This is a genomic window from Chloroflexota bacterium (assembly GCA_016219275.1).
GTDB lineage: Bacteria > Chloroflexota > Anaerolineae > UBA4142 > UBA4142 > JACRBM01.
Window position 1 is genome coordinate 1 of the sequence record JACRBM010000065.1, and the last position, 45,698, is coordinate 45,698.

At 56.0% G+C, this 45,698-nt stretch carries 37 protein-coding genes and 1 pseudogene; 1 reads left to right on the forward strand and 37 read right to left on the reverse strand.

Going from position 1 to position 45,698, the window contains the following annotated elements; all coding sequences use genetic code 11:
* Positions 1 to 287: 287 nt before the first annotated feature.
* The 9 genes from HY868_18185 to HY868_18225 all read right to left on the reverse strand — a co-directional run bounded on the left by HY868_18185 (position 288) and on the right by HY868_18225 (position 8,126).
* On the reverse strand, positions 288 to 776 hold the full coding sequence (locus HY868_18185) for a DinB family protein (protein ID MBI5304070.1): 489 nt from the start codon (positions 774 to 776) through the stop codon (positions 288 to 290).
* Positions 773 to 1,306: a GNAT family N-acetyltransferase gene (locus HY868_18190; GenBank protein ID MBI5304071.1), complete on the reverse strand. Its 534-nt coding sequence runs from the start codon at positions 1,304 to 1,306 to the stop codon at positions 773 to 775. The genes HY868_18185 and HY868_18190 overlap by 4 nt, the downstream gene beginning before the upstream one ends.
* On the reverse strand, positions 1,306 to 1,632 hold the full coding sequence (locus tag HY868_18195; protein MBI5304072.1) for a nucleotide pyrophosphohydrolase: 327 nt from the start codon (positions 1,630 to 1,632) through the stop codon (positions 1,306 to 1,308). Before HY868_18195 ends, HY868_18190 begins: the two co-directional genes overlap by 1 nt.
* Positions 1,614 to 2,099, reverse strand: a complete 486-nt coding sequence (locus HY868_18200) for a ClbS/DfsB family four-helix bundle protein (GenBank protein ID MBI5304073.1) — start codon at positions 2,097 to 2,099, stop codon at positions 1,614 to 1,616. Before HY868_18200 ends, HY868_18195 begins: the two co-directional genes overlap by 19 nt.
* Positions 2,096 to 2,812, reverse strand: a complete 717-nt coding sequence (locus tag HY868_18205; protein MBI5304074.1) for a (2Fe-2S)-binding protein — start codon at positions 2,810 to 2,812, stop codon at positions 2,096 to 2,098. Before HY868_18205 ends, HY868_18200 begins: the two co-directional genes overlap by 4 nt.
* A gap of 63 nt (positions 2,813 to 2,875) precedes the next feature.
* Positions 2,876 to 5,653 carry a tetratricopeptide repeat protein gene (locus HY868_18210; GenBank protein ID MBI5304075.1) on the reverse strand — a complete coding sequence of 926 codons (2,778 nt, stop codon included), beginning with the start codon at positions 5,651 to 5,653 and terminating at the stop codon, positions 2,876 to 2,878.
* A gap of 3 nt (positions 5,654 to 5,656) precedes the next feature.
* The gene (locus tag HY868_18215; protein ID MBI5304076.1) at positions 5,657 to 6,928 is read right to left on the reverse strand and encodes an SLBB domain-containing protein; all 1,272 of its coding nucleotides are present in this window, start codon (positions 6,926 to 6,928) and stop codon (positions 5,657 to 5,659) included.
* Between the two features lie 96 nt (positions 6,929 to 7,024).
* The gene (nuoE, locus tag HY868_18220; protein ID MBI5304077.1) at positions 7,025 to 7,480 is read right to left on the reverse strand and encodes an NADH-quinone oxidoreductase subunit NuoE; all 456 of its coding nucleotides are present in this window, start codon (positions 7,478 to 7,480) and stop codon (positions 7,025 to 7,027) included.
* A 154-nt stretch (positions 7,481 to 7,634) separates the two neighbouring features.
* Complete coding sequence (locus HY868_18225; GenBank protein MBI5304078.1) at positions 7,635 to 8,126, reverse strand: ferritin; 492 nt, start codon at positions 8,124 to 8,126, stop codon at positions 7,635 to 7,637.
* Positions 8,127 to 8,351: 225 nt separating this feature from the next.
* On the opposite strand from HY868_18225, the gene HY868_18230 reads away from it, so the two are divergent.
* Positions 8,352 to 10,214, forward strand: coding sequence for an adenylate/guanylate cyclase domain-containing protein (locus HY868_18230; protein MBI5304079.1), 1,863 nt, complete (start codon positions 8,352 to 8,354; stop codon positions 10,212 to 10,214).
* Positions 10,215 to 10,341: 127 nt separating this feature from the next.
* Here HY868_18230 and HY868_18235 read toward each other — a convergent pair whose 3' ends face one another.
* The 28 genes and pseudogenes from HY868_18235 to HY868_18370 all read right to left on the reverse strand — a co-directional run bounded on the left by HY868_18235 (position 10,342) and on the right by HY868_18370 (position 45,522).
* Entirely contained in the window at positions 10,342 to 11,301 is a 960-nt protein-coding gene (locus HY868_18235; protein ID MBI5304080.1) for a hypothetical protein, read from the reverse strand.
* Positions 11,302 to 11,377: 76 nt separating this feature from the next.
* On the reverse strand, positions 11,378 to 14,227 hold the full coding sequence (locus HY868_18240) for a DEAD/DEAH box helicase (protein ID MBI5304081.1): 2,850 nt from the start codon (positions 14,225 to 14,227) through the stop codon (positions 11,378 to 11,380).
* Positions 14,228 to 14,462: 235 nt separating this feature from the next.
* Positions 14,463 to 14,816: a hypothetical protein gene (locus HY868_18245; GenBank protein ID MBI5304082.1), complete on the reverse strand. Its 354-nt coding sequence runs from the start codon at positions 14,814 to 14,816 to the stop codon at positions 14,463 to 14,465.
* A 43-nt stretch (positions 14,817 to 14,859) separates the two neighbouring features.
* The gene (locus tag HY868_18250; protein ID MBI5304083.1) at positions 14,860 to 15,330 is read right to left on the reverse strand and encodes a DUF664 domain-containing protein; all 471 of its coding nucleotides are present in this window, start codon (positions 15,328 to 15,330) and stop codon (positions 14,860 to 14,862) included.
* Positions 15,330 to 16,235, reverse strand: coding sequence for a diguanylate cyclase (locus HY868_18255; GenBank protein MBI5304084.1), 906 nt, complete (start codon positions 16,233 to 16,235; stop codon positions 15,330 to 15,332). Before HY868_18255 ends, HY868_18250 begins: the two co-directional genes overlap by 1 nt.
* 23 nt (positions 16,236 to 16,258) lie before the next feature.
* Positions 16,259 to 18,826: a CBS domain-containing protein gene (locus HY868_18260; protein MBI5304085.1), complete on the reverse strand. Its 2,568-nt coding sequence runs from the start codon at positions 18,824 to 18,826 to the stop codon at positions 16,259 to 16,261.
* 48 nt (positions 18,827 to 18,874) lie between these two features.
* On the reverse strand, positions 18,875 to 21,049 hold the full coding sequence (locus HY868_18265) for a hypothetical protein (GenBank protein ID MBI5304086.1): 2,175 nt from the start codon (positions 21,047 to 21,049) through the stop codon (positions 18,875 to 18,877).
* A gap of 34 nt (positions 21,050 to 21,083) precedes the next feature.
* A complete protein-coding gene (locus tag HY868_18270; GenBank protein ID MBI5304087.1) occupies positions 21,084 to 22,460 on the reverse strand; it encodes a sugar transferase in 1,377 nt (458 codons plus the stop codon).
* Positions 22,461 to 22,552: 92 nt separating this feature from the next.
* Complete coding sequence (locus tag HY868_18275; GenBank protein ID MBI5304088.1) at positions 22,553 to 23,449, reverse strand: glycosyltransferase family 2 protein; 897 nt, start codon at positions 23,447 to 23,449, stop codon at positions 22,553 to 22,555.
* A gap of 18 nt (positions 23,450 to 23,467) precedes the next feature.
* The gene (locus HY868_18280) at positions 23,468 to 24,310 is read right to left on the reverse strand and encodes a glycosyltransferase family 2 protein (GenBank protein ID MBI5304089.1); all 843 of its coding nucleotides are present in this window, start codon (positions 24,308 to 24,310) and stop codon (positions 23,468 to 23,470) included.
* 33 nt (positions 24,311 to 24,343) lie between these two features.
* On the reverse strand, positions 24,344 to 25,288 hold the full coding sequence (locus HY868_18285; protein ID MBI5304090.1) for a glycosyltransferase: 945 nt from the start codon (positions 25,286 to 25,288) through the stop codon (positions 24,344 to 24,346).
* 68 nt (positions 25,289 to 25,356) lie between these two features.
* Entirely contained in the window at positions 25,357 to 26,616 is a 1,260-nt protein-coding gene (locus HY868_18290) for a transaldolase (GenBank protein MBI5304091.1), read from the reverse strand.
* Positions 26,613 to 27,209 carry an SIS domain-containing protein gene (locus tag HY868_18295; protein MBI5304092.1) on the reverse strand — a complete coding sequence of 199 codons (597 nt, stop codon included), beginning with the start codon at positions 27,207 to 27,209 and terminating at the stop codon, positions 26,613 to 26,615. The genes HY868_18290 and HY868_18295 overlap by 4 nt, the downstream gene beginning before the upstream one ends.
* 36 nt (positions 27,210 to 27,245) lie before the next feature.
* Positions 27,246 to 27,914 (reverse strand): annotated as a pseudogene (locus HY868_18300) (nucleotidyltransferase family protein).
* Entirely contained in the window at positions 27,914 to 28,894 is a 981-nt protein-coding gene (locus tag HY868_18305; GenBank protein ID MBI5304093.1) for a galactokinase, read from the reverse strand. The pseudogene HY868_18300 and the gene HY868_18305 overlap by 1 nt, the downstream one beginning before the upstream one ends.
* A 137-nt stretch (positions 28,895 to 29,031) precedes the next feature.
* Positions 29,032 to 30,006, reverse strand: coding sequence for a Gfo/Idh/MocA family oxidoreductase (locus HY868_18310; GenBank protein MBI5304094.1), 975 nt, complete (start codon positions 30,004 to 30,006; stop codon positions 29,032 to 29,034).
* 238 nt (positions 30,007 to 30,244) lie between these two features.
* On the reverse strand, positions 30,245 to 31,102 hold the full coding sequence (locus HY868_18315) for an SDR family oxidoreductase (protein ID MBI5304095.1): 858 nt from the start codon (positions 31,100 to 31,102) through the stop codon (positions 30,245 to 30,247).
* Entirely contained in the window at positions 31,099 to 32,391 is a 1,293-nt protein-coding gene (locus HY868_18320; protein MBI5304096.1) for a UDP-glucose/GDP-mannose dehydrogenase family protein, read from the reverse strand. Before HY868_18320 ends, HY868_18315 begins: the two co-directional genes overlap by 4 nt.
* On the reverse strand, positions 32,388 to 33,341 hold the full coding sequence (locus HY868_18325) for an NAD-dependent epimerase/dehydratase family protein (protein MBI5304097.1): 954 nt from the start codon (positions 33,339 to 33,341) through the stop codon (positions 32,388 to 32,390). Before HY868_18325 ends, HY868_18320 begins: the two co-directional genes overlap by 4 nt.
* Positions 33,342 to 33,344: 3 nt before the next feature.
* Positions 33,345 to 34,094 (reverse strand): glycosyltransferase family 2 protein, encoded by a 750-nt coding sequence (locus tag HY868_18330; protein ID MBI5304098.1) that lies wholly within the window; start codon positions 34,092 to 34,094, stop codon positions 33,345 to 33,347.
* A 495-nt stretch (positions 34,095 to 34,589) separates the two neighbouring features.
* Positions 34,590 to 35,709, reverse strand: a protein-coding gene (locus tag HY868_18335; protein MBI5304099.1) for an IS3 family transposase whose coding sequence is annotated in 2 segments (ribosomal slippage) — positions 34,590 to 35,435 and positions 35,437 to 35,709 — 1,119 coding nt in all. Because the reading frame shifts where the segments join, the coding sequence is not laid out codon by codon here.
* A gap of 9 nt (positions 35,710 to 35,718) precedes the next feature.
* On the reverse strand, positions 35,719 to 37,281 hold the full coding sequence (locus tag HY868_18340) for a hypothetical protein (GenBank protein MBI5304100.1): 1,563 nt from the start codon (positions 37,279 to 37,281) through the stop codon (positions 35,719 to 35,721).
* 92 nt (positions 37,282 to 37,373) lie between these two features.
* Positions 37,374 to 38,270, reverse strand: coding sequence for a class I SAM-dependent methyltransferase (locus HY868_18345; protein ID MBI5304101.1), 897 nt, complete (start codon positions 38,268 to 38,270; stop codon positions 37,374 to 37,376).
* A complete protein-coding gene (locus HY868_18350; GenBank protein ID MBI5304102.1) occupies positions 38,267 to 40,477 on the reverse strand; it encodes a hypothetical protein in 2,211 nt (736 codons plus the stop codon). Before HY868_18350 ends, HY868_18345 begins: the two co-directional genes overlap by 4 nt.
* Positions 40,478 to 40,560: 83 nt before the next feature.
* The gene (locus tag HY868_18355) at positions 40,561 to 42,231 is read right to left on the reverse strand and encodes a hypothetical protein (GenBank protein MBI5304103.1); all 1,671 of its coding nucleotides are present in this window, start codon (positions 42,229 to 42,231) and stop codon (positions 40,561 to 40,563) included.
* 2 nt (positions 42,232 to 42,233) lie between these two features.
* Positions 42,234 to 43,490: a glycosyltransferase family 4 protein gene (locus tag HY868_18360; protein ID MBI5304104.1), complete on the reverse strand. Its 1,257-nt coding sequence runs from the start codon at positions 43,488 to 43,490 to the stop codon at positions 42,234 to 42,236.
* Positions 43,474 to 44,589, reverse strand: coding sequence for a glycosyltransferase (locus HY868_18365; GenBank protein ID MBI5304105.1), 1,116 nt, complete (start codon positions 44,587 to 44,589; stop codon positions 43,474 to 43,476). The genes HY868_18360 and HY868_18365 overlap by 17 nt, the downstream gene beginning before the upstream one ends.
* 15 nt (positions 44,590 to 44,604) lie before the next feature.
* Positions 44,605 to 45,522, reverse strand: a complete 918-nt coding sequence (locus tag HY868_18370; protein MBI5304106.1) for an FkbM family methyltransferase — start codon at positions 45,520 to 45,522, stop codon at positions 44,605 to 44,607.
* Positions 45,523 to 45,698 lie beyond the last annotated feature (176 nt).

Sequence of the window (45,698 nt, forward strand, 5' to 3'; positions counted from 1 at the left end):
CATAGGATAAACCAAGCATAACGGAAAATTGTTAAAATGCAAGTAGCACTCCGACGCTTCCAAGCGGAACAAAAACGGTATGTTTCAAGAGTCAGAAACTGGCTGCTTTGAACCTTCGTTCATCAGCCCACCCTAACCCTCTCCCTCCAAGGGAGAGGGGATTTGCCTCCTCTCCCCTTTGGGGAGAGGATTGAGGTGAGGGGAAGTTTCTGTCCTTATTCACGCTACGCGCGGTGCGGCGTAATATTCTCGAAATGATAGCGCACAACCTTGGGTCCAATCAATATCTAATTTCCAACCTCCAAGTTCCAACGTCTAATCCGTTCCAGATGTTCATTCGCGTGACTCAGCGCGTCTTCTTCGATCATTTGCGCGATGGAGTAGAAATGCGTCATGCCCCACCAGGGATTCGGCACGGTGAAGGCGAGATCGGTCTCGCTCAAACTCTCGACGCGCGCGATGAACGCGCCGCGCGTGTTTTCAAATTCGGCGCGCACGCGCATCCACGTCCAATTTTTTCGCTTTGCCGATTCGCGGACATTGATCGCATCGTCGCCTTCATCCGGCGGCATCGGATGCGGCTTGCCCTCCGCGAACGATTCGCGGAGGTGATCGTGAATCACCTGTTCCCAGTACGCGATGTGCCCGACGACATCCTTGATCGTCCACGCGCCAACGATTGGAATCGTTGTGATTTGCTCTTCGGTCAAGTCGGCGCACAATCTCAACAACTCGTCGCGTTGGCGCGTGAGTTGCGCGACCAGTTCAGTTTTCAATGCGCACTCCATTCGCGATCCAGGATCGCGTATTGCAACGTATCCCACCAGCGACCTTTGAACCACTCACGCTCACGCAAACGTCCTTCGCATTGCAAGCCCAGTTTCTCCAACACGCGCGCCGACGCGCGATTTTCGGCAATACACCACGACGAAACGCGATGCAGTTCCAATTCGCGAAATCCAAATTCGAGCAGCGCGCGCGCGGCTTCGGTCGCGTACCCGTTGCCCCAAAAATTTGGATCGAGTTCGTAGCCAATCTCCGCTTCGCGCGTCGCGGGGTTGATCGCGCGCACGCCGACGTTGCCGATCAAGCGCCCATCGCGTTCAATCGCCAGTTGAACTTTCGTGCGCGGGTTGTGCTCTTGCCAAGTGACGAACATTTGCACGAACGGTCGCACCTGCTCTTCCGTTCGCGTCTCCCATTCGTAAAAGCGCAGATAGCGCGGATCGGATTGATAGGCGAGCACGGCGCGCCAATCGTTCGCGACAAATTCGCGTAAGCGTAAACGCACGGTCTTGATTTGCACTAGAGTGTCCTCTGGCTGTGGATGTGTTTTTCCAAATCATCCATCGTTGTCAAGAACGCGCGCTCCAAATCTACGCCATGCATCTGCGCCAAGACCAGGATTGACCACAAGCAATCCGCCAGTTCGTGCGCGAGTTTTTCATCGGCGTGCTCGATGTGACGGATGCCATTCTGCGCCATCACGAGTTTTGCCAGGTCGCCCACATCGCCAACGAAACCGAGCGCGATCTCCTCGCGCGTCCACGCACGACCATAGTTCGCGCGTTCCAATTCGGCGTACTGGTTTCGCACGTCCAGGGCGCGTTCGCTCAATGCGCGGATTTCCATTTGTTCACCTGCTCGATGTGCTCCGGCAAATGACCATACGCGTTGACGGCGATCAGTCGTTCCAGCGTGACCTGTTCGTCCGGGTTCCATGGCGCAGATAAAATCTTGTTCACCTCCGCGTCGCTCAAGCGTTCCGTTTCGGCGAGCAAATCGTGATATGCCGCGTCGAGTTCGGCGCGAATACGCGCGAGCGAATAATCACGGCGCATCGCCGCCTCGCGATGATTCAACGCATCAATCCCAGGATCGTCCAAGCCCAACGGTTGCGGCACGCCGTTCTGCTGGTACTCGCGCAGGAATTTCGTCGCGACCAGGTACCAAAACGTAACGTGTCCCAGCACATCTTTGAGCGACCACCAATCAATCACGCGGTCATGCGCGATCACGTCGTCGGGAATGTCCGTAATGCACGCCAAGAATTTTTCGTGTTCGCGTTTTGTCGCGCGCAAAATTTCGTCGCGTGTCATTTTGTTTCCTTGTCTCCTTGTCCCCGTGTTCGGTGTTTTTCCAACCGCGAGTGCCGCACCAACTCGCTCACATCGCGTCCGGTCTCGATCCAGAATTCGCGTTTCGCCTTGAGTGCGCCGGTCGGGCACGCCTGCACGCAGTTGCCGCAGTACACGCACGTCGTCTCCGGAATCGGCTGATCGAAAAAGGTCGCGATGCGCGTGTCGAACCCGCGTCCGGCTTGAGTGATCGCGAACGTCCACTGCACATCTTCGCCGCACGCCTGGACGCAACGCCAACACAAAATACATTTCGCGTAATCGCGAATGTAGAATGGATTGTCATCGCGAAGCGGATGCTCGCGTTTTTTACCTTCGGCAAAGCGCGCCATGTCCGCGCCGTACTCGCGTACGAGTTGTTGAATGTCCGGCGCGTCGCTCACATCCACCGCGCTCGCCAGCAATTCGAGAATCACTTTGCGCGCTTGACGCACGCGCGACGTATCGGTGCGAACGATCATGCCGTTCTCGCATTCGCGCGAGCACGCTTGCACGAGCACGCGCGATTTTTCCACTTCGACGACGCACATCCGGCAAAGCGACGGCGGTGTGAAATGCGGGTGATAACAAATCGTCGGAATCGTTTTTTGGATTCGCGCGGCGGCTTGCAAGATCGTCGTGCCCGCCGGCACGGTGATCGTTTGGTGGTCTATCGAAAGGGTAATGTCAGACACACACGCCTCGTGTAAATATACAAGGACACAAATAATCAAACAACACACACCTTGTTTCCTTGTTTACTTTTGCGCCGGTTTACCCGCGTCCTTCTCCAACGCGAACGCAATTGCTTGCTCCAACGTCATCGCGCGACCTTGCGCCCAGGATTCGGTGAACGTGTACGGATCGGTCCGCTCGCGCGTGAACGCGACGGCTTGATCGTACATCGAACGATCCACCGGCGTCAGCGGCATACCGATTTTTTCGCGCAACGCTTCCGCCGCGCCGAACAAGCGCGCCGCGCGCGCCAAGCCATGGCGCGCGATGGAAACGCTCGCGAGCCATTCGAGACATTCGGCGATACCCGCGCGGTCGCCGACTTGCTGAAACAACGTCAACGCGGCAGAGAGCAATGCGAACGCGCGCGCGGCGTCGCTCGCGTAGAGCGCGGCGCGTCCTTGATTCGTGTACACGGCGGCGACGCCGCGCCGATTGCCCACCTCGCGAAAGAGCGCGACGCTTTCCGCGCCCAACTCGTTGACCTTGGCGTACTCGCGCGCGTGCAACGCGACGACACACAAGTTGCTCAACGCCGAAGCGATGCCCTGCTTGTCGCCCAACACGCGCCGCGCCTCGCGGCTCTCTTCGAAATATTTTTGGGCGCGCGGTAAATCGCCTTGATTGAGCGCGACTAGACCCAGGTTGTTCAACGCGCTCGCGATGCCCCAGCGGTCGCCGAGCGCGCGATGCAATTCCAGCGCGGTCGCGAACATCGTTTGCGCGCGTTCGTAATCGGCGTGATCTTGCGCGATGGAACCCAGACTGTTGAGCGCGACGCCCATTCCTTTTTTGTTGCCGAGTTTGCGAAACATTTTGAGCGCGGCTTCAAAACTTGACTCCGCGCGATCCAGGTCGCGTTGCACGAGCGCCATCATGCCCGCGCCGTCGAGCGCCTTCGCCAGCGCGAGCGACGCCGGCGCGGACGCGGCTTCTGCTTTTGCGAGCGCGCTCGTGAGCCAACGCTGTCCTTCGCTCAAGTACCCGCGCGTCAACCAAAAACGCCAGAGCGCGCCGCTCAAGCGCACCGGAATTTCTTCCGCTTCACCTTCGAGCGCCCACCCGAGCGCGGCGCGCAAATTGTCGTGCTCGCGTTCGAGCCGATTGAGCCACTCGACTTGTTGCGGACCGCGCAGCAGCGAATCGGCGGCTTGCGCAAACGTCAAGAAATACGCGCAGTGCAAATGCCGCAAGCGATTCGCTTCTTCCGAGTCGAACAACTTGCCTTGCGCGTACTGGCGAATCGTTTCCAACATGCGATAGCGCGTGTCCTCGTCCTGGCGTTCGGACAACACGAGCGACTGGTCCACCAAACGCGTGAGCAAATCAACCACATCGGGGCGCGGCACGGTCTGCTCGTCGGCGACGACCAACTCGGCGGCTTCGAGCGTCCACCCGCCGGCGAACACGGACAAGCGGCGAAACAACGCGCGCTCGCGGTCGTCGAGCAAACCGTAACTCCAATCCATCATCGCGCGCAACGTTTGCTGGCGCGGCAACGCGCTCCGACTGCCGCCGGTAAGCAAGTGAAACCGGTCGGACAGCCGCGCGAGAATTTCTTCGGGCGAGAGGACTTTGGCGCGCGCCGCCGCGAGTTCGATCGCGAGTGGAATACCGTCGAGCCGCGCGCAAATCTGCGCGAGCAGCGCGGCGTTTTGCTCGTTCAACGCGAACGTCGGTTGCGCGGTCTTGGCGCGATCCAGGAACAAGCGCACCGATTCGTTCTGTGCGAGTGATTCAATCGGCGACGCGTTGTTCATGTCCGGCATCGCGAGCGACGGCACGCGAAAAATCCGCTCGCCGGCGATGCCGAGCGCGACGCGACTGCTCGCGATAATTTGCATACGCGGACACACCTGCAACAACGTTTCCGCAAGTTGCGCGACCGGCTCGTTGAGGTGTTCGCAATTGTCGAGGACGAGCAATAGATTGCGCGCGCGCAAATAGTCGGCGAGCGCGTTGAGCAGCGGCTTGCCGGTTTCTTCGCGGAGATTCAACGCGGACGCGATCGCGTGCGGCACGAGCAAGGGATCGGAGATCAGCGCGAGCTCGACGTGCCACGCGCCGTCGTTGAACAGTTCGAGCGATTCCGCCGCGGCTTGCACCGCCAAGCGCGTCTTGCCGATGCCGCCCGCGCCGATCAGCGTGACGAGACGCGACGCGACGAGCATCTGTTTGACTTCGGTGAGTTCGCGTTCGCGCCCGATGAAACTGGTAAGCTGTCCCGGCAAATTGTTCGGGAGCATGTCGAGCGAACGCAACGCCGGAAAATCCGCCGGCAATCCGTGGACGACGAGTTGGAATATTCGCTCTGGGCGCACGAGGTCTTTGAGCCGATGCTCACCCAGGTCGCGCACGCTGACGCCCGCCGGCAATTGATCGCGCACGAGTTCGCACACGGCGAGCGACATCAGGATTTGTCCGCCGTGCGCCGCTGAAAGCAACCGCGCGACGCGATTGAGCGGCGGTCCAAAGTAATCGCCTTCGCGCGCTTCGACCGTGCCGACGTGAATCGCGATGCGGATTTTGAGCGCGCCGATCTCGCCCCAGTCGGTTTCGCGCAACGCGCGTTGCATTGCGAGCGCGGCGGTCATCGCGTTGGGCGCGCTAGAGAACACGGCATAGAACGCGTCGCCCATCGTCTTGAACACCGCGCCCTGGTTTTCGGTGATGATGCCGCGCAAGAGCGCGTCGTGACGCGCGAGCGCGGCTTGCATCGCGTCGGGATGTTGCTCCCAGAGTTTGGTGCTCCCTTCGATGTCCGTGAATAAAAACGTCATCGTCGGATTGGACGGCGACATCGGTTAGACCAGACCCTTCTCGAACGCGCTGACGATGGCAGACGACGCGGTTTGTCCCAGCCCGCACAACGACGCGTCGCGCATCGTCGCGCCCAGTTCGCGGAGGAGAGACGTTGCACGCTCCGCGAATGTCTCTCCTTCGCGCGCGATGATTTCGTACTGCCGCTGCGTTCCGAGCTGGCACGGAAAACATTTCCCGCACGACTCGTCGCGAAAGAATCGCGCCAGACGTTTGAGTACGCCGCGCATCTCGGCGGTGTCGTCGAGCGCCATGATCGCGCCCGAACCCAACGTCGCGCCGATTGCCGCGAGCGATTGGAAATCGAGCGGCACATCAATTTCATCGGGACGCAGGAATACGCCCGCCGCGCCGCCGATCAAAATCGCTTTGAGCGCGCGCCCTGGGCGCAATCCGCCTGCGAGATTTTCGATCACGTCGCGCAAGGACACGCCCATCGCGATTTCGTACGCGCCTGGTTTTTGAACGTGCCCACTGACGCACACGATGCGCGTGCCGGGCGATTTTGCCGTACCAAATTTACGATACGCATCCGCGCCTGCGAGCGCGATGAACGGAATGTTGGCGAACGTCTCGACGTTGTTGATGACGGTCGGACGATTGAACAATCCCTGGTCGGTGGGGAACGGCGGCTTGACGCGCGGCTCGCCGCGTTTGCCTTCGATGGATTCAAAGAGTGCGGTCTCTTCGCCGCAAATGTACGCGCCCGCGCCGCGCCGAATCTCGATGTGGAAGTCGAAATCATCGCGCAATATTCTTTCGCCGAGATAGCCGCGTTGCCGCGCCACGTCGAGTGCGCGCGACAAGCGTTCGTACGCAAGCGGGTACTCGCCGCGCAAATAGATAAATCCATTCGTCGCACACGTGATGAACGCGGTGATCGTCATTCCCTCGATGATGCGAAACGGATCGCCCTCCATCAGCACGCGATCCTTGAACGTGCCCGTTTCCGATTCGTCCGCGTTGCACACGACGAACGCGGACGAGTGGCGGTACGGCGCGGGCACATTCGTCGGGGCAGGATACGGTTGCGTGAGTTCCGCCTTCATCGCGAGTTCGCGTTTTAGCCCGGTCGGAAACGCCGCGCCGCCGCGCCCGATCAAGCCGGACGATTTCAACGCGTCTACAATTTCGGCGACGAGTCCTTCGCGCACGACGCGCGTGAGCGCGCGATAGCCGCCGCGTGCGAGGTAATCGTCCATGCTCGCGGGGTTGACCAGACCCAGGTTGGAGGTGACGAGTTTCGTTTCTAACATTGGATTTGTCGCAGCGCGAGTGCGGTGGAGCAGAGGCGCAGGGGTGCAGGGGTGCAAAAAATCTCCCATGCTCCCCCGCTCCCCCGCTCCCCTACTTCAACTGTCGTCGAGAATTTTTGAAAGCGAATTTTCACGCACGTCCTCATGCACTTGCTCGCCCGCCATCACGACCGGCGCGTGGTCGCAGTGACCCAGGCACGGTACCACTTCGAGCGTGACCGCGCCATCGGGTGTCGTCTCGCCGACGCGAATCTTGAGTTTATCTTCGAGCGCAGCAATCACGCGTTCGCTGCCAGCCAGATAGCACGGCACGTCGTCACACACGCGAACAATGATCTTGCCAACCGGGTGCGTGTACAGGTGCGCGTAAAAATCCGCGACGCCGTACGCATCGGCGAGCGGCACATCAAGCCCGGCCGCCACGCGCGTGATGGTTTCTGCGGAGAGCCAGCCGTACAGCTCTTGCGCCTCGATCAACGCAGGGAGTAGACCCGAACGACCGACCGGCGACCACCGCGCGAGAATCGTTCCCAGTTCATCGTGAGGATTCATTCGAAACCTTGAGTAGTCCATCAACCTTGCGAAGGTTTAGCCAGCCAAACCAGAGACGCGTTTCTGATCAACCTTCGCAAGGTTTTTCTACGCAAAAAGCATCTCCCTCTCCGCGCGTGACACATGCAGAGAGGGAGAGCATCGCGCTCGAAGATTATTCGCCGCGCTTGGTGAAATGTCCGTCGAACAACAGCAACGTGCCAGGTTGGCTGCCCGCCATGCGGAAGCGCTCGAGCATCAACACGGCATTCTTTTCCTCCTCGACCTGCTCGTCAATAAACCACTTGAGCATGGACTGGGTCGCGTAATCATTCTCCTTGCCGGCGAGCGCGTAGAGATTGTGAATAGACGACGTCACTTTTCGTTCGTGCTCCACCACGTTCTCCCACGCGGCGACCGGCGACGCCCACTCGAACGTGGGCTGATCGAGCGTCTTGAGTTGCACGCGACCGTTGCGGTCGTTCACGTAATCGTACAACTTGAGCGCGTGCAGGCGTTCTTCGTCGTACTGCGCGCGCATCCATTTCGCCGAGCCGGGCATATTCAGCGATTCGAAATATGCCGACATCGCGAGATAAAGATAAGCCGAGTAAAACTCGTTTTTGATTTGCTCGTTGAGCGTGTCCTGGATCGTCTTGCTTAACATCGCGAAACCTCCTTGGGGTTTGATCTTTGGATGGTCGGCGGCAATGGTTGCGCACACTACGACCGCCGTGTCGAAAGTATAGCATTCACGCAAGCGAGTGTCAACGGCATGTCGCGCGGGCAGTTCGCCCGCATCACACGGAACACAAATTCTGTTCTGCTCTTTGCAAATCGGTCAACCCGTGTTAGAATGTTCACGCGAATCCATTTCGCAAGCGAGACACTTGTGCAAACCTCATCCCAGTTCTCCACCTTGTTCAGAAAATTGTGGCGTCGCGCGTTTAGTCCGCGCGGTATTCGGCGTTTCCAAGTCGGCGCGGCGATGGGTCTCCTCATCGGCTTGCTGATTGCGGGCATCCTCTCGCTCGGCGCGCTCAAACCGTTTGAAGCCGGACTCGCCGACTGGTTCTACCGTCCGCGCCCGACAAGCGGCAATGTCGTTTTGATCGCGGTGGACGACGAGACCGCGGACACGTACGGTTGGCCCCTCGAACGCATCACCCAACGCGGTTTTGTCGGCATCCTCGCGCGCTTTCAACCGCGCGTCATCGTGCTCGATATGGTGTTGCCCGACATCGGCGCGGCGTTGGACGATGATCTACTCGCGGCGATGTTGAGCCGCGCGGGAAAAGTGGTCCAACCCGTCCTCGGCGTCGAAGCGACGCGCTTGCCGTCGGAAACGAGTCCGTTCCCGGCGTTCGATTCGATTGTCACACCTGCGCCAACGCTCCGCACACCCAACACCATTCTCGCCCACGGCGCGCTGTACCCCGATGCCGATGGCGTGGTGCGTCGTGTGCCACTCGCGATAGATGTGCCAGGGCAACGCTATCCCGCGCTCGCGCTCGCCGCCGTCGCGCTATTCGAGGGACGCGAACCGACCGTCGAACTCGCGCAAGACGGCGTGCGCGTTGGCGACAAGCGCGTGCCCGTGGACGCGCGGGGACAAGTGCTCATCAGCTTTAGCCGGCGCGATGCGATCAAGATTATTTCGTACGCGGACATTATGCAAGGCAAAGCCGATTACTCGCAACTGCGCGACAAGATTGTGCTCGTTGGTCCGATGACACGTGCGATCAACGAAACGTACGCCGTACCCGCCGGCGTGGAGAGCAATCGGGTCTACAACGTGCAGATTCAGGCGGACGCGATAGAAACGTTGTTGAGCGGCAACTATTTGCGCGAGGAAGATCGCACGTGGCAGATTGCCGCGGTGCTCGTGATTGCCATCTTTGCCGGCGTCACGCTGCCGCGCATGCCGTGGCTGTACGGCGCGGTGTTCAGCATCGGCATTCTCGCGGCGTACTTGTTGTACGCCTCCGTGCGCGCGGAGGCGGGCGTCATCATCACGCCACTGTACGCCGGCATCGCGCTCGTCGTCACGTACATGCTCGCCGTGACGTACCGCTATTTTTCCGAGGAACGCACGCGCGCGTTCATCAGCCGAATTTTCCAGGGACGCATCGCGCCGGAATCCGTGTCGCAAGTAATTGACCTGTACGCCCAGGGCGCACTTTCGCTCGCCGGCGGGCGACGCGAGGTGACAGTGATGTGCGCGACGTTGCGCGGCATCGCGACGCTTTCCGAAGCGACCGCGCCGGAAACGGTGATCGAACTGCTCGACCGTCACAACGCGTTGATCGTCGAAACGATTTTCCGGCTCGGCGGCGCGGTGACGAGCCAGATTGGCAACACGGTAATCGCGACGTGGAATTTTCCGCTCGCGCAACCCGATCACGCGACGCGCGCGCTCCAAGCCGCGTTCGCGATTCAGCAACAGATGCGTGAGCGCAATCCGGAAACAACAGAGGAGCAAGAGATTGGCGCGGCGATTGGTCTCGCGACTGGCGCGGTCGTCGTGGGGCAATTGAGCAGTTTGCAAACCGAGTACTCGGTCGTTGGCGATGTGGTGACGCTATCCGAGCGCATCACCGCGCTGGCTGCGCCGGGACAAGTGCTCATCAGCACCGAGACGCGCGAGCAGATTGGGAAAGAGTGGAATACGGAGCACATTCACTCGCTCCGCACGCGCGGCAAAAAAGATCCGATCCTAGTGTGGCAGGTGGAAGACGCGCCGAGTGTGGGATAGAAAACTTTACCGCCAAAAAGCATAAACGCGCGCAGAGAAAAAGCTCTCTGCGCGTGTTTCGTTATACAGATGATGTAGATATAATCCTAGCCGTCGCAATGTTAGATCAAGGCACTGGGTGGCACACTCACCGGATCGTATCGAATACCTGCCCGAAAATATACTGGCCATTTTTGGCAGGGGAAACACCTTCTAGCCGCGACAGTAAATCAAGAGCAAATCTTGCAAAACCATTGTGAGACCAAGAAAGCATTAAACCGTTTTGATCATTATGGCTAGAAACCATGTATTGTTTACTAAAATGCCACATTTGGTCAGGACCAGCAATTGCCATGACACCTGCACCTTTTTCAGTTATGCTCACATTTCCATTTGCATCTCGATGAATGTTCAGGTCGTCTATGTTCTTGGCGATAGGGTTGTCAGACTCTTTTGCCTCGCTCATGATTTCGGTACGATTTAAGAGTTGGACAATACCAGTCATTTCTTCATCCAACGAGCAATGTAGAATAACTCCACCCCAATAACCTATTATTGGGTCACACGGAATCAAATTTGGCAAGATAGTTTGTTTGTTTATGAGTGTACTATCAAGGTCGAAGAAAATAACACCGCACGAAAAGTTAACTGGCAAGTAGCCAGTAAGGTCATTGAATTGGCTCAGTTTGCTAATTGCATCTTCTGCAGTTTTCCCGTTGAGACTTGCTTTTACTTCAAACGCCGCATGAACGTACTTGGCAGGGATTGCTTGTTTCCTACCTTGTCCAGAATTATCATAGTTTCCGTCATCCCAAAGAATTGGAGAGTTTAGTTTATCGTAGATCAAAATATCAAAATGATATAATTTGTCATTCCTTGCTAGCACATCCGGAATTATATATCCTGAAGTTACTCCATACTTCTTGGGAAGAAAGACTGAAAACCATTTGCGTAGTGCTGCTTCGCCCGCATTTCCGTGTTCAGTATGAATGGGACGAGAAACATTATAACCTTTGGCTCGATTTAGCTCGTTAAGAAGTTCTAGACGCGTATTATGGAATTCCCTCCACCCAATGAACCCATATCTTTTGTCACCATGCTTTTCCAATCTGCACCTCGGCATTCTAGTTGCGACAGAAGCGTCATCGTAAATGTCCACTTTGGACTTGGAAGAAAGACTTGACCTACTCCTCGCCCGCACTCTCCTCGCCGTCAATCCACTTGCTCGCCAACTTGGGCAGTTCGGCAATCGGTCCGCGATACAACGACACCGACGGCAACGATTCGAGAAAGATGCGTCCGTAATTTTTCGTCAGCACGCGCTTGTCCAACACGACGACGACACCGCGATCCGTTTTCGTGCGAATCAAACGCCCGAACCCTTGCCGAAAACGCAACACCGCTTCGGGCACCGCGTACTGCGCGAACGCATCGTCGAACGTTTCACTGCGCGCCGCAAAGATCGGATCGCTCGGCACGCTGAACGGCAAGCGCGCGATCACCAGACACGACAACGCCTCGCCCGCCACGTCCACGCCTTCCCAAAACGAGCGCGTCCCCAGCAATACCGTGCGCGCCTGCGTCTTGAACGTTTCAAGCACCTGCCGCCGCGAGCCGTCGAGATTTTGCGCGAGCACGACGATGCCCTCTTCTTCGAGCGGACGCGAGATCGCGCGGTACGTCGTGTTCAACTGCGAGAGCGACGTGAACAATGCGAGCGCACGACCCTGGGTCGCTTTGAACAACTCGACGAGTGACGCTTCGACCGATTTTTGATAACCAGGTTGCGCCGGTTCCGGCACATCGGTCGGCACAAAGATCAGCGCGGATTGCTTGTAGTCGAACGGCGAGCCGACCGCGAGTTCGTCCGCCAAATCGCCCAGCCCCAAACGCGATTTGATGTGCGCGAAATTCTTGTCCACACACAACGTCGCGGACGTGAGAATCGTCGCGGCGCGACCGGCGAACAAATTTTTCTGCAACAGGTCGCCGACGTACAGCGGCGCGACGTGCAACGAAATATCGCCGTCGTTGCGTTTGATGTTGAACCAGTAAATCGAATTCGCATTCGATTTGGTGATGAGCGATTCGACCGCGCCGCGCGTTTCGCTCACGCGCCGCATCGCGAACGACAACTCGTTTTGCAATTCAGGAAAACCTGAGATTTCAAATTCGTCGAGGTCGTCCCACGCGTTGTAAATTTTGTCTAGTCCGTCGCGCACCTTGAGCAACATCGCGCCGAACGTGTCCCACGCGATTTCAATCGCGCTCCACGCCGGTTGCGCGCGCCGCGTCGCCGTGAGTCGCAACTGACGATCATAACTGCTCTCGCTCTCGCCAGGCAATTGCTCTTGCGCGTTGATGAACTGTTCGAGCGCGACAAAAAATTCGTACACGCCGCGCAACGCGCGATCAATATCCTGCGCGACATCGGTGAAAATCGCTTGCGCTTCGCGCTTGATGTTCGGCGGCGCGTCCGAATTACGTAACGCCCCGGCAAGCCCTCCGAGCAAACCGCCGCGTTCGTGCGCGAGTCCGCGCAACATCGCTTCCAGACTCGCGCGCGACGCCTCGAACGCGAGTGCGTTCGTCGCCTGGGTTTCGAGGTGATGCGCCTCGTCCACGACAAGATACTTGTACTCCGGCAACACGCGATTCTCGGTCGCCATATCCGAAAGCAAGAGCGCGTGATTGACGATGATGAGATGCGCGCTCTCCGCCTTGTCGCGCGCGCGATAGAAAAAGCACTTGTTCTCTTGCCGCAGATTGCAATGCGTCGGCTCGCAGTGATCCTGGTCGGATGACAAGCGCGACCAGACCGCGTTCTCGCTGCCCATCAAACGCAACTCGGCGCTGTCGCCGGTCGTCGTCGAAGGCAGCCACGCGAGCACTTTGGCAAGCACGCGCACTTCGTCGTTCGACAACTTGTCGCTCTTGCGCAGCGCGTCGAGCCGGCGACGACAGATATAATTCGAACGACCTTTGAGCAACGCGGCTTTGAATTCGACCGGCAGAACCTGGCGCAGGTCGGGAATGTCTTTATCGAAAAGTTGGTCTTGCAAATTGATCGTGTTCGTCGAGACGACGACGCGTTGATTATTTTGCGCCGCCCAGTAAATCGCGGGAAGTAAGTACGCGAGCGATTTGCCGGTGCCGGTGCCCGCCTCGACCAAGACCGTTGCGCCGGTGTTGAACGCGTGCGCGACCGCGCGGAGCATTTCAACTTGTTGCGGACGATGCTCGTACTCGGGAAAGCGTTGTGCGAACGCACCGTCGGGTTCGAGCAAGCCCGCCAGCGCGTCCACGTCGAGCGGGTCTTGATGTACCTTGGGTTTGAGCGGTTGCTCTTTCGTGTCGCGCGAGAAAAGTAGTCCCAGGGTCTCGTCGCCGAGTCCGCCCTTTGCCATTAACTGCGCGCCAATCGAGCCGCCGCTGAACGCGGTGCGCGCGTGATCGCGCAACAAATCCTGGAACGCGAATTTCAACGCCCAGTCCGACTTGTCGCCGAGTCGCGCGATCTCTTGAATCACTTTTTGGTCGAGCCGCCCGGCGCGTTCGAGCAACGCGTTGAACAATGCCTGGACAGCTTGCGCGTCCGCGAGCGCGCGGTGTTTCGTCGGAAACGCGATGTGGAATTCTTCCATCAACTTGCCGAGCGTGTAACGCGACGCGTACGGCATCAGGATGCACGCGAGTTCGTAGGTGTCGAGCGCGGCGCTCGCGGCAAAGCCGCCGCGTTGGAGAAAGCCCAGGTCGAACGCGATGTTGTGCCCGACGACCGGGTTGTCGCCGACAAAGCGTTTGAGTGTGGGCATCACGGTGAACAGCGACGGCGCGCGTTCCACGTCGCGCGCGGAAATGCCGGTGAGGCGTTCGATTTTGCGCGGGAGCGCGCGTCCAGGGTTGATGAACGACGACCATGTGTCGAGCGCGTCGTCGCCGCGAAATTTGACCGCGCCAATTTCGATAATCGCGTCACGGTCGGGTTGCAAGCCGGTCGTTTCGGTGTCGAGCGCAACATAGATGCGGGGCATGAGGGGAACTTTCTAGAATAAAAAATGCGTGAACAAGAACAAGTGTGCGATTATTCTACCACGATTCGCGATAATTGCAAAGAAAAACGCCGCGATGTTTTTCGCGCGGCGAAGTTAGAGCCCAATTGTCATTGCGAGCCGCAGAGCGGCGAAGCCATCTCCAACAAGCAAATGGGGGATTGCTTCGGGCACAAACCGCCCTCGCAATGACAAGCGCAATTCTACTTGACGCTTTTTACTTTTGACTTGGCTTTTGCGCGTCTTCGATCACGCGTTGAATCTGTTCATTGAGCGCGCGCACGCCTTTCGCCAGTCCGCGTTCGATGTCCTCTTTCGCGCCACCGTCCTTGATGGATTGCGCGGCTTGCTTGATGTGTTCTTCCGCGCTCTTGACCCGTTCATCTTGTTTCGCGCTCGCCATCGCGCGGTCAACGTGGTCGCCCAGGTCGCGCATCGCTTGTTTGACCTGTCGTTCGAAATCCTGGGTCTGCGGATGATCGCGCGCAACACGCAACAAGGTTTTCAATCGCTCGCCCAGTTGCTGTAACTCTTGCGTCAAATCGAATTCCGGCGGTTTCTCCTCGCTCATCGCCACCCTCCACTCTCCAATTTCTAATTTCTAACTTCCAATTTCATATCTCATTCAAACGCGCGTTGCGATTCTCCCACAACTGGCGCGTCAACGCCATTTGTCCGATGTGTTCGCTGTAATGTTCGACGACGTGCAGAATGCACCAGCGTGCCGAGTACTCATTCCTGCCGTCATTCTTCAACGCCGCCATCGCCTCGAGCGTCAAATCGTTCAGCACGCGCTCGGTTTCCAGCGCGACATCGGCATAAGTCGTTTCAAGCGTCGCGAGGTTTTCTGCGAGCGCGCGGAACTCGGCGTCGCGGTCGCGCACAATCGTGCGTCCGCCGACAACCTGGTGAATCCAGCGCCGCTCCGCGCCCAAGCAGTGCGTCGCCAGCGCGAACAACGAGTTGCTCGCGTCCGGCGTCGGATGCCAATTGAGCGCGTCGTCGCGCAACCCATCCAGCGTTTTCCAAATTTGGGCGCGCGCGGCGCGCAACCGATCGGCGTACAGTTGGCTTTCGGAAATCATCAACCCACCTCCACACGATTTTTGCCGGCGCGTTTGGCGTTTTGCAAAGCGTTCTCCGCGCGCCCCAACAACGCGAGATTCACCGTCAGGTCATCGCCGGGCACGTACACCACGCCGATGCTCACCGTGACGTGCAAATCCAATTTCGCATGAACAAAGTGATGCGCGGAAATTACCCCGCTGATGCGGGCAGCAAGTTCGCACGCGCCTTGTTCATCCACCTGCGGCGCGAGCACGCCAAAATCCTGGGTGTCGCACCGCCCCACCAGGTCGCTCGCGCGCGTGAGCTGCCGGAGCGTCTCTGCCGCTTCCATGAGCACCGCGTCGCCAGTGACGATGCCATAATGCTGGTTGATTTCATTAAGGTTGTCAATATCCACGAGCAACAACGCCAACGGCGCGCGATAGCGCGCGCTGCGCGCCGCTTCGTACGCGAGACGATGTAGGAAATAGCGCCGATGGTACAGCCCCGTCAAAGGATCAAGGAGCGCGATCATCCACGTGTTCTCGGCTTCGGGACGCGCTCTGCCGTTTGGCGCGCCGTTCGGCGCGTCGGCGGCGCACCGGCGAATCTGCGCCGCGTCGAACGGCGCGACGAGACAATCGGTGTACGGCAAGCGCGCGTCCGCCACCTTGCGCGCGTCCGCCGGATTGTCGGCAAGAAAAATGATCGGCATTTGCGCGGTGGGCGTAATGGCGCGTAACGCGCGCGCCACTTCCAAGCCGGTCAGATGGGTGAGTTTCACATCGAGAAAGACCGCCGCGGGTTTGCGATCCAACGCCATATCCACGGCTTCCAAACCATCCTCAGCGCAGATTGCCGCATGATTATCATCGCCGAGCGCTTTTTGCACCATGCTCGTCAACGTTTTATTATTCGAGACAATCAGAAATTTCTGTGTCATATTTTCCCCCGTCGGGTAAATTTTCAATTTGCCAATTGGCGCACCCATTGTTCTTCTTCGGCGCGCGTCGCGATCACCCCGTCAAGCCGCGCGTCACGGAGACGCGTGAGAATCTCGCGATATTGCGGTCCGGGCGGAATGCCCATTCGTTTCAAATCATCGCCGGTCAATTCGGGCGCGAGGTCGCGCAGACGTTCGCGGAACACCGCGACGCGTTCGCGCACGCGCGCGTCGTCCGTGGCGACGGCAAAGATCGCGAGCGCGTCATCCGCGTAATCGGCGAGCAAGTGGTACAGCGCGCTCGGCGTGAGCGTGTCGGCGCACAGCGGCGCGTGCGCTTCGGCGCGCAACGCGAGCACTTGATGAATCGTCTCAGTTTCGGATTTTTTCAACTTGAGCCGCTTGGCGAACGCGGCGGCGTCGGCTTGCGTCAAATCGTAGGCGAGCAACGCGAGGTACGTCAACGGCGCGAGTTGCGCCGCGCGCGCGGACCGGAATTTGCCGATGTGCCAATCGCCGAACGCGAGACGCGGAAAAATCGCGCGCAACACGCCGAGATCGCCCAAGCGCGCCATCGCCTTTTCCGGCTCGGTTTCGCGGAAAATCAATTCGAGTTCGTGGCGGATGCGTTCGCCGCTGACGCGCTCCAACATTTCGAGCGCGTCGCCGATCAACTGCGCGGTGCGTGTTTCGATCTTGAAGCCAAAACGTTGCTCAAAACGCGCCGCGCGCAAAATGCGCGTGGGGTCTTCGATAAAACTCAGACTGTGCAGCACGCGCACCCAGCCGCGTTGCAAATCTTGCTCGCCGCCGAACGGATCGAGCAGTTGTCCAAACCGTTGCGCGTCGAGGCAAATCGCGAGCGTGTTGATCGTAAAATCGCGGCGACGCAAATCCTGCTTGATCGAACTGCGTTCGACTTCGGGCAATGCGGAGGGATGCGCGTAAAATTCCGTGCGCGCGGTGGTAAAGTCGAGCGAGGAAAGATGCGCGAGGAGCGATTTTTCTTTCCGCGCGCCACTGTCCTCTTTCTTTTCTTTGACGATCCATTTGGCGGTGCCAAAGCGCGTGTGCGCGTGAACCCGCCCGCCGCGTTGTTTGGCGAGATGCCGCGCGAGCGTGATCGCGTCGCCTTCGACGACGAGGTCGAGGTCGAGGTTCGGCTGGTTCAACAAGAGATCGCGGACGAATCCGCCGACGACATAAAGACTATACCCCAACTCTTGCGCGGCGTTGCCCGCGTCGCGAATCAGTGCGAGGAGTTCCGGTGGCAACCAGCGTTCGAGCCGCGCGGTCATTTCCGCCGCGCGCGTCGCCCGCGTCGCGCCGAACGGTTTGATCAGATCGGTGCGCGTGACGATGCCGAGAATTTTTTTATGCGTCGCGTTGACGACCGGCACCTGACCCAGGTCGGATTCGATCATCACCGCGCGCAACGATTCGACCGAATCGTCGGGCGTCACAAAGACCGGTTTACGCATCAACGTTTTGATCGGCGCGTGCGCGAGCTGATGATGCAGCGCGCGGTCCACGTCGCGCCGCGTGACCACGCCGAGCAGTTTGCCTTGGCGCGCGACTGGAAACCCCTCATGCCCATAGCGGTGCATCATCTCGTCGGCTTGCGCGATGGTCGCGGTCGGTTCCAGCGTGCGCACGCCAAACGACATCAACTCGCGCACCGTAATCGCGGGCTTGATCGTCGCCTTGAGCAGTTTGAACAATTTCGTTTTCACGCCGCGCAGCGTCGCGCCGCGAATCAACGCCGCGGCGGCTTTGGCGTGACCGCCGCCGCCGAATTGTTCGGCGATGCCGGCAACGTCAATCGCTTCGACATCCGAACGCGCGACGAGTTGGATGTGGTCGTCCATTTGCGCGAGGACGAAGAGCGCGGCAGGATCGTACAACTCGCGCAGTTGGTGCGCGAGCGTGGAAATTTCTTCGACGTACTCGTCCGTGCGCGCGACCGCCAGCGCGATCGCGTGTCCGGCGATGTGGCGCGTTTCGATGCATTCGATCAATTGCTGATACAGTTTGCGTTGCGCGGGGGTGAGTGGATGCCGCAAAAAATCGTTGACGATAGCCAGATCGGCGCCCTGATCGAGAAGCCACGCGACCGCGCGCGCGTCGCGCGCCGTCGTCGTCGTGTAGACCAGCGACCCGGTGTCTTCGTAAATTCCCAGCATCAAGAGCGACGCTTCAAGCGGGGTCAGCGCGATTTCTTTTTCTTGAATCTGCTCGACGAACAGCGTCGTCGTCGCGCCGGCAAGTCCGCCGGCATACGTCATCGCCGGTGTGAGCGCGCGCGCGAGTGGGTGATGATCCACGAAATGAATGCGCGTGTCGCGATGCAACCCGCGCGCGGAGGGAATGCCTTGTGTATCCACAACGAGGATTTCGCGCCAGTGTTGCCGCGCCAAATCTTCAGGATGAACGAACTTGAGCGCCTCGCCGTAGAGCGCGCAGAAATCGCGCACGTTGGCATTCAAGCGACGCGGCAAAACGGCGAGCGCATCGGGATACAACTTGCGCGCGCCGAGGAGCGACGCCAGCGCGTCGAGGTCGGCGTTTTCGTGTGTGAGGATCGCGTCCATTGCGGGGGATTATAGCACAGTTTGACGCCGCGCCAAGCGGGGAGATATTTACTTGCACGCGGGCGCAGGGTTGGGATTGGCGACGAGGCGTACATCATCCACCCAGACGGTGCCGTAGGTTTGCCACAGTGCAACCTTAACCATCAGACGTTGAGTAGTGGGCAGGGTGGTGATGATGTACTGAAACGGTTGCCAGCCGTGCGTTTCATCGAGCGATGCGATGTCGGTGGTCTTACCGTGTTGCCAGTTGCCGTTATCCTGGTATAGCGCGATCGAGGCATAGTGCGTGCCATACACGTTCAGCATTTTCCACCAACCAGAGAGTTCGTACCGCGTGTTGGGCGTCACTTGGATTGGAGTCGAGACCAGCATAATCGTCGCGTCTCGCTCGCCGGGAATGTTCAATCGGAGTGTACCTTCAGGCGTCAGCGCGGTGACGTAATCTTTCTCCGGGAAAGCGCCGTTCGACATTTCGATCCCACTCATCAAGTCGTCGGTCGTGAGGACAATTCCTTGCCCGCGTACCTGAATTTGCTCATATCGAATAATGGCTTGGCGCTGCAACGTCGTACCGTGATCTAGCGCCAAGCGGTACATTACGCGTGCCTCGCACACACGACCCGCCTCTGCTAATCGTTCCGCCGCGACAAAACGCGTGTTCGCTTTGGCGGCGAGGATGCGCGAATACGGCGCGACCAACCAGATCAGCAGCGCACCCAGTTCGACCGCAAGCACGATGACAATCAGCGCGAGACTGGATAGGCGCGGCGCATCTGCTCGAATGTTGTCGCGCGTCCATTGATAATACAGAATCGCACCCAGCGCGAGCAACCCTAATCCCAGGGCAAGACTAGCTGGATTGATATTAACCGGCGAGCCGGTCGGGAGTAGATAAATAAATAGGGAATCCAACGCGCCATACCGGAGCAGGTCTAGTTGACCGAGCACGGTAATGCCTTCGCCCGTCACGTCAAGAAAATCGCGTTCGTTGCTCACGACGCCAAGCATCTGAATTCCGACGCTCAAGCCAAACAACGCGCGCACGCTCCAGCGCCAAAAGTGTGACGCGGCAACGCGCGGCGACTCGAGCAAGAAACCGAGCGAGAGGATCAGCAGAGGCGTGAGTTGCACGAGATAACGTGGTCCCCACCACGTTCCACCATCCCAATCTGGGCGCGTGATGACTGCGAGAAATTCAATGCTCACCAGAGCAAGGATCAAGAATGCCTGGGGCTTGTGCTGTTGCCACCATAACGGCATACTCAAGAAACACAGCAATGCCAACGGATTGTAGAGAAAGAAACTTTTCTCCGGCGAAAAAAGCAAGCCGAGGGTGGCGATGTGCGGTTGACTTTGCACGATCAGAAACAGAATCCATTCCAGCGGATTGACTTTGGTGCTGTAGCCAACCAGAACCGAACCAAAGCGCGCGAAAGAATAGATCGCCTGAACGACCAGAAACACGAGGATCGGCGACAGGAACACCAAGATGGCAATGCCCATCTTTTGGCGCACCGCCGCGATATTCAGGTGCGCCGCGCGATAGACGCGTTGCGCGGCAAGCGCGGCGTAGATCAATAAAAACGGCAAGACGATGGCGTGAATGAATTTTGAAAAAACCAGGTAACCGGCGGCAAGCCCTGCTATGGACAACCAACTGTACGCGCGCGTCTTTTCAAACTGAAAAAGTGCCCCGACGGCAAGCAACAAGGTCAAGGCGAGCAACGGCTCGCGCGTATAGCTCCGCGCGTAGGGCATAGCCATCGAAGCCAGTCCGTACATGACTGCGAGTGTCAATGCGGTACGCGCGCGGAAACCGATCACGCGGCTTGTTTCAAAAACGATGACACACGCCAACGCCGAGAGTAGTGGATTCAAGAATCCGACGACGAGCATCTCAAGTTGATTGGGGTCTGCCGTTGGAAAATACGTGTTCAGGAACTTGCCCGCCGCATAAAACGGAACTTGCAACAGAGTCTGCCCTAGTTCGTACAGCGAAAACGTCCGACCCTCGACGCCCGCGATGTTGCGAACAGCAGTTGGACGAAAGGAAAATTCCTGCCGTTCGACGATGCTTTGGGCGACGCGATATTTTTCTATCTCGTCACCGTACGCAATCGCGCCGGACATGCTAAACAGGTAGAGTGAAAAGAAAAAAAGAAAGAGCGTCGCTTGAGAAGGTATCTTTTGAGTCAACTTTAACCAAGGTTCTGATAAATTCAACGTATCCTCAATTCACGCATCGAAACTACCTGGTTTAGCGTCCGCGCAACGCGAACATGTGCCCCATCGTCCGCAAGAGAATGAGGACATCGAGCGCAAGCGACTGATGTTTGATGTAATACAAATCGTATTGCAAACGAATGCGCGCATCCTCAATGCTGTCAATGTAATCGTAATTCACGACCGCCCAGCCCGCCATGCCGGGCTTGACCGCGTTGCGTAAGCGATGAAAGGGAATCGCCGCGTCCAACTCGGCGAGATGTTCGGGACGTTCGGGGCGCGGACCCACTGCGCTCATATCGCCCTGGAGCACGTTCAACAACTGCGGCATTTCGTCGAGCCGCATCTTGCGAAGCCAGCGCCCCACGCGCGTGACGCGCGGATCGTTGACTTGCGCGCGGTGCGCGTGTCCATCCGGTTCAGCATTCGCAACCATCGTGCGCAACTTGATGGGATAGAACACCTTGCCGCCCTTGCCGACGCGCACCTGGGTATAAAAAATCGGTCCGGGCGAATCCAGCCAGATGGCGAGCGCGACCAAAGGCAAGAACGGCAATAACACGATCAACCCAATCAACGCGCCAACGATGTCAAACGCGCGTTTGGCGAACGGGTAGAAACCGCTCGCCTCTTTCGACTCGAGCGGCAACGCAACATTCCAATTGTCGCCAATGTGCTCGATCGGAATCTGTCCGGTGAGTTGCTCATACAATACCGGCATCAATGTGATCTGTGCGCCTTGCTCTTTACAATCCATCAGCGCCTGAAACAGCGTCGTCGTCAGGTTGTGCGAAATTGCGAGAATCACTTCAGGCGCTTGGTGTTCCTTGACGAGCCGCGCCAAATCGCGCGACGCGCCGAGCGTGTCTTTGGTCGGGTCGTCGTCCACGAATCCGACGATACGATAATGCGCCGGCGCGTACTGCTGAATCGCCTGGGCGATGGTCTGCCCCGCCCACCCCGCGCCGATAATGATGACCTTGCGTCCAAAAGTTGGACGTTGAATGTAATAACCGTACAACGCGCGCCACGCCGTAATCAACACGAAACTCGCCGCGCCTTGGTATCCGACCACCCCGCGCGGCAAGTACTCCGGCGTTGCCGAAAAAAAGTAGATGAAGAGATAAACGATTATGATGAGCGCGACGGTACGAAACAATGCCGTCGCCGCCGCCGTCAGATTGGTGACGCGTTGCGGATCATAGAATCCATTGAGAAACGCGGACGACACCCACAACGCCGAAAGAAACACAAACCAGCCAACCTGACGCGATACATACGCCGAATCGAAGAGCCACCCCGCGCGCACCGCCATGATCCAAAACGCGAACAGTGTCGTCAGGTTGACCAAGATCAGGTCAACGACGACGAGCAATGTTCGGTGTTCGTTCAAACGAAGCGAGATAGGCATGGTTGGAGTTTAGAATTTGGAAATTGGATTTTGGATTTGCGATTCGCCATTCGCGATTTGCGATTCGCCATTCGCGATTTGCCATCCGCCGCTTACGGCTTTTTGCTGCCGGCAAATTTTTCGGCGCGCACGAAATTCACGGCGAGCGCGGTTGCGAGTTTCAAAAGCATGACCAGATAGTAAAACCAGTTAAACAGAAAAAAATATCGCCGCGCGAGATTCTTGCGATAGTAACGAAAGTACGACTTGTGCCATTCGATAATCGAGCGATACGGCTCGACGCGCGAACCGCCTTGTCCGCCAAAATGAATGATCTCCGCTTGATGAAAATAGTACACGTGCCAGCCGGCTTGCCGCGCGCGAAAACAAAAATCCGTGTCCTCTTGGTACGCAAAAAATCGTTCGTCGAGCAAACCGATTTGGTCGAGCACTGCGCGGCGGATGAGCATACACGATCCCGACACCGCGTCCGCCGCGTGTGTCACATTCTCGTCCATGTACGTCATCAAGTATCGTCCGAACAAGCGGCTTTGTGGATAACGCGTCGCCAAACCGGAAAAATAACAGAACAAATCCCAGGGTGTCGCATAGCTACGCCGGCATTGTTTCTGCAGCGTGCCGTCGCGGTTTAGCACCTTGGGACTGACGATTCCAATCGCGGGATGCGCGTCGGCAAAGGCGATCAGACGCTCAAACGCGTCGGGTAGGATGAGCGTATCGTTGTTCAGCAATAACACGTAGCGCCCCACGCTCGCCCGGATCGCCTGATTGCTCGCCCGCGTAAAGCCGGCGTTGTGGTCGTTCGCGATGACGCGCACACGTGGAAATTCGTCGCGCAACATTTCGCGCGTGCCATCGCTCGACGCATTATCCACGACGATGATCTCGTACGTGACGCGGTGCGTGTTGGCTGGAATCGAGCGCAAACAATCGCGCAGAATCTCGCGCGCCTGGCGCGTGAGGATGCAAATCGAGAGATCGAGTGTCATGTCGCGCGGTGAATCGCTCTAGTCCTCTTCCGGCAACGGTTGCGTGTACAATCGCCGCTTGATCGCCGCGTGCGTGCTGGGAAACGTCAACAACAGCAAGAATTTCAATAACGAAAAGGGAATCAAGAAAATCATCCGGAACAAACCGATTTGATGGGCGCGCCAGAGTTGCCAATAGTTCTGAACATCGCCCACGCGCATCCGGAAATAATTCCGGCTCAACTTGGATTGCCCGGCTCCGCGCGACACAATGACGAGCGGCAAGTCTAAAAGCACGACGATATGCTGCGCCAAGCAAATCTGCATCCAGAGCAAGTAATCTTCGGTGTACCGCCGCTGCGGATTGAAACGTTCGGTCAAGCTGCGCTTGAGCATCACCGAAGGTGTGACGAACGGATTTGAAATCAGAATCTCGTCGCGCGCGATGGTGTAGGCGCGCGGCGCGCTCAACATCGGCAACGCGGTGCGGTCGCTCTGCTCCGCGACGAGATGCGTGTGACCGCTCAACGCCACTGGCGGATGCGTGCGCATCCACTCGTACTGCACCGCGATTTTTTGCGGATGCCACGCGTCGTCTGCGTCGAGGAACGCGATATACTCGCCGACCGCCGCGTCCCATCCCAGGTTGCGCGCCGCGCTCGGTCCACTGTTGCGCGGCATTTGCAAAACCCGCACCGGCGTTGCGGCATTGCGCGCCTGCCAATCTGCAATCACACGGCGCGTATGATCCGTACTCGCATCGTCTACGCAAATCACTTCGCAAACCGGACGCGTCTGCGCCGCCACCGAATCCAGCGCAAGCCCGATGGTGTGTTCGACGTTGAAACAGGGAATTACCACTGAAACCGATACGGGTGTCATTTCACGATCCGAGAGACCAAGCCAATCCAAAAACTAATTTCGCGCGCGGACGGACGCACTCAATTTGCGATAGATGCCCGGCGGCAACGCGCGGCGCGTCAACCAACCGATGCCTTCGTCTTGCGCGATGCTCCACGTTGCACGCGGGTTTCGTCGCGCCGCGAGGATGATCAAGCGCAACGACGCGCTAAACCGATTGCCCATATAAAGATGCTTGCTGGCGCGACGGTAGAAAATGCTTTGCAGTTCACGCGCGTCGCGCGTTTGCCACTTGGGATATGCCGCGCGCTGCGCGAGCACTGCATCGAGAATCGCCAGCAACTCGGCGGCGAATTTCGCTTCGGCGGTGCTCGTCTTGCTCGCGGCTTGGACGCGGAATGAAGCAAGCGCGTCCGGCACACCGATGCAATCGGCATTCGCCATCACACGCACGAGCAAGTCCGCATCGAGCGCGTACGCGAGCGCCTCGTTCAACGCGCCCACGCGTTGCAAAACCGCTCGCGCAAAAAAACAAGCCGGCTGGTACGGCAACACGAGTTCGTCGAGCATTCGTTCCGCGCGCGTCGGATAACCGATCACCTGTGCGCGGTCGTCGAGCAGCAATTCGATTTTACCGAACACGAGACCTGCCGCCGGATTCTGCCGGAATGTTTCCGCGACCCGCGCGAACGCGTTCGGCAAATAACGATCATCGCTATTGATCCACGCAACCAGGTCGCCGGTCGCGCGCGCGAATCCTTTGTTGAGCGCGTGCGCCTGCCCGCGATCCGGCTCACTGACCCACCAGGTCAACCAACGTTCGTATCGGCGAATGATCTCGACCGAGCCATCGGTACTGCCGCCGTCAACGACAATATACTCCAAGTTGGGATAACTCTGCAACAGCACCGAACGCAGCGTTTCCTCGATGAACGCGGCTTGATTGAACGACGGGGTGACGATGCTGATGCGTGGTAGATTCGCGTCGCCGTGTCCCAGAACGCTTCCAGTCGTCCAGGGAAAACCGGTTTTGCCGGCAGGCGCGGACGGTAGATCAGCCAACGCGATCACAACGAATAGCCAACCTTGGCGGCGTCGTCGTAAAACATTTTCACGGTATCGAGCGAATACTCGTCCAGGTCTTTGCCGACGAGATTCAGTTTCTTGAGAATATCATTTGTCACGGTGATGATGTGACACCCGATCGCATCCGCATGAAACACGTTGAGCAATTCGCGCGGGCTTGCCCAGATCAATTCGACGTTTGGGTACGGACGGATGAGTTCGACCGCCGCCGCCATCATCGGCACCGGGTCGCGTCCCGTATCGGCGATGCGCCCGGCGAACACGGATACGCACGACGGCGCGCCGCCCGCGAGCGCCGCGCTCACGTCGCGCACTTGCGCGAGCGTCATCATCGCGGTGACGTTCAACTGGATGCCCGCGTCCGCCAAGCGACGAATGAGTGGAATCGCGGATTCGCGGCGCGTGTTCGTCACCGGAATTTTGACGTAGACATTCGCGCCCCACTGCGCGATCAAGCGCGCTTGGCGTTCCATCTCCGCAAACTCGTCCGAGAACACTTCGAATGAAATCGGACGATCTGGAATCGCCTGCAACATATCGCGCGCGAACGCGGTGTAATCCGCGATGCCGGCTTTACGCATCAGCGTCGGATTCGTCGTAAACCCCTTGATGAACGGCTGGCGATACATTTCGAGCATCCCCGCCTTGTCCGCGCCATCCGCAAATATTTTGACGCGCAAATCACTGATCGCTTTCATCCCGATGTTGCCTCCACTTGTCATGATGATCCACTCCGCCGCGTCGCGGAGTGACTGCACGCGCACGTCCGCAGACGCGCCGCGCCACGTCTCCGCATATCTGCCGTCGAGATGAATCGTGCGACAACCGGCGCGGCGTCCGGCTTGTACATCTTTCCAGCGGTCGCCGATCATAAAACTCGCGGCGAGATCAATGTTGTATTCACGCGCGGCTTGGACGAGCAAACCCGGCGCGGGCTTGCGACATTCGCACGCGTCCGCATCATCGTGATAGCACACGCGAATTTCGTCGAGCGGCAAACGCGCGCGCAACGCGGCGTTGATCGCTTCGACCATCGCGCGCGTTTGCGTTCCGCGCGCCACGTCCGGCTGATTCGTCACGCCGATCAGCAAAAATCCCGCCGCGCGCAACGCGCGCAACGCGTCCCGCGCATCGCCAGGAATTTCCAATTGATCGAGATTCGCCGGCGGATGCGGCTTGCCCTCGCGCACGATCGCGCGATTGAGCACGCCATCGCGATCAAAAAATACCGCGCGCGTCATCGCACCGATTCCCACTTGGTCGGCGCGGCTTTGAGCGCGGGATGCGTGACGAGCAAATGCCACACGACGGCTTGAAACGCTTCGGCGTGCGGGGTCACGTGCGCCGCATTCACCGTTGGAATGATCACGCACGCGTCCGCAACCTGCGCGGTGTAACCGCCATCGCGCCCGACAATTCCCAGGACGCGCGCGCCGATCTCTTTGGCGTACTTTAACGCGCTAACCAAATTCGGGCTGACATTTTTTTTGAGATCGCCGCCGCCAACCGAAAAGACTAGGAGTGCGTCGTCGGGGCGCAGGCGGCTGACCTTGAGCCACTCGGCGAACACGCTTGCCCAGCCCTCGTCGTTCGTGCGCGCAGTGAGTTCGGACACGTTGTCGGTCGGCGCGTACGTTTCGAGCGCGGCAAGTTTGCGGAAATCGTTGACCGCGTGCGACGCGTTCGCCGCGCTCCCACCCACACCCAGGATGAACAAGCGACCGCCGCGCGCGCGCGTATCGGCGAGCATCGCGGCGACGCGCTCGATCGCGTTCGTATCTAATTGCTGAATAATTTCAATTGCTTCATCCAAAAATTGTTTCGTGAAACTCATTGCGATTGTTCCTTGTTCCACCAGATAGTGTCGCGTTTCTTCCAAACCCTCGAACGAGCCGATTTCGTAGAAACGCTCCGCCACCGCGTACCCGGCAAGTTCGCCGCGCGCGAGCAAGTTCTGATACAGCGTCGCGAGATCGTACGGTTCGTTCGTCGGCACATCGGCGAACGCCGACGCGCGCAACACACCTAAACCGTAATCAATGTGGCGCATTTGTGGCGTTGCATGGCGCTTATCGTACACCAAAATGCGTCCATCGGCAAACTCGACGTTGCTCTTGTCCCAACGTCCGGCATTCAGGTAGACCGTCATCAACGCGAGTTTGCCGCTCGCTTCGAACGCGGTTTGCGCGGCGCGATAATCGCACGGCAAATACGAATCGCCGTACAAAACGAAAAACGCGTTGCCGAGCAAGGGCAGCGCGCGTTTCAACGCGCCGGCAGTGCCGCGCAGTTGATCGCCGTCAAACGAAAAATCGGCGCGCACTCCCCAGTGCGCGCCATCGCCGACGACTTGCTGAATCCTCTCGCCGAGATACCCGGCGCAGATGACCACGCGTGTGACGCCGCGCGAACGCAACAGTCGCAACTGATGCGCGATGAATGGTTCGCCGTTCACATCGAGCAACGACTTGGGAATCGTTTCGGTCAGCGGTCGCAATCGTGTCGCGAGACCGCCGGCAAGGATCGCGACCGGCAACATCACGATAACATCACCTTGGTTCCTTCAAAGTCAAAACGAAATCGCACTTCTTCCAAGCCCGCGTGCGCCATCGCTTGGCGCAGACGTTTGCGGTCTTCGGCGTAGAACATCAAAAAGCCGCCGCCGCCTGCGCCGACGAGTTTGCCGCCAATCGCGCCGTTCTTGCGACCCAGGTCGTACCACTCGTCAATTTGCGGATTGCTCATCCCAGCGGAACGTTTGCGTTTGTGTTCCCAATGCGTGTGCATAATCTCACCCAGTTCTGCCGGATGATTCGCTTCGAGCACGCGTTGCGTTTGCAACCCTAGTTCTTTGACGTAATGCAAATTTTGCAACATGCTAGAATCGGCTTGTTGCGTGCGTTTTTGTTGATCTTGCAGAATGCTCCCCGCGCTGCGCGAAAAGCCGGTAAAGAACAAGAGCAGGTTGTCTTCCAAATCGAACAGCGTGTCCATGCTGATTTTGAGCGGCGCGGCGTTCACCGAATCGTCCGGGTTGAAATGAAAACAGGTGATGCCGCCGTATGCCGCGATGTACTGATCTTGCTTGCCGACCGGCTCGCCCAAGCGTTCGATTTCGATTTCACACGCGAGCCGCGCCAACTCGCTCATCAGGACGAGACGACGACGATGCGCGAACAAGGCGCGAAGCAACGCGACGGTGAAACTGCCTGACGATCCCAGCCCGGTGCCGGCGGGAATATCGGCGAGCGTCGTGATTTCAATTTGGGGCGTTTTGAAATCGAGCAAACGCAACGATTCGCGGATGATGCGATGTTGCACCTGATCAATCTGTTCGACTTTTTCGAGTTGGGAGTACTTGAGAAAGATGCCCGGCGCGAACGGACGAATGACCGAGACATAGACGTACTTGTCAATCGCGGCGGCGATCAAAAAGCCGCCATGCTCGCGATAGTACGACGGCAGATCGGTGCCGCCGCCGCCGAGCGAAATACGCAGAGGACTACGCGTGATGATCATTTTGGATTTTCGATTTGTGATTTTGGATTAGTAGATTCGCCTCACCCCGCTCCCCCAACCCCCTCTCCCCTCTCCTGAAACGAAGTTCAGTTTCAGGAGAGGGGAGAGGGGGCAAAGGGAGTGAGGGGTGAGGATGGCTATTTGGATTTTCGATAAATTTCTTCGACGATTTCCAGCGCCGCGCGCGCGTCACGTAAATTCGCGGCGGGTTCGCGCCCGAAACGAATGTCGTCGAGGAATTCCACGAATTCGTTTTCCCAGGACGCGTCGCCCATCGGATATTCCCAGATCGTCGTTTCAGGTGGACCCATCTGCGGCAACATTTTGTAGAACGCCAACCGCTCGACACCGTAACTGCCGCCGAGACCGCTGATGTCGAGTTTCGCATCGTGACCGTAAATCTCAAACGAAAAGAGATTTTTCCATTCGGTGCAACTAACGTGCAGGAACGCGGTCTGTTGTTGCGCGGTTTTCAAAAGCATGAACGCGTTATCGTCCACTGGCATTTGCCAAAAGTACGTGTGCGCGAAACCTTGCGTCTCGACGAAATCGCCGAGAAACCAGCGCGCGAGATCAATCAGATGCACGCCCTGGTCAATCAACTCCCCGCCGCCGGAAATGTCCGGATTCGCGCGCCACTCTTTGTCGTAGCCGATGCGTCCGCCGTGTCCGTAGCGCGCGCGCACGAACATCATTTCGCCGAGCGCACCCGATTCAAAAATCTCGCGCGCCTTGCGAAACGCCGGATGATAGCGATGGTTGAACCCGACGCGCACGCAAACGTGTTTCTGTTTCGCCGCGTCTATAACGGGCGCGAGTTCCGCCGCGCGGCGCGCCGCCGGTTTTTCGACGAGCACGTGCTTGCCCGCGTTCACCGCGCCGAGTGTGATCTCGGCGAGCAAGTTGTTCGTCGTCGCGACGATCACGATGTCCACATCCGCGCGTTCAACTACCGCGCGCCAATCGGAGTACGCACGCGCGCCCGGCGCGGTTCGCGCGAGCGACTCGGCGCGTTCCAGCGCAATGTCCGCGCACGCGACGAGTTTTGCGCCCGCCAACGCGCGCGCGCGTTTCTGTCCGATCAAGCCACAACCGATAATTGCGACGTTCATTGCTGTTCTCAAGTTATCCCCGAATTACGCGAATCTCCGCTAATTTTCCGAGAGCGTAGCACCGTTGCCGAATCATTGCAGAAATTTTTACCGCAGAGGCGCGGAGCACACAGAGAACGCAGAATTTTTTTTGTTTTTTCTCTGCGCCCTCGGCGTCTCGGCGGTGAATTCCAAATTTATAGTTGCGATGCTCCAGTGTCATTTTTTCGCGTAAATTCGCGTAATTCGCGGATAGAAATTATCCCCAATCCTTGCCGCGTTCTTTCGGCACGATGCGCCGCAGCGTGTAAATATCCGTGCGCGCCAAATCATCGCGATACTGTGGCAGTTGTTCCCAGGGATCCCAGACCGCGCTAATCAACTTGCCGGTGATGCCGTCGCTCGCGCGCGTTGCGAGAAACACACACAACGCTGCGCCGCGTTCGAGCGGCGTGCCGCCCTGCTCTTTTTGTTTACGCGATTGTTCGTAAAATGCCTGCCCAACTTGTTCGGGTCCGGCTTGCAAGATTTCGTCGAGCAACCGCGTGTTGAGCGCGCCGGGTGCGATCGAGTTCACGTCAATGTTCCAGTCGCGCACTTCTTCCGCGAGTGTTTCACCAAACCGTACGACGCCGGCTTTCGATGCGGCGTACGCGCTGAGATTCGGCATCGGCTTGGTCGCGCCGCCGCCGGAAAGAATGATGATCTTGCCATGCTTTTGCTGCTTCAGGTGCGGCACGACTGCGCGACAAAGCAAAACTGTGCCGAGCAAATTAATTGCAATCGCTTGCGCCCACTCGTCCCAATCCACGTTTTCAATCGCGCCCTTGGGACCGTACACGCCCGCGTTCGACACGACGATGTCGAGTCCGCCCAGTTGTGCGAGTGTCGCTTCAACGAGTCGTTCGACATCCTCCCGCCGCGACACATCGGCGTGCATTGCGGCGACGCGCGCCATGCCAAGCGCCGCGACCTCGCGTTGAGCGCGTGCCAATGCCAATTCGTTCCGCGCGCACAACATCACGTCCGCGCCTTCGGCGACGAACGCACGCGCGACCGCGAGACCAAAGCCCTGGCTTGCGCCGGTGATGAGTGTGCGTTGCCCTTGAAGTTTCATTGCGATTTTCCTACTGCGATGTAACGAATGCGCGTATCGCGTCCCAGGTTCTTTTCGAGAAAGCGGCTCGCGTCGAGCACAATCGGTTGGCGCATCGCGCGTACAAGATCGTCCGCCATGAGCGTCGCAAATTCGGGGCACTCGGTCGCGATGACCGCGGCGTCGGCGTCGCGCAACGCCAACGCAATCGAATCGCGCAACTCGATCACGCGCGATAATTCATCGGGCAACGATTTCACCGCGGGGTCGAACACAACGACGGGCGCGCCTTGTTCGCGCAACCAGTGACACAACTCGACCGCGCTCGAACGACGCAGCGTGTCCGTCCCAGGTTTGTACGTCAAGCCAAGCACAGCAATCGTCTTGCCGCGCAGATCGCCGAGCGCGTGCGTGAGCGCGCGACGCGCCCAGTGTTTGTGCTCGTCGTTGCTCGTGCGTACCGCCGCGAGCAAATTCGTTGGTGTGTTGTGTGCGTGCCCGACCTCGACCAGGAACGCGATATCGCGCGCGAGCGTACCGCCAGCAAACGCGCCACCCGGACGCAAGTACGCTTTCGGTCCGATGCGCGCTTCACTCTTGAGTCCCCGCTCGACCTCGCGCGCATCCGCGCCGACACGTTCGCACAGCGACGCGATTTCGTTGATGAACGTGACCGAGGTCGCGAGAAACGCGTTGAGCGCGTGCTTGGTCATCTCCGCCGACTCGACCGACATCCATTCGAGCTTGTCCGTGATCGGCTTGAACAACTCGGCGATGCGCGCGCGATCCGCTTCGGTGCGCGCGCCGACCACCACACGGTCGGGATACAGAAACACGTCGAGCGCCTTGCCCAGCCGCAAATTTTCCGGCGAGTACGCGAACGACGCGCGACCGTTCGGCAAAGCGCGCGCGTACATTTCCGCGAGCCGGCGCGTCGAACCGACCGGCATTTGCGACGAGATCAGCACGAGCGCGTCATCGCGTAAATGCGGAAAAATCGCGTTGACGCGTTGGACGACGTACTCCACATCCGCGACGTCGTTCTCGTCCACCGGCGTATCGTACGTCACCCACACAACCTCCGCGTCCGCGAGATCGCGCGGGTCGGCTGAGAATCGCAATGTGCCCGCGTCCAAATTTTTGCGCGTCAGTTCGTCCAGACCAGGTTCGGCGACCGGCAAGCGACCAACGCTCAACGCGCGAATCAATTCCGCGTCGTGATCGAACGCGACGACGCGATGCCCGACCGAGGCGAGGCACGCGGACGTGACTGTGCCGAGATGCCACAAACCAATTGTTGCGACGTTCATCGCCTCTCCAACACCCAGGGATTTTGTTCGAGGTATTGCACCGTGCGAACGATCCCCTCGCGAATCGTCAACTTGGGTTGCCAACCGAGTGCGCGAATTTTCGCGGCGTCGAGAAAGATGAACGGACTATCGCCGATCCAACCGCGCTCGCCGCCGGCGTACACGCGCTGCGGCGATAATTTAAGGTAATCACAAATCCAGCCAATCGAGTCGTCCACCTGGCAATATTCATCCGTGCCAAGGTTGAAAACGTTCACCTTGTCGTGCGCGCGATCGAGCGCGACAAAAATCGCGTCGAGACAATCCTGCACGTAGAGGTACGACTTGCGTTGCTTGCCGTTGCCGAGAATATCGAGCCGGTCAGGATGCTCGCGCAGTTGTTTGTAGAAATCGAACACGTGCCCGTGCGTGTACCGTTCGCCAAGAATCGAGACGAACCGGAAAATATACCCGCGCATTCCGAATCCTTCGGCATACGCTTGAATCAATCCCTCCGCCGCGAGTTTCGACGCGCCGTACAACGACGTTTGAATCGGAAACGGCGCGTTTTCCGGCGTTGGGAAAATCTGCGGCTCGCCGTAGATCGAACCGGTGGACGCGAACACGATGCGCCGAACGTCGTTGCGGCGCATCGCTTCGAGCACATTGTACGTCGCAATCGTGTTTTGCTCCAAGTCTTTGCGCGGATGTTGTGTGCCGAAACGGACATCGGCATTTGCCGCCAGATGGAACACGATCTCCGCACCGCGCGTTGCGTCGGTCAGCGCGTCGAGATCGAGCGTGTCGCCACGCGTGAATTGAAATCGCGATGATTGTCGCGCGTGGCTCAAAAATTCCGTTTGCCCGGTCGCCAGGTTGTCGTACCCGACGACCGCGTGCCCATCGCGCAACAAACGATCTGTGAGATTGCTTCCAATAAACCCGGCGCAGCCGGTCACAACGCAATGCACGATTTACTCCTGCTCCAAATTCAATGCCGCGATACGGCGCGCGCCGCGCAGGCGAACCCGAAACACGTCGAGCGCGTTGCGAACGTTGCCGCCGAATAACACCAAGCGGCTATCGCCATCATCGCGCCAGCGCACCGGCACTTGGACGATGCGATACCCGGCTTGTTCGGCGAGATACAAAATTTCCACGTCGAACATATAGCCGTCAATCACTTGACGCGCGAACAAATCGCGTGCGACGTCGCGTTGAAAGAATTTGAACCCGCACTGCGTATCTATGATGTCGTTCAAGCCAACGACCGCGTGCATAAAAATCGCGAAACCCTTGGAACCGATGCGGCGATGAAATGGTTGGGCGTGTTCGATATACGAATCACGCAAGCCGCGCGAGCCGATGACCACCTCGACGCCGGCGCGCAGGTGCGGCTCGAACTTGGCGAATTCGTCAATCGGCGTTTTGTTGTCCGCGTCGGTAAACCCAATGAGCGCGCCGCGCGCGCGCGCGACCGCCTGGCGAATACCGCGCCCTTTGCCGCGGCGTTCGGGGCTGCCGATAACCGTGAGCAGTGAATCCGTACGCGCTAATTCGGCGACGCGCTCGCGCGTGCCGTCGTCGCCATCCGCCGCGACGATAATCTCGCACGCGAGGTTTCGGCGCGCAAAATAATCGCGCGCTTCGCCGATCGTTTGCGCGATGCGCGCGACTTCGTTGTATGCGGGAATGATGAGACTGATATGTGGCTGATCAATCACGATTCCGTCTCCCACCAATCAAATGTCAAATACCGAAGCAGATGCTTTTGCACCAGTACACATGGGTCAAACTGTGCGACCCCGAGAACTCCACCAACGTCCTTCTGCTATAACAAGAACCGCAAAGACAACTGTAGCGCCTGCTCATAAAGAAAAGCAACTAAAACTCGTATTTCGTAACAACACAAAGATGGCATTGGGCAAAAAATGTGCTTCAACGACGTGTGCTCCAGGTTTTATTAGTACCATTAGCTGGGATTGGTTGACGCGGATTTCATCCTCAGGCAAAGGAACATCATCTACAACCACAGATAAGGTGGACCCCTCTGTCAAGACACAAAATGGTCAAAATTAAGGTGGAACTTTCTCCTCTCTGATTAGGATCGGCGACGGACGCAGCCGCCGTCGTAGCAGTCGAGTTTGTGGATAGTGTGGGCAACTTGGTTTTCAGTTGTCCACACTATCCACAAACCCAGGTCGTGGACTGGGTGAGATTCAAGGTCTGCCGAAGTACACGTCGGCTGGCGTACGATAATCCAAGGGCTGATGCGGACGCTCGTGATCGTAGAACTCAAAGTAGCGCGTGAGTCCTTGGCGTGCTTCGCGCGGGGTCGTGTAATCATGCAGATACACTTCTTCATACTTGACCGAGCGCCACAAGCGTTCAACAAAAATGTTGTCCAAGGCGCGTCCGCGACCATCCATGCTGATTTGCACATGCGCGGCTAACAGCAAGTCGGTGTATTGCGGACTCGTGAAATGACTGCTTTGATCGCTGTTCCAGATTTCAGGCGTCGCTTGCGCGAGCGCCCGTTGCACGGCACTCACCACAAACGGCAGTTCCAAGGTTTGATCGAGTTCCCAACTAATCACATAGCGTGAGAACCAATCCAGCACGGCGACCAGATACAGCCATGCGGCGTGCAGACGAATGTAGGTAATGTCAATCCCCCACACTTGATTTGGGCGGGTGACCTTCAGATTCCGCAGTAAATACGGGTAAATTTTGTGCTCCGCATTCCGCTTACTCAAGTTCGGACCAGGCACAATGCCGGCGATACCCATCTCGCGCATGTGGTGTTGCACGGCTTTGCGATTGACGATGAAGTCGGGGCGCAACACCGCCGCGATGCGCCGTGAGCCGCAGAACGGATGTTCAGTATAGATCTCGTCAATGCGATGTTTGATCGCGACTTCTTCTGCCGAAGGCGGAGTCGGTTGGTAATACAGTCCGCTGCGATTCAAACTGAGCAACTCGGCTTGGGTCTTGAGTGGGAACGTGCGGTCAGGTCCGCGTTCAACGAGTGCCACGCGTTCCGTCCGAGTCAGTTGGGATGCCAGATTTTTTTTTGAGCCACTTGACCTGGGTCGTCAAGCGCCCGATCTCGGCATACAACTCTTCGAGACGTTGCTCGTATTCGGCTTTCAGTACGGTTTCGCCTTTATGCGTTTGGCTGAAGAGCGTCACCAGGTCGCGCAGGACAATCGCTTTCCATTCATAGATCTGGTTCGGGTGCACATGCCGTGCGGACGCAATTTGCGCAACGGTCTTCTCTTCTTTTAGGAGTTCAAGCACGACTTCGGCTTTGAACGTGTCTGAATAATGTTTTCGCATGGTGGCATTTTACCACCTTATTTTCCCAACTTTTGTGTCCGAATTCTTGGGTCCATTATAAGAATTCCAGGGAGAGGCGGCAATGTTCGTTTGCATCCACGTTGATTCTGAAAGATAAATGGTGATGGGGAGCGGCCTACCAAAATCTTTGCCTTGCCCCAATGGTAATCCCAAAGGCAGAAAATCATCCGGCAACTGTGAAGCAGATTGGAAGGTATAGTCATCGCGCCCATAAAAAGTAGGTGGAAGAGATAAATAGGAAGCCTCGTCACTCCAGTTTCGGTTGTAAGACTGCCAAGGGAAAGCAGATTGGACAATCGCGAAACCGTGGGAAAGTTTCACACAGACACCCACTGCGCCAAGCGTGATGCAGATTGTGACGACGACCAACCGGATACTTTTTGTCCGAAAACGATGCTGTGAAATCAGAAGCAAGGATAGCGCGGCAACGAATAACATGAGATTTTGACAGGTAACCAGGCGGTAGGGGAACTGGATCAACCGAACGAAAGCAGGCAAATAGCGATAAGGCAAATCAGAGAGCGAAAGGAACGTGGCAAAACAAAACATTATCAGCGACACTCCCAATAAGGCTCGGCCAAAAGCGCGGCGTAGCATACCTTCTTGATTGGTGTTTTCCTTTCCCAATACAAACAGAATCAACGTTACACAAAAGATTAGCAGCGGCATGTCCACTTGCGCATCTAAAAATGGCGTCGAAACTTCACTTATTCCCCTCAACTGGCTCCGCCGATCATAAGGGAAAAATGCGAAGCGCGTAAAAACATGGTCTATATCATCGGGGAAAATCGCCATCCCCGAATCTATTGGTGAGATTTGCCAAGCACTGGATGAAATACGCATAGATTTGGAGAAGATGATTGTTGCATAAAGCCATGGCAACATCACAAGAACAACGAAGATACACAAGAGCGTGCCAGAAATCACCGAACGCGCGAGTTCTTTGTATCGGTAATAGAACGCAACTAGAATCGTAGCCAGGAGCAATGCCCCGAAGAAAGGGATGGCATAAAGCGCCGTGATTGGATGCGATGCCAAAGCCAGAGAAAGTTCCACGCCGGTGATAAGCAGATAGAATATTTCCTTGGCAATAGATTTCTCCATCAACATCAACATGAATGAACAAAGGGAACATGTTACCAAGCCGGTGGCAAACAACTCAGTCAACGCAGAACGATTGTATAGATTCGTCAAAGGGTAAATTTCCCAACTAGTCAAACAAGCCAAAACCATACCGATGCCGCTGTCTTTGGAAATTTGGAATGTCAGCTTGTAAACAAGCCAGAACTTTACAACCCATAGCAACAAGACAGCCAAGCGAATTGCCAGATTTGGTCCTGTAAGGCTACTGATTATTCCAAGGACCGGATAGAACAAGTATCCATAGAACGTCGGAAACGCGACGAGTAACCGGTCATCCGTATTCAGTGTTACTGGAAAGGTACCATGAACAGCCCAGTACTTGCCGTAATAACCAACTTGCCATAGATGGTTGTACCAGTCCACGTAGAAAATTGTATTTGTAGACAGCAGAAGCAACAGCGGAAACAAAATAGCGATCGCTCAAGAAGAAGAGTCCGGTGTAACACAAACTGTTGTTGAATCGCTGACCATGCGAGGATCGTTTTTTTCAACATCTAATTTTACCCTGTTGCTTTGATGCACGTTACTAGACAACGAATCCCGAATGGATAGGCGACGCGGTTTCCGAGTGTCAGTTCCAAGCGCATCAGCGCATCGAACAGGCGGCTGTTCCCGGTACTGCGAATGTTCTGTGACACAATTTGTTTGTATACAACCCGCTCCGCAGACAGAAAACGTTTGTTGCGCATTTTGATGAGCCAGAATCCCGGATACAAAAAGAATCCGAGATGGGATTGCTTAATGATTTGGAATCCCGATCCCATAACAATCTGACGCGAATCTTGGGGTGCGTAACGGCGATGGTGCATCAGCAATTTGTCGTACACATCGTACAAGCGTTGGTTGGCTGGCACTTCGATCACCGCGATTCCACCCGGCTTGAGAATTCGATAAACCTGGCGCATCGCCGCGGAATCGTCTCCAATGTGTTCCAGAACGTTCAGCAGAATCACAGCGTCAATACTTTCGTCCGGGAGTGGACATGTGACCAGGTCGAATTGCAACAGCGGCACATCCGGCAAATTCTCCGCGAGACGCTCAAGCGGACCGCACACATAATCCGAACCGATCACAAACGCACGTGACAGATGTTCACGAATGAGGCGGAGCATAAACCCAGACGAACAACCAATCTCCAGAATCACTGGCGACTCGGTCTTGACGTGGCGGAGTTGATCCAATGCATGGCAACGCGAGGCGCGGTCAATAAAATGATTCGCTCCAGCGGTGTCTTCGTGAAACTCGGTCAACGCATCGGTCCAGCCAGACTCAGCCACCTGATAAGAAAGAATTGGCGTTAAGACATTTCCGATTTGAAAACCGTGTCCGGTCCAGACCGGCTTGCTAGAAAAACCAGGCGGAGTAGGCCACGGGAAATCCACATTAGTTTTGATCACTGGTTGGAATCCGAAAGATTGATATGTAAACCACGCACACCTAGAAGCAAAGGACGCGCGTCTCCATTGGACAGTTCGGGCAACGTAGGTCTGTCGAGTGGTCGCAAAATCAGGCGATTCGGACCGGCGATCACAGGCACAGAGAAAGACTGCGCTCCATCACGTGCAATTGTCACTCCTGCAGAATAGCCGCTATCAGCAAGAACTAAGAGCTGCCGTTCTAGCGTATTGGGTAGACTAGGTCCACGCGTAAACTCTGCCGTAATAGTGGCGCGACCTTCTTTACTTGAAACAAAGTTTATTTCGGTATCCCCATCGCCCAACCACAAACCGCGGTCGCCGTTCCATTCTTCAATGCCATTCGCATTCTTGATCGCTGTTATAACGATCCAATCTTTATTTGAAATCTTTCCAAGCTGATATGGCTCAGCTGACCAAATAGGTTGGATAGCGGAATCTGTGTTTGCACCCACATCTGCCGATGTCGTCAACACCCAAATGTCATCCGGTAAATCTTGGAAGGTCTGTATCTTTGCCACACTGGTATCACTCATCTTGGGATTGGCAATCCAAACCCGATTGTGCCGCGCAAAGTAACCAAGCCATGCGTTCATAAAGCTTTCGTTGTCAACGATCAATATGTTCTGCCCGCGGATTTCCGATAAGCGATCTTGGGCTTGGCGTGCGCCGGGCGCTAGTAGACGCGATGCACCAATGCTACGTCCAACCACTGGAAAAATTCCGGCTATGGCGGTTGTGCCAAACGTACCCGCGCAAAAGAGGAGAACCAACCCAAGCATACTAAGGTTTATCCCATTTCGCAAGATAGCGTTCTTTGTGTGCGTGATCTCAAGCTCGCTAAAAAGTACCGCGATCCCCAGCAATAGTAAAGGACTAATCGAAAGCAAGAGTTTGTAAAATTGGTACGGAAATTGGTTGCTCGCACGAATGCCGAGCGGCAAAACTGCGAGAACAAACATAGATAACGCAATTGTATTTTGCCGTTTCCTGAGCATCAACCCCAAGCCCAAATAACCCATGACAATCAAGATGATCGAAAGCGCATCATAAATTACACCCAACCACGGAGTAACTCGTGCAAGAAAAACAGCATCACCTAACCAAAGTCGCCCTAATCCTTCCAGCGTGTATGCCCATGGGTAAATGTTTGCCAATATGTTAGACCAAGCCACGCGTTGAAGAATCGCGTAAAGGGTATAGAGATACCCAGGATTGAGCGTCAAAGCAATGCCATTCAATAGAAAGAAGGCGCGCACATAGTAGGTGAACTTGAGATGTTCACGCCATATCTGGAATCCTAACATCAAAGCGAGCGTTCCAACAAAAATCAAATGGAATTCTGTATAAGCAGAAACACCGGTTGCAAGGATGACAGACACTATAACCAAGCGTTTCCAAGTCGGTTGGTTAATCCAATCGAACATCAACGTCGGCAGAATAAACAAATAAGGTATTCCCAGTGCTTGCGAAAAAAAGGTCTCCACGTGCACTGATGTGATTGCCGGTAATACTCCAGCCCCTACCGCCACAAATGCGGTGAACCGTGGCGGCAACGCTAAACGACGTGCGACTTGATACAACGCGAGTGCAGTCATGACAGGGGAAACAAGAATCGCAGACTCGAAAACAGTTTTTGCATCAGTAAAAGTGCTGACCCCAAGAAAACCTTGGAAAATGGATACACCGATTCGATCAAGTTTGAGAGCGATCGCGGTCGCCAAGTACGGCTGATTATGAATGTCCACATACGTTGTGCTAAATACATAGTCGGTCAAAAATTGAGCAATCGCGGTGTAATTGAATTGGTCAATCCATGCACGCGCGACATAGTATCTGGCACCAATTAGAAATAAACCGACACCCTGAAGCAGATAAACTGACAACGCGGCGAACAGTACCGGGTGTGGCACATTACTCCAAACCCTCGTCAAACGTCCAGTAATGAACAAAGAGAACCACAGCAACACTCCGAGTATCCAAATTCCCAAGGTCGAAGTACTTATCGGGATATTCAAGTAAACCAAAGTGTGCAGTGGAAGAATAATAATGCCCAAACCAACAAAGGGCGCCACAATCCACAAACTCGCGTCACCGCTATCAGGATCAGAGAGCCATTCCGTTACAGGCAATCCAAAGAAGAAGAGACTGCCAAGCGTTACAAAAACGCACCACAAGGTTAACAACATTCTGGATTTCCTAAAAATGTTCCATTGAGTCTCAGCATCAACCCATCCATCAACTGGCTGGCTTGAGTCAAAGACATACTCGGTCAGTTGCCCGACCGAATAAAAATGCCAACGATTCCCTCCCCATCCATCATCGTATAGCTTTGACGCAAAACAAACTCATCTTCCAGCTGTTCGCGCCAAGTAGATTCGAATGTCATTAAGGATCGAATAGAGGGGTACTCGTAGCCAGTTCTATTTGGCATTTGGACATAAGTCACGACAATATCAGAGCTAGCAAGTGTTTTCCCAAGTACATCTTGCGTCGTAGCAAAAATGGTTGGATAGACATGCCGTAGATTGGGAACCAAGGTTTCAGCGCCATGTTCGTACAGATAGATTTCAAAAGCATACGGATGCAATCCCGGATGGGGAAACATCCAGTAGATAACCGGCTTGTCCAAACGCGCGGCAACCATTCTATCGAGATCATCTAGAAATTGATTGATCGTTTCCCCTTCACGGCGCGCAGAAATGTTGATGTATTGGGGTGTAATCATCGGATTGATATAACTTGCCAGTCCAAATGCCGCGATAAATCCGGTTGTCAACCGCATACCAACGACTGATCCCAATCTATGAAATCCTTCAACAAGCCAATTCGCAAGGGTTGCCGCAAGCGGAATCGTCAGAACACCAATAACAATCGGTGACGGGGAATACAGAGTCAATGCAGTATAAATTGTCAGAACGGCTGTTCCGAGCGTAACGGCAAATAGAGCTAGTCTTGAATGATCCAACCCTAACTGGGTTGCTTTACCTCGAAGACGTTGCAAAATCCAGATTAGAAAGAAAACAGGAACTGAGAGTGCGGCAATGTTCAAATAACCCCTGAAATGCGTTCGCGCCGAACGCGGATAATAGAACAACCAATCCTTCAATGAATTGATCCCGAATTCGGCTTGGCGAATTGAGTCTTCAGGAGTGACTTTGAGTTTGCCGTAGTAATCAGCTAACTGGCTTCCGTTTGCGAGAAGAAAAAATCCTGTTCCCAATAAAGATAGAGCGACCAACGAAGCGACACCACGCACCCGGTTTGTCCAAAACAAATCGTCTTTTTTTCTAAACCATTGGAAAGCCAAAAGAACGAAAAGGAACATTTCCATCCCTACCAAATAAACGACAATAATCGAACGTGTGGCTAAACCAAGCCCCACCCACACAGCACACCGCAACAAATGACGCCGCGTTGGTTTTTCCAAAAGCGTCACCAGGGAAAGAAACGCAAGACCAAATATAACCATCCCGGCATAATCAAAGCGCAAATCATCTATGCCACCGGCGAAAAAATTGTGAATCGTGCCTGACAGGAACAATCCCCAAGCTAATACACCGGCTAACCAACCGTAACGCCGTTCAAAAAAATGAACGAGCCCAATTTGTCCAAGTATGAAAAAAAACAAATTGACCAGCCCGATAGATAGCCGTTGTGGGCCCAAAAGAAAAGTGCCAACTAGTCCTAAGAATGGAACGACCCACCCTTTGAACGCGCCCTGCATAATTGCATTATCCTTTAAGAAAAACTGGGAAACACCGCCATCTCGTACCGCAAAATAAGTTTGGTAGACCGCCCGATAGGTTGCTAACTGATCCCAATTTCTAGGATAGTACGGAACGATATTGCTCTGAAAATAAACGCAAAACAGTAAAAACTCAACAACGAGCACACTAGCAATTCCGAACGTTTTAATATTCTGTCTCCAAGCAAATTGCATTATCACGAATTCTCCAGTAAATGCCGTTCTTCGTCCGACAAACTCATTCCAATCACTTTACGATATAACGCGCGATACATCTTCGCCGTGCGCTCCCACGTAAATGATTGCACGCGCACTCTGCCGCGCGTCCGCAACGATGCTCGCAACTTCTCATCTGTGATCATACGCTTTGCGGCTTCGGCGATGCTCTCGACCGACGCGGGATCAAAGTACGAAGCGGCGTCATCCGCGTACTCGGGCAAAGAAGTTGTATTGGAGCACGCGACCGGCGCGCCTTCGCGGAACGCTTCGAGAATCGGCAATCCGCCGCCCTCGAACAAACTGGGGTGAATCACAAACTGCGCCAGGTGATACAGCGCGCGCAAATCTGTCGGCTCGATGAAACCCAGGAAGCGCACTTGCGTTTCGAGCCGTAACTCGCGCACGCGTTGATCTACCACGCGGTAAAACTCGTTCTGCTTGCCGGTGCAAACAAGGTTCAGTACGAGGTGATCGCGATCACGCAACAGCGCGATGGCTTCAATGAGACGCAAATGATTTTTGTGTTGCCAGGTTTGCGCGGGATAAAAGGCAAAGGTCTCCGGTAATTGAAAACAGGCGCGCGTGTTTGCCAGATCCACATCCGTCAACGCGCCGTACAATTCTGTTGGCGGACCCATAGGGATTGAAAAAATTTTTTCGGGCGCAATACTGTACTGTTGGGCAACATCTTCCTTCACCCAACGTGAATCGGTCACGACCGCTTGCGCGAGCCGGCACGCGAGGGGCCACGACGATTCGCGCGCGGCAATGTCCTCGCGAGGAAAAAATTGCGGATAGTGTAGATGTTGTAAATCGTGAGGGTTGTAAATGAATGGCGTACGCGTGTATGAAAAAATCTGGAATGGGAAATGAACTATAGCAACCCCAAGCGATTCGTAGAACCGGTTAGGTTCAAGCATCACCGGCACCGGTAGACCTACGGCGCGTCGAGCAAGATAACGAACGCGCCGCATCAATCTTCCAGCCGGCGCCCGCAGGGGACCAAGCCATTCTTTCGTCGACGCGAGAGGACTAGGACGCGGCGCTTGGATGAGTTGTTGATTGGGTCCAATGTGCAGCTTGAGCCAATCCACATTTTCCCAATGTCCGACAATGACATATTTTTCCGCGCCGTCATCCAACTTGCCCAAGGCATGCACCAGCCCTAAAACGAATTGTTCGACGCCTCCCCACTGTCCGGTTGGTTGCAGTTGCGCGTCAATGGCGATTCGCACGTTCGATCCTCGTGTTGTTTTCGTGGCGATGATGCCATTCACTCCAATGGATCCCGGTGTAACCAAAGCCCCAGGGTGTCTTTGCGACATTTTTCTGTTTGCCGTATTTCAACCAATAATATGCCAACAAGACCCGCGCGCGGTGACCGAACAAACGAATCAATTGTGGCGTGCGGGCAGGTGATTGGGCGACTGCGCGTATCGTGTTGGCAATAATCCGCGCGATATTCTGAAATGGATTGTCCAAAAAAATGGACACAGCCAAAAAATTCAAGCCGGCTTGAATCGCGCGCTGTTCCTCTGCCAGAATGGTTTGTCCCGCCGGACTCGCCAATACTTTGTCAACTGTGCGCCTCAATTCTGTCAACACGCGCGGACGCTGCGCAAAAGTTTTTGCGGAAGAATGCCAGCGGGTTGTGGCGAGCGTTGTCGTGATGCAATGGAACCCGCCATACCGCACTAATCGCGTCCATAACTCATAATCGAACGCAACTTGAAAATTCAGATCCAATCCACCGGCTTGCTCAAACGCGGTTCGCCGGAGGAAGATAGACGGCTGAGGAACAAAGTTGAAATGCAAGAGACTATTGAGCGTGACCGATTCAATAAATCGCTCGGTGATAACTATTCCACTTGTATCTATCACCAACTCACTGCCGCAGACTGCTGCTGCGCCGGGATTCTCCGCAAACGCAAGCATAACATTCGCGAGGGCATTAGGCAGATAGGTGTCGTCCGAATTAATATATGCGAGAATCGTGCCAGAGCTTTTTGCCCAACCCTTGTCTACCGCGTCCACCTGCCCGCAATCCGGTTCGCTCACCCAATATGCCAGCCATCGTTCGTACTTGCGAATGATGGCGATAGTGTCGTCAGTGCTGCCACCATCAATGATGATGTATTCTAGATTCGGATAACCTTGCAAAAGCACCGAGCGAATCGTCTCTTCAATGAATGCGCCTTGATTGAACGAAGGCGTAACGATGCTCACGCGCGGCAAGGTATCGTCATTCAAGTGTTCACATTCTTCCGTCCAGGGCCAGCCGGTTTTACCGGGTGGAGGTGGGGGAAGTTCGGTAAGGCGGGGCACATTCTGCATTATTGATGTCTCAAACTAATTGCCGCATGCCTCAAAATAATTCTTCAAGAATGATATTTGAGCGCCGCGCTCTGGTCGAACACAGATCAGGTTAGCGTAATCGGAATCAGAGAAACGATATGGCAAGGCAGCTAGGTCAGCCGGCTTAACCGTCCGGTTTTCTTCGAGAATTTCAAATAGATGCAGTCCCAACCCCGATAGGGTTTCCAGAAACTGGATGGGGTCTGTGCCGGCTTGGCGCAAGGCATAGGGCCAGAATTCACACAATAAGATGACATTGGGATTTTCCAGTGTGTGACGCAAACCGGACAGAGCCAGCATTTCGGCGCCCTGGATATCCATCTTGACGATATCCGGGGACTTGGACTCTTTCTTGAGGTATTCATCCACGATAATCGTCCGTACCTCGATAGCAGTCCTAACCATACCTTGATTGAAACAGTCGTCATCCTTCGCATTATATACGCGATGATCACCATTGTTGATGTTGGAAAGATACAACGTAGTTGTTCCTTCATACCCCATAGCCGCCGCCTGTTCACAGGTTACGTTATCTAGATGATTCCATCGGAGGTTGCGCTGTAACAGTTGCATGTTTGTCGGATCAGGTTCAATCGCGATTACTGTCCCAGTATCACCGATGCGTGATGCGAACAGGACCGTATAGTATCCCATATTCGCGCCGACATCAACGACGGTCATTCCAGTCTGGACCATTTTTTCCACCAATTCGGTTTCGAAAGATTCGTATTTTTGGTGAATGAAAAAATATTGTCCCAAGCCGTCACGTAAATCCACCCACATTCGGATTGTTCCGACACGTGTTGGCGCGAAACGGACTCCTATTTTCCGCAATAGGATGCATCGGGACTGGCGAGTCGGTAAGAAAGAAAGCGCGCGGTATTTGATAGATTTTGAAATACGATTCAACATTGCAGTTTCCCTCTTATTCGAGTTTAGACTAAAAATAGGCAGTACCGCAAAACTCACTTTTTGACTAAACAGGGTTCTCATGCACACTGTCTCTATCCTACCAAAGAAAGAGCAGCGCATGAGAACCCCAAAGACATTATACCATACGACGCCGACGATATATCCCTGTGAATTGA

What these genes read in the sequence shown, in the direction of transcription:
- HY868_18195 (MBI5304072.1), bottom strand. Translation starts at nt 1,632, where the DNA reads ATGGAAATCCGCGCATTGAGCGAACGCGCCCTGGACGTGCGAAACCAG.
- HY868_18200 (MBI5304073.1), bottom strand. Translation starts at nt 2,099, where the DNA reads ATGACACGCGACGAAATTTTGCGCGCGACAAAACGCGAACACGAAAAA.
- HY868_18210 (MBI5304075.1), bottom strand. Translation starts at nt 5,653, where the DNA reads ATGTCGCCGTCCAATCCGACGATGACGTTTTTATTCACGGACATCGAA.
- HY868_18215 (MBI5304076.1), bottom strand. Translation starts at nt 6,928, where the DNA reads ATGTTAGAAACGAAACTCGTCACCTCCAACCTGGGTCTGGTCAACCCC.
- nuoE (MBI5304077.1), bottom strand. Translation starts at nt 7,480, where the DNA reads ATGAATCCTCACGATGAACTGGGAACGATTCTCGCGCGGTGGTCGCCG.
- HY868_18225 (MBI5304078.1), bottom strand. Translation starts at nt 8,126, where the DNA reads ATGTTAAGCAAGACGATCCAGGACACGCTCAACGAGCAAATCAAAAAC.
- HY868_18240 (MBI5304081.1), bottom strand. Translation starts at nt 14,227, where the DNA reads ATGCCCCGCATCTATGTTGCGCTCGACACCGAAACGACCGGCTTGCAA.
- HY868_18245 (MBI5304082.1), bottom strand. Translation starts at nt 14,816, where the DNA reads ATGAGCGAGGAGAAACCGCCGGAATTCGATTTGACGCAAGAGTTACAG.
- HY868_18250 (MBI5304083.1), bottom strand. Translation starts at nt 15,330, where the DNA reads ATGATTTCCGAAAGCCAACTGTACGCCGATCGGTTGCGCGCCGCGCGC.
- HY868_18255 (MBI5304084.1), bottom strand. Translation starts at nt 16,235, where the DNA reads ATGACACAGAAATTTCTGATTGTCTCGAATAATAAAACGTTGACGAGC.
- HY868_18260 (MBI5304085.1), bottom strand. Translation starts at nt 18,826, where the DNA reads ATGGACGCGATCCTCACACACGAAAACGCCGACCTCGACGCGCTGGCG.
- HY868_18270 (MBI5304087.1), bottom strand. Translation starts at nt 22,460, where the DNA reads ATGCCTATCTCGCTTCGTTTGAACGAACACCGAACATTGCTCGTCGTC.
- HY868_18275 (MBI5304088.1), bottom strand. Translation starts at nt 23,449, where the DNA reads ATGACACTCGATCTCTCGATTTGCATCCTCACGCGCCAGGCGCGCGAG.
- HY868_18280 (MBI5304089.1), bottom strand. Translation starts at nt 24,310, where the DNA reads ATGACACCCGTATCGGTTTCAGTGGTAATTCCCTGTTTCAACGTCGAA.
- HY868_18290 (MBI5304091.1), bottom strand. Translation starts at nt 26,616, where the DNA reads ATGACGCGCGCGGTATTTTTTGATCGCGATGGCGTGCTCAATCGCGCG.
- HY868_18295 (MBI5304092.1), bottom strand. Translation starts at nt 27,209, where the DNA reads ATGAGTTTCACGAAACAATTTTTGGATGAAGCAATTGAAATTATTCAG.
- HY868_18305 (MBI5304093.1), bottom strand. Translation starts at nt 28,894, where the DNA reads ATGATCATCACGCGTAGTCCTCTGCGTATTTCGCTCGGCGGCGGCGGC.
- HY868_18310 (MBI5304094.1), bottom strand. Translation starts at nt 30,006, where the DNA reads ATGAACGTCGCAATTATCGGTTGTGGCTTGATCGGACAGAAACGCGCG.
- HY868_18315 (MBI5304095.1), bottom strand. Translation starts at nt 31,102, where the DNA reads ATGAAACTTCAAGGGCAACGCACACTCATCACCGGCGCAAGCCAGGGC.
- HY868_18320 (MBI5304096.1), bottom strand. Translation starts at nt 32,391, where the DNA reads ATGAACGTCGCAACAATTGGTTTGTGGCATCTCGGCACAGTCACGTCC.
- HY868_18350 (MBI5304102.1), bottom strand. Translation starts at nt 40,477, where the DNA reads ATGTTGTTAACCTTGTGGTGCGTTTTTGTAACGCTTGGCAGTCTCTTC.
- HY868_18355 (MBI5304103.1), bottom strand. Translation starts at nt 42,231, where the DNA reads ATGCAATTTGCTTGGAGACAGAATATTAAAACGTTCGGAATTGCTAGT.
- HY868_18365 (MBI5304105.1), bottom strand. Translation starts at nt 44,589, where the DNA reads ATGCAGAATGTGCCCCGCCTTACCGAACTTCCCCCACCTCCACCCGGT.
- HY868_18370 (MBI5304106.1), bottom strand. Translation starts at nt 45,522, where the DNA reads ATGTTGAATCGTATTTCAAAATCTATCAAATACCGCGCGCTTTCTTTC.